This is a genomic window from Paenirhodobacter sp. (assembly GCF_050177655.1).
In the GTDB taxonomy this organism is placed as follows: Bacteria; Pseudomonadota; Alphaproteobacteria; order Rhodobacterales; family Rhodobacteraceae; genus Rhodobacter.
On sequence record NZ_JBFXGV010000028.1, the window covers coordinates 1 to 42482 of the forward strand.

The following is a 42482-nucleotide window of genomic DNA, read 5'->3' on the forward strand; positions in this document are numbered from 1 at the left end:
CACGCCCTCGAGCCAGGGGGTGACGGTGTCGGGGTTGGCGGTGAGCCATGCCTTCGCGGCCGCCATCGGCTCTTCGCCGTCATCGAGGATCTTGCCCATGATCTGGTTTTCCATCGTGAGCGAGAAGGAGAGGTTTTCCAGGAACTTGCCCACATTCGGGCATTCCGCGACATAGCCCTTGCGCACGTCGGTCTGCACCTCGGCGCCGCCGAAGTCGGGGCCGAAGACATCGTCGCCGCCGGTCAGGTAGGTCAGCTTGAAATTGGTGTTCATCGGGTGGGGTTCCCAGCCGAGGAAGACGATCGGCGCGTCCTCCTTCGACAGGCGCGCGACCTGCGCGAGCATGCCCTGTTCCGAGCTTTCGACCAGTTCGAAGCCGGTCAGGTCGAACTGGCCGCCGTCGATCATGTCGAGCACGAGGCGGTTGCCGTCATTGCCCGGCTCGATGCCGTAGATCTTGCCGTCGAGCTCGGCCTTGTGCTTGGCGATGTCGGTGAAATCGTGGATGCCGAGCGCGGCGCCCTTCTCGTTGGTGGCGAGCGTGTATTTCGCGCCGGTGAGGTTGGTGCGCACCGTCTCGACCGTGCCATCCTCGCGGTAGGGGGCGAAATCGGCCTCCATCGAGGGCATCCACTGGCCGAGGAACACGTCGACGTCGCCCGTCGAGAGCGCCGAATAGGTCACCGGCACCGAGAGCACCTTGATGTCGGTCTCGTAGCCGAGCGCCTGCAGCACCGTCGCGGCGGTGGCGGTGGTGGCGGTGATGTCGGTCCAGCCGACATCGGAGAAGATCACCTTGTTGCAGTCCCCCGCCTGCACGGCGGTGGTGGCGAGCAGGGTGCAGGCGGCCCCGGCCAGAATGGTCGAACGAAGGGTCATGAGCGTCTCCCGTTGGTTGCCCAGTTTCGTGATCAGGCTTTTTGTTGATTGACGAGTCAATAAACTTGCCTGTAGCTCCAAAAGGCAAGAACTTTTTGCAGGAAGGGCGCAAAGCCATGCCGAAGCTTGGAGCGGAGCCTATTCGACGGGCGGCCCTCGTGAAAGCCACGATCGAGACGGTGGGGGAGGCCGGCTCGCTCGAAGTGACCGTCGCGCAGATCGCGCGCCGCGCGGGGATGTCCTCGGCGCTGGCGCATCATTACTTCGGCTCGAAGGAGCAGATCTTTCTCGCCGCGATGCGCTCGATCCTTGCGCTTTACGGCGCCGAGGTGCGCGGCGCGCTGGCGACGGCGCATGACCCGGCCTCGCGGCTGCGGGCGATCGTCGCGGGCAACTTCGCCACCGGCAGTTTCCGGCGCGAGGTGATCTCGGCCTGGCTGAATTTCTACGTTCTGGCGCAGACCCAGCCCGAGGCGCGGCGGCTTTTGCGCGTCTATCAGCGGCGGCTGCGCTCGAACCTGCGCCATGAGCTGCGCGCGCTGGTGGGGGCGCGCGCCGAGGTGGTGGCGCGCGGGCTCGGCGCGATGATCGACGGCGTCTATATCCGCGCGGCGCTGGCCGACGGGGCGCCGGACCGGAGCTATGCACTTAAGATCGTTACGGAATATCTGGATCGCGAACTGGAGGTCAGGGCATGATCGCACAACCGAAGGCAAGTCATTTCGTCAATGGCGACTGGCTCGAGGATGAGGCCGGGGCGGCGTTCGAGGTCACCTATCCGGGCACGGGCGAGGTGATCGCGCGGCTCCATGCGGCGACGCCCGCGGTGCTCGAGGCGGCGCTCTCGGGCGCGGTTGCGGCGCAGGCCGACTGGGCGGCGCGCCGCCCGGTGGAGCGCGCGCGGGTGCTGATGAAGGCCGCGGAAATCATCCGCGCGCGGGGCGAGGAACTGGCCCGGCTCGAAACCCTCGACACCGGCAAGCCGATCCAGGAGACGCGGGTCGCCGACTGGCCCTCGGGCGCCGATGCGCTCGAATATTTCGCGGGGCTCGCGCCCACGCTCACCGGCGAGACGATGCCGCTCGGCGGCGATTTCGCCTATACGATCCGCGAGCCGCTGGGGGTTTGCGCGGGGATCGGCGCCTGGAATTACCCGAGCCAGATCGCCTGCTGGAAGGCGGCGCCGGCGCTCTCGACCGGCAATGCGATGGTGTTCAAGCCCTCGGAGATGACGCCGCTTGGGGCGCTGCAACTTGCCGCGATTTTCATCGAGGCGGGGATGCCGGCGGGGATCTTCAACGTGGTGCAGGGCTTTGGCGCGGTGGGCGCGGCGCTGGCGACCGATCCGCGAATCGCCAAGGTCTCGCTTACCGGTTCGGTGCCGACCGGGGCGAAGGTCTATGCGGCGGCCGCGGCGGGGATGAAGCATGTCACGATGGAGCTTGGCGGCAAGTCGCCGCTGATCGTCTTCGACGACGCCGATGTCGAGAGCGCGGTGGGCGCGGCGATGCTCGGCAATTTCTATTCCTCGGGGCAGATCTGCTCGAACGGGACGCGGGTCTTCGTGCAAAAGGGCATCAAGGCGCGGTTCCTCGAGCGGCTGGCGGCGCGCACGGCGAAGATCGTCGCGGGCGATCCGATGGAGGAGGCGACGCAGTTCGGCCCGCTGATCTCGGCCGCGCAGCACGAAAAGGTGCTTGGCTATATCGCGAAGGGCAAGGAAGAGGGCGCGACCCTCGTCTGCGGCGGGTCGGCCGGCAACGAGGGGCCGCTTTTCGTGCAGCCGACGGTTTTCGCCGATGTGACCGACACGATGACCATCGCGCGCGAGGAGATCTTTGGCCCGGTGATGGCGGTGCTCGATTTCGACACCGAGGAAGAGGTGATCGCGCGGGCGAATGGCACGCAGTTCGGCCTTGCGGCGGGGGTGTTCACCGGTGATCTCGCGCGCGGGCACCGGATGGTGGCGCGGCTGCAGGCCGGCACCACCTGGATCAACGCCTATAACCTGACCCCGGTGGAAATGCCCTTCGGTGCGGTGAAGGCCTCGGGCCTCGGGCGCGAGAATTCGAAGGCGGCGGTCGAGCATTATACCCAGGTGAAGGCGGTCTATGTCGGCACCGGTCCGGTCGAGAGCCCCTATTGAGGAGGGGGCGCTGCCCCCGCCCTGACGGGCCCCCCGGAGTATTTGGACCAAGAAGAAGGCCAGCAGGCCAGAGGACGCGGCGATGGAAGCGGATTATGTGATTGTCGGGGCCGGATCGGGCGGCTCGGCGCTGGCCTACCGGCTTGCGGAGGCGGGGCGCAAGGTAATCATTATCGAACATGGCGGCTCGGATGCGGGTCCGTTCATCCAGATGCCCGCGGCGCTCTCCTATCCGATGAACATGGGGCTTTACGACTGGGGTCTGAAGACCGAACCGGAGCCGCATCTGGGCAATCGCGTGCTGGTGACGCCGCGCGGCAAGGTGATCGGTGGCTCGTCGAGCATCAACGGCATGGTCTATGTCCGTGGTCACGCTTGCGATTTCGACCATTGGGCGGAGCAGGGCGCAACGGGTTGGTCCTATGCCGACGTGCTGCCCTATTTCAAGCGGATGGAGAACTGGCACGGCCATGACGATGGCGGCGATCCCGACTGGCGTGGCCATTCCGGGCCTTTGCACATCACCCGTGGGCCGCGCAAAAATGTCCTTTTCGAACATTTCATCGAAGCGGGGGCGGCGGCTGGCTATCCGGTGACGCGCGATTACAACGGGCGCCAGCAGGAGGGCTTCGGCCCGATGGAGGCGACGATCTGGAAGGGGCGGCGCTGGTCGGCGGCGAATGCCTATCTGCGCCCGGCGTTGAAGGGAGGCAACCTCGAAATCATTCGCGGCCTCGCGCGGCGGGTGGTGTTCGAGCAGGGGCGCGCGGTGGGCGTCGAATACGAGCGCGGCGGCAAGGTCGAGGTACTGCGCGCGCGCGCCGAGGTGGTGCTTGCGGCGAGCTCGCTCAACACGCCGAAGCTCCTGATGCTGTCGGGTATCGGCCCCGCCGCGCATCTGCGCGAGATGGGCGTCGAGGTGCTGGCGGACCGGCCCGGGGTGGGCGCGAACCTGCAAGATCACCTCGAAATCTACATGCAGTTCGCCGCGCAAGAGCCTGTCACGCTTTACAAATACTGGAATCTCTGGGGCAAGGCGCTGGTCGGCGCGCAGTGGCTTTTCACGAAGAAGGGGCTTGGCGCCTCGAACCAGTTCGAGGCCTGCGGCTTCATCCGATCGGACAAGGGCGTGCAATACCCGGACATCCAGTATCACTTCCTGCCGATCGCGGTGCGCTACGACGGCAAGGCCGCGGCGGAGGGGCACGGCTTCCAGGTGCATACCGGGCCGATGCGCGCGAAATCGCGCGGTTCGGTTACGCTGCGCTCGCCCGATCCGCGCGCGAACCCGGTGATCCGCTTCAATTACATGAGCCATCCCGACGACTGGAGCGATTTCCGCAAGGTGGTGCGGCTCACGCGCGAGATCTTTGCCCAGGCACCGATCGCGGCCCATGTGAAACACGAGATCCAGCCGGGTGCCGCGGTGCAGTCGGATGCGGAGATCGACGCCTTCATCCGCGACCACGCCGAGAGCGCCTATCACCCCTGCGGCACCGCGCGGATGGGGCGGGCGGACGACCCTATGGCGGTGGTCGACCCCGAGGGGCGGGTGATCGGCGTCGAGGGGCTGCGCGTCGCCGACAGCTCGATCTTCCCGCGGGTGACGAACGGCAACCTCAACGCGCCCTCGATCATGACCGGCGAGAAAATGGCCGATCACATCCTTGGCCGGCGGCTGCCGTCGGAGAATGCGGAGCCCTGGATCAACCCGAACTGGCGCGAGGCGCAGCGTTAAACATCCCCGCCGGATCCGGTTGCGTTCCGCTTCTGTTCCGCTATATCTGGCGCATGGTGAGGTGGATTCTTCTGAGTCTGGTGCTGGCGCTGCCGGCATCGGCGGATGTGGTGCAGGGGCGCGCGCGTGTGGTCGATGGCGATACGCTGGCGATTGCGGGCGCGAAGATACGCCTTTCAGGGATTGATGCGCCGGAGGCGAAGCAGATCTGCGACGATCCGGCCGGCCGCGGCTGGGCCTGTGGCGCGCGCGCGACGGCGGAGCTGAAGGCGCTGATCGGTCGTGCCGAGGTGCGCTGCGAGGGCGATGAGCGCGACCGCTATGGCCGGCTGGTCGCGACCTGCCGGGTCGGGGGCACCGATCTTGGCGCGGAGATGGTCGCGCGCGGCATGGCCTTTGCCTATCGCAAATATTCGCTGGCCTATGTCGGGCCGGAGGCGGCGGCGCAGGCGGCGCGGCGCGGGATCTGGGCGGGGCGCGCCGAGGCCCCGGAAAAGGTGCGCGCGGCGGCGCATGTCGATACGCCTCCCCCTGGCAAGTGCTTGATCAAAGGAAATATTTCGTCGCGCGGGCGGCTTTATCACCTGCCCTCCGGGCGCGGCTATGCGGCGACCCGGATCAACGAGGTGAAGGGCGAGCGCTGGTTCTGCACCGAGGAAGAGGCGCGCGCGGCGGGTTGGCGCAAGGCGGGCGGCTGACGCGCCGTTCCCTCCGCGCCCCGATGGACAAGCGCGCCGCGGCAGCGCAGCATGGGCCGGTCGCCCGAGCGCCTGACGGAGAACCCCATGGAAAACAAGCTGCGCAGCCTGTCGGAACGGCTTTTGCGCAAGAATTTCGACGAATTGAGCGAACGCGACCGCCGCGTGCTCAAGCGCGTCGCAGAAAAGGCGACGATCTCGCGCGATCTGAGCGTCGAGCGGCCCGATCTGGGCGCGCGCGTCGCCGATCGGGTCGCGAGCTTTGGCGGATCCTGGACCTTCATCTTCCTGTTCTTCGGCATCCAGATCTTCTGGGTGGTGCTGAACACGCTGGTGATGACCCGCGCGGTCGATCCCTATCCCTTTGTTTTCCTGAATCTTATTCTCTCGATGGTGGCGGCGGTGCAGGCGCCCGTCATCATGATGAGCCAGAACCGGCAGGCGGAGAAGGACCGTGTCGCCGCGGCGCATGACTATGAGGTGAACCTCAAGGCCGAGCTCGAGATCATGCGGCTGCACGAGAAGATCGACGAGCTGCGGATGGTCGCGATCGAGGGGCGGTTCGGCGCGATGGAGGCGGAACTGGCGAAGATTTCGGCAGCGGTGGGGGCGGCGCCGAAACCTGAGGCGTGATTTGACACGGGTCAAGGTCGGGTGCGGGAAAGCGGGCGTAGGCTTTGAGTCGAGGAACGGAACGAGGAGGCCGGATGTCGAACAACCCGCACACGCTTCAGGAAGATTTCCCGCATGACATCGACCGGATGCATGCACTGAAACTCTCGAACCCGCGTTTCGCCGAACTGATGGAGGAATATGACAGGGTGAACGACCGGGTTCATCTGGCGGAGACCAATGTCGAGCCGATGGAGGAACTGGCCGAGGTCGCGCTGCGCAAGCAGCGCATGGCGATCAAGGACGAGATTGCGCGCCTGATGCACGCCGTCCCGGCTGACTGAGCCACCGCACCTTTGAAGAAGACCTGACAAGCCCCGGATTTTCCGGGGCTTTTCGGTCAGGCGATGTCATAGGGCAGCAGCCCGCGGCGGTTCGGGTCGACGGTGAGGCGGCGCTCGAGCGGCGGCACGGACCGCTGGTGGCACTCCTTGCGCTCGCAGATCCGGCAGGAGATGCCGATCGGCTGATAGGCGCGGGGGTTCGACAGCTCCATGTCGTCGGCATAGACGAGGCCGCGGGCGTGGCTGATCTCGCAGCCGAGGTTGATCGCGTAGCGCCGCACCGGGGCGGTGAAGCTGCCGCCCGATTTCGAGACGTCGCGCGCAATGCAGAGATAGCGCACCCCGTCCGGCGTCTCGGCCAGCTGGCGCAGGAATTTCGTTGGTGTTTCAAAGGCCTGGTGCACGTTCCAGAGCGGGCAGGCGCCGCCGAACCGGGCGAATTGCAGCCGCGTCGCGGAATGGCGCTTGGTGATCGTGCCGGCCTGATCGACGCGCACGAAGAAGAAGGGGATGCCCTTCGCGCCCGGCCGTTGCAGGGTGGACAGCCGGTGCGCGACCTGTTCGATCGAGGCGCCGAAAGCGTCGGCGAGGCGTTCGAGATCGTGGCGCGTCTCCTGCGCGGCCTCGAGAAAGGCGCGATAGGGCAGGAGTGCGGCGCCCGCGAAGTAATTCGCGAGCCCGATCTTCGCGATCGCGCGCGAGGTCTCGGACTGGAAGCGCGCGAGGTCGAGCGTCGCCTCGAGCAGATCGTTCTGGGTCACCAGCGCGACCTGATGCAGGAGCTGGAAGGCCTGCGTCGGGCGTGCCGCATGGGAGGAGATCTCGAGCCGTTCGCCATGACGCTCGCGCAGGCTCGAAATGTTCGAAAACTGCACTTCCACCCCGCGCGCCTGCAGCGCCTCGACAGCCAGGGCGACGGGGTTCAAGCGCTTGCCCTGCGGGCAGGAAAACCGTTCGGCGGCGCGATCGACCGCGTCGATGTAATTGTCGCAATAGTGAAAGAAGTCGCGCACCTCTTCCCAGGGCGAAACCACCGTCTGCGCGCCCTCGCGGCCAAGCGCCTCGTCGAGCGAGGCGAGGCGTTCATGCACCTGGCGATAGGCGCGGTGCAGTTCGAGGAAGGAGCGCGCGAGGGCGGGGGCGTTCGAGGCGGCGAGCCGCAGATCGGCGAGCGGCGGCGCGCCGTCGGCAAAGACCGGATCGGCAAGCGCCTCGCGCATGTCGCTCACCAGCCGCTCGGCATCGCCCGCCGAAAGCTCGGTCACGTCGAGGCCGAATTCGCCCGCGAGCGCCAGCACCACCGCGGCGGAGACCGGGCGGTGGTTGTTCTCCATCTGGTTCAGATAGGGCAGCGAAACGCCGAGCCGATCGGCGAAGGCCTTCTGCGTGAGGCCCAGGCGCGCGCGCGTCTCGCGCAGCTTGACGCCGGCGTAAAGTTTCTGCGTCGCCATCGGACCCTCCCGCTTTGCAAAGCGAGTGATAGCTTTGCAAAGCCCGTCCGTCAAATCCGCTCAGCCGCGGCCGGTGAAGATCAGCGCGACCCCGCCCACGATCAGCGCGAAACCCGCGACGGTGCGCCAGGTGACGGGCTCGCCGAGCCAGAGCGCGTTGAAGATCACGAAGACGGTGAGCGAGATCACCTCCTGGATCGTCTTCAGCTGCGCGGCCGAAAGCGTGCCATAGCCGATCCGGTTCGCCGGCACCTGCAGCAGGTATTCGAAGAAGGCGATGCCCCAGGAGATCAGAATCGCGGCGAGCATCGGCGCGGAGCGGAAGCGCAGATGGCCATACCAGGCGAAGGTCATGAAGACGTTCGAACCGGTGAGCAACAGAATCGTGACGAGCGGTGCGGGCAGGGCGGGCATGGCGTTTCCCCCGGTGTTTGCCCTGCTCTAGCGCGGCGCGGGCGGCCCCGCCAGAGAGGATACGCGCGCGCGGGCGCTCGCGCGGGATTGCTGCGGCGCCGCGCCGAAAATCTGTGAAAAAGCGCGGTTTTCCTTGCGATTCCGTGGTGCTAAGACCTGTGGTCAGGCGGGCGGATCGGAGAGACTCGGCGAGTATTTGCAAATTGCACCTTGGCCCCTGCCAAGTTTTTGCAAATTTACTCGAATCCGCTTTGTAACAATCTTGCGCATGTGTAGGGTGCGCCAAACGTCGGAGGGGACCCCATGAGAGACATTCTGCTCGAGCTTGATGAACGTCGCGCGAACGCGCGTCTGGGCGGTGGCCAGCGCCGGATCGACAGCCAGCACAAGAAGGGCAAGCTGACCGCGCGCGAACGCATCGAACTCCTGCTCGACGAGGGGTCGTTCGAAGAATTCGACATGTTCAAGGCGCACCGCTGCACCGAGTTCGGCATGGAAGCCGAGCATATTCCGGGCGACGGCGTGGTCACCGGCTGGGGCACGGTGAACGGCCGCATGGTCTATGTCTTCTCGCAGGACTTCACCGTCTTCGGCGGTTCGCTCTCCGAGACCCACGCCGAGAAGATCTGCAAGATCATGGACATGGCCGTGCAGAACGGCGCCCCGGTGATCGGCATGAACGACTCGGGCGGCGCGCGCATCCAGGAGGGTGTCGCCTCGCTCGCCGGCTATGCCGACGTGTTCCAGCGCAACATCATGGCCTCGGGCGTGGTGCCGCAGATCTCGCTCATCATGGGCCCCTGCGCCGGCGGCGCGGTTTACTCGCCCGCGATGACCGACTTCATCTTCATGGTGAAGGACACTTCCTACATGTTCGTCACCGGCCCCGACGTGGTGAAGACGGTCACGAACGAGATCGTCACCGCCGAGGAGCTGGGCGGCGCCACCACCCACACCCGCAAGAGCTCGGTCGCCGATCTCGCCTTCGAGAATGACGTCGAGGCGATCTACGAGACCCGCCGGCTGATCGACTATCTGCCGCTGCGCGCGGGTGAGAAACCGCCGGTGCGGCCCTTCTTCGACGACGTGAACCGGATGGAAGAGAGCCTCGACACGCTCATTCCGTCGAACCCGAACCAGCCCTACGACATGAAGGAGCTGATCCTCAAAATCTCCGATGAGGGCAGCTTCTATGAGATCCAGAAGGATTTCGCGGGCAATATCATCATCGGCTTCATCCGCCTCGAGGGGCAGACCGTCGGCGTCGTCGCGAACCAGCCGATGGTTCTGGCCGGCTGCCTCGACATCGACAGCTCGCGCAAGGCGGCGCGTTTCGTGCGCTTCTGCGATGCGTTCGAGATCCCGCTGCTGACGCTGGTCGACGTGCCCGGCTTCCTGCCCGGCACGAGCCAGGAATACGGCGGCGTCATCAAGCATGGCGCGAAGCTCTTGTTCGCCTATGGCGAGGCGACCGTGCCGAAGGTTACGCTGATCACCCGCAAGGCCTATGGCGGCGCCTATGACGTGATGGCCTCGAAGCACCTGCGCGGCGATTTCAACTATGCCTGGCCCACCGCGGAAATCGCGGTGATGGGCGCGAAGGGCGCGGTCGAGATCCTCTATCGCAGCGAGCTGGGCGATGCCGAGAAGATCGCGGCGCGCACGAAGGATTACGAAGATCGCTTCGCCAATCCCTTCGTCGCGGCGGAACGCGGCTTCATCGACGAGGTGATCCAGCCGCATGGCACCCGGCGCCGGATCGCGCGCGCCTTTGCCTCGCTGCGCGGCAAGAAGATGACCAACCCCTACAAGAAACACGACAACATTCCGCTCTGAGGGGCGCGGAATGGGGCGCGGGGCCGGACAGCGGGGAAGGCGCTGGCGTGGCGGCATCGCCGCTGCGCTGGGCGTTCTGTGCCTGGCCCGGCCCGCGCTTGCCCAGGACGGCGGGGGCCCCGCGATCGCGGTGCCCTCGGGACTGGAGGTCCACTGGATCGACACGATCACCGATACGCAGGGGCCGGAGGGGCTGACGCTCCGCTTTCGCTTCCTCGCGCCGGCGATCGGCGGGCGGCAACCGCTCGATCCGGAGATGGCCTCGGTCGACATGGACGCGCTGTGCAACGGCTTCGCGCTGCCGCGGATCTCCAATCTGGGGCCGCAGCCGGCGCAGGTGGTGATCAGCCTCTCCGACCGCGTCGTGCCCTTCGGGGAGACGGACGAGGAGGCGGTGCAATTCTTTCAGGCCTATTCCATCGCGGACGGGGCCTGTGTCTGGGAGATGTTCTGATGGGCCTGCGGGCGCGGATCGGGGGGATGCGGGGGGCGCGCGCTGATGCGGCGGCGCCACAGCGCGGCCTTGCTCTGCGCGCGGCCCTCTCGCGCGGTGCGGGCGGGCGCGATATTGTCACAATTGGCCGGAATCGTCCGGCCCCAGTGATCGAAGGGCCGGGGACTGCGAACAGCTGCCAACCGCCGGTCCGGACAGGAGTATCCCATGTCGAAGAAAGCTCTGCTCGCCGTTGCGCTTCTCGCCTTCGTCGCCGCCTGCGCGCCGAAGACCGAACCGGCGGCGCCCGTCACCACCGAGCCGACCTATACCGGCAAATACAAGTAAGCCTTGACGGCCTGACCGCTCGGGGGCGGGGTCTCGACCCCGTTCCCGCCTGCGTCCGCCGTCATGCGGAGGGCGCAACATGCTGAAACATCGCGGTTTTCCAAGCCGCCTTCCCGGCACCGATTTCCAGTTCACGATCCGTCGCGCGAACAAGCAGGGGCCGACGAAGATCATCCGCCGCGAGCGGTTCAAGGATCGGGCCGCCGCCGACCGGCGCGCCGACGCGGGCTTCATGGCCGCGCTTTGGGCGCAGTTCGGCGAGGAACCTTTCGAGCGCGGCAATCTCGACGCCGGGCGCCTCAGCTGGCTGATCGGGCGCGAGGTGGTCGCCGCCGAGGAACCCTTCGACCCGGCCTCCTACGGCCAGCTTTTGCAGATCGACCTCAAGCGCGCGCAGGCGAGCTTCCCCGAGGTCTTCGCCGATCCCGACGCTTTCGACTGGGACGCGGACGAGGACGACGAGGAGGAGGATTGGGCATGATTTCGCCGGGCCTCTCGCGTCATGGGCGACTTGCCGCCGAGCGTTGCAACCGCGCGCAGATCGGCTTTGCCAAAGCCGCGCGGGGCGCGCAGCATGCGGGGGCGCCACGGCAGGGTGCCTTTCCTGCCGCCGGTGTTCATATCCCTACCCCTAACCTGAACTCGCGGTCCGGTCTTTGCGCCGGGCCGCACCTTTCGCCGCGCGCTGCGGCGTCGCGTCGCGCGCAGGCCGATCGGCGGGGCTTTGCCGATGCCGCCCGGCGTCACGCGATTGCGCTGCGCGAGGGATGGAATTCCGCCGCGGAATGCCTAGACTCGGGGGCAATCATAACCCCCCTTGGAGGCAGTTCCACATGCGCAAGACCCCGATCATCCTCGCTCTTCTCGCCGCTTCGGCCCTGGCCGGCTGCATGGAAACCGACGGCCAGCGCGCCCTCGTCGGTGCTGCGGCCGGTGCCGCGATCGCCGATGCGACCGACAACAACGTCATGGCCGGTGCCGCGATCGGTGCCGCCGGTGGCGCGCTGTGCGACGACGCCGGCGTGTGCCGCTGAGCGCCATGCCCTGAATACCCTGAGCCTGCGCGCCGCGCGGGCGCAGGTGCAAGCTGATGCCGTTCGGGCCCCCGGCCCGGGCGGCATTTTCACATCCGTCATCACTGCAAATCGAAGAGCGGGGCAGGCGTATCGGCTGCGCCCGGAGGGAAGGGTCTGACATGTTCAAGAAAATCCTGATCGCAAACCGTGGCGAGATCGCCTGCCGGGTCATCAAGACGGCTCGCAAGATGGGGATCAAGACGGTGGCCGTCTATTCCGACGCCGACGCGCATGCGCTGCATGTGCGCATGGCCGACGAGAAGGTGCATATCGGCCCGCCGCCGGCGAACCAGTCCTATATCGTGATCGACAAGATCATGGACGCGATCCGTCAGACCGGCGCCGAGGCGGTGCATCCGGGCTATGGCTTCCTTTCCGAGCGGATGGATTTCGCCGCGGCGCTCGAGGCCGAAGGCGTCGTCTTCATCGGGCCCCCGTCGGGTGCGATCGAGGCGATGGGCGACAAGATCACCTCGAAGAAACTGGCGCAGGAAGCGGGCGTGAGCACGGTTCCGGGCTATATGGGGCTGATCGAGGATGCCGACGAAGCGGTGAAAATCTCCGACGAGATCGGTTATCCGGTGATGATCAAGGCCTCCGCCGGCGGCGGCGGCAAGGGCATGCGCATCGCCTGGAACGCGGCCGAGGCGCGCGAGGGGTTCGAAAGCTCGCGCAACGAGGCGAAGAACTCGTTTGGTGACGACCGCATCTTCATCGAGAAATTCGTGACGCAGCCGCGCCACATCGAGATCCAGGTGCTCGCCGACAGCCACGGCAACTGCGTCTACCTGAACGAGCGCGAATGCTCGATCCAGCGCCGCAACCAGAAGGTCATCGAAGAGGCGCCCTCGCCCTTCCTCGACGAGAAGACCCGCAAGGCGATGGGCGAGCAGGCCTGCGCGCTGGCGAAGGCGGTGGGCTATACCTCGGCCGGCACCGTCGAGTTCATCGTCGACGGCAACCGCAACTTCTACTTCCTCGAGATGAACACCCGCCTGCAGGTGGAACATCCGGTCACCGAGCTGATCACCGGCGTCGACCTCGTCGAGCAGATGATCCGCGTCGCGAATGGCGAGAAGCTGCCCTTCGAACAGAAGGACATCAAGATCAACGGCTGGGCGATGGAAAGCCGGCTTTACGCCGAGGATCCCTATCGCAACTTCCTGCCCTCGATCGGTCGTCTGACCCGCTACAACCCGCCGAAAGAGGGCCATTCGGTCCGCGGCGGCATCGTGCGCAACGATACCGGCGTGTTCGAGGGCGGCGAGATCTCGATGTATTACGACCCGATGATCGCCAAGCTCTGCACCTGGGGCATGACCCGCGCCGACGCGATCGAGGAGATGCGGCTCGCGCTCGACACGTTCGAGGTCGAGGGCATCGGTCACAACCTGCCGTTCTGTGCGGCGGTGATGGACCATCCGCGCTTCGTCAAGGGCGACATCACCACCGCCTTCATCGCCGAGGAATATCCCGAGGGCTTCCACGGCGTGACGCTCGACGACGCCACGCTGAAGCGGGTGGCGGCGGCGACGGCGGCGATGAACCGCGTCGTGGAAATCCGCCGCGCGCGGATCTCGGGCCGGCTGGGCAACCATGAGCGCCATGTCGGCGAGCAGTGGGTGGTTTCGGTCGGCGGGCAGGCCTATCCGCTGACGATCCAGGCGGACAAGACCGGCTCGACCGTGAAGTTCGAGGACGGCACGCATCTGCGCGTGGAAAGCGACTGGACCCCGGGCAATTCGCTCGCCCAGCTTCTGATCGAGAGCCAGCCGCTGGTGCTCAAGGTCGACCGCATCCCGATGGGCTTCCGCATCCGCACCCGCGGCGCGGATCTCAAGGTGCATGTGCGCACCCCGCGCGCCCACGAACTCGCGCTGCTCATGCCCGAGAAGCTGCCGCCGGATACCTCGAAATACCTGCTCTGCCCGATGCCCGGCCTGATCGTGAAGATCTCGGTCGTAGAGGGCGACGAGGTGCAGGAAGGTCAGGCGCTGGCGACCGTCGAGGCGATGAAGATGGAGAACATCCTCAAGGCCGAACGCAAGGGCGTGGTGAAGAAGATCAACTGCGCGCCGGGCGCCTCGCTCAAGGTCGACGACATCATCATGGAGTTCGAATGATGTCATCCACGGCATCGCTTCGGCGGGACGGGGGGGCGGCCTGGGCCGCCCTTGCCGCCGCCGTCGCGGTGCTGGTTCTGGCGGGGCTCGAGATCGCCGCTCTGCGTCATGCGGGCGGCGTCTTCGACTATCCGCTGGACGATGTCTACATCCACCTCGCGATGGCCGAGTCCATCCTCGAGGGGGGCTATGGCATCAATCCGGGGGAGCCGGCCTCGGCCGCCTCCTCGATCCTTTATCCGCTGCTGCTCCTGCCGCTCTTCGGGGCGAAGCTGCAATTCTGGATGCCGCTTGTCTGGAATGTCCTCGGCGTCGCCGCCTCGGGTGCGCTCTGGGGCGCGGGGGTGGCGCGGGCGGCGATCGGGCCGGGGGCGACGGCGCTTTTCGCGGTGCTGGGCCCGGTCACGCTGAACCTTGCCGGGATCGGGTTCACCGGGATGGAGAACAGCCTGCACGTCGCGGCGGCGCTGGCCACCACTTTCGGGCTCTGGATCTTCCTGAGCGAGCGGCGGATCGGGGCGCTGCTGCTTCTTGGCACGTTTTTCGCCCCGCTGATCCGGCTCGAGGGGCTGGCGCTTTCGGGCCTTGCCTGCGCGGTGATCGTGCTTCGCGGCCGCCCCGGCGCGGGGATCGCGCTCGGGCTTGCGACGCTCGCGCCGGTGGCGGGGTTCATGGCTTTCCTGCATGGGCTGGGGCTTGCGATGCTGCCCGGCTCGGTTCTGGCCAAGGCCGGGCTGCTCGGCCCGGGGCTGAGCGGGATCGACCAGGTGATCTTTCGCATCGCGATCAATCTGACCGAGCCCGCGGGGATGCTGCTCGCGGCGGCGACGGTGCTCTGCCTCGCGCTGCCGGCCTTCGTGCCGGGGCTGCGCGACCGGCGCGGGGCGCTGCTCGTGGTCGCGGGGCTCGCGGGGCTCGCGCATCTGATCGGCGGGCAGATCGGCTGGATGCACCGTTACGAGATCTACGTTCTCGCGTCGCAGGCGCTTGCGCTGGTGATCGCGCTCGCGGGCACGGGCCCTGGCGCGCGCGCGGCGCTGGTCGCGGCGCTGCTGATCTGCGGCGCCGTCTACTGGCCGAAGATGCTCGTGCATTACCTGTGGAACCCGCGGGCGGTGCATCTGCAGCAGGCGCAGATGGCGCGCTTTGCCAAGGACTACTGGAAGGGGCCGGTGGCGGTGAACGACCTTGGCTGGGTCGCCTGGCAGAACCCGAATTACGTGCTCGATCTTTACGGCCTCGCTTCGCCCGAGGTGCTGGCGCTGCGCGCCGATCCCGCGACGCCCGCGGGCTGGGCCGCTCCGCTTGTCGCGCGCCACGGCATCGGCCTCGCCATGCTTTACGACAAATGGCTGAAATCGGCGGTGGGGCCGGACTGGGTGCTGCTCGGCCAGCTGGTGAACGGGGACGACCGCGCCGCGATCGGCGACGAGGTGGTGAGTTTCTACGCGACCGACCCGGCGCGGGTGGCGCAATTGCGCGCCGAACTTGCGGATTTCGCGCCGACGCTGCCCGCCGGGGTGGTCTGGCAGGCGGCGCCATGAGGCAGGCAGGGCGGTAGCGCCGTTTTTGCTTGCACCGGAGGGGCTTTGGCGGTCCGCTTCGGGAGAGGATACGCCCGGCGGGCCATGCCGCGCCGGGGTGTGACATTGGACGGAAACGACGCGGCGCCTTCGGGGGCCGGCGGCACAGGAAGAAGGAGGGGTCCATGACCACCAAGAAAGAGGACTGGGCCAAGCTTGCCCAGAAGGAGCTGAAGGATCGGCCGCTCGACAGCCTGACCTGGGACACGCTCGAAGGGATCGCGGTGAAACCCCTCTATACCGAGGAGGACACCGCCGAGCTGCCGCATATGGGCACGCTGCCGGGCTTCTCGCCCTTCACCCGCGGCGTGCGCGCCACGATGTATGCCGGCCGTCCCTGGACGATCCGGCAATATGCGGGCTTCTCCACCGCCGAGGCCTCGAACGCCTTTTATCGCAAGGCGCTGGCCGCCGGTCAGCAGGGCGTTTCGGTGGCCTTCGACCTGGCGACCCACCGCGGCTATGACTCGGATCACCCGCGCGTCGTCGGCGACGTCGGCAAGGCGGGCGTCGCGATCGATTCGGTCGAGGACATGAAGATCCTGTTCGACGGCATCCCGCTCGAGAAGGTCTCGGTCTCGATGACGATGAACGGCGCGGTCATTCCGGTGCTCGCGAACTTCATCGTGACGGGCGAGGAGCAGGGCGTCGATCGCAAGCTGCTGTCGGGCACGATCCAGAACGACATCCTCAAGGAGTTCATGGTCCGCAACACCTATATCTATCCGCCCGAACCCTCGATGCGGATCATCGCGGACATCATCGAATACACCTCGAACGAGATGCCGAAGTTCAACTCGATCTCGATCTCGGGCTACCACATGCAGGAAGCCGGCGCGAACCTCGTGCAGGAGCTGGCCTTCACCATCGCCGACGGGCGCGAATATGTCCGCACGGCGCTCGCGCGCGGGATGGATGTCGATGCCTTCGCCGGGCGTCTGTCGTTCTTCTTCGCGATCGGCATGAACTTCTTCATGGAAGTGGCGAAGCTGCGCGCGGCGCGACTGCTCTGGTCGCGCGTGATGGCCGAGTTCAACCCGAAGAAGCCGGGCTCGTCCATGCTGCGCACCCACTGCCAGACCTCGGGCGTGAGCTTGCAGGAGCAGGATCCCTATAACAACGTGGTGCGCACGGCGTACGAGGCGATGGCCGCGGCGCTCGGCGGCACGCAGTCGCTGCACACCAATGCGCTCGACGAGGCGATCGCGCTGCCGACCGAATTCTCGGCCCGCATCGCGCGCAACACCCAGCTGATCCTGCAGGAAGAGACCGGCGTCACCCATGTCGTCGATCCGCTCGCGGGCAGCTATTACGTCGAAAGCCTGACCGCGCAGCTCGTGGACGAGGCCTGGAAGCTGATCGAGGAAGTCGAGGAAATGGGCGGCATGACCAAGGCTGTGGCCTCGGGCATGCCCAAGCTCAAGATCGAGGAATCGGCGGCGAAGCGCCAGGCGATGATCGACCGCGGCGAGGAAGTGATCGTCGGCGTGAACAAGTATCGTCTCGCGAAGGAAGAGCCGATCGACATTCTCGACATCGACAACATGGCGGTGCGCGAGGCGCAGATTGCGCGGCTGGAAAAGATGCGCGCGACCCGCGACGAGGCGAAATGCCAGGCGGCGCTCGCCGAGATCACCCGGCGCGCGAAGGAGGGCGGCAACCTGCTCGAAGCCGCGGTGGATGCGGCGCGGGCGCGTGCCTCGGTCGGGGAGATTTCGATGGCGATGGAAGAGGTGTTCGGCCGTCACCGCGCGGAGGTGAAGACCCTCGCCGGCGTCTATGGCGCGGCCTATGAGGGCGATGCGGGCTTTGCCCAGATCCAGGCGGATGTCGAGAAATTCGCCGAGGAAGAGGGCCGCCGCCCGCGCATGCTGGTGGTGAAGATGGGCCAGGACGGCCATGACCGCGGCGCCAAGGTGATCGCGACGGCCTTCGCCGATATCGGCTTTGACGTCGACGTCGGGCCGCTGTTCCAGACCCCGGAAGAGGCGGCGCAGGACGCGATCGACAACGACGTCCATGTCGTCGGCATCTCGAGCCAGGCGGCGGGCCACAAGACCCTCGCGCCGAAGCTGATCGAGGCGCTGAAGGAGAAGGGCGCCGAGGATATCATCGTGATCTGTGGCGGCGTGATCCCGCAGCAGGATTACGATTTCCTCAAGGCGGCTGGCGTGAAGGCGATCTTCGGGCCCGGCACCAACATTCCGGCCGCGGCGCGCGAGATCCTCGACATCGTGCGCGCGCAGCGCGCCTGAGAACCGGGGAGGGGGGCGCTGCCCCCCGCTTCGCTCCCCCCGGGATATTTGGGCACTTTGGAAACGGCCGATCTTCCAAAGTGCCGAAATATCCCGGGGGGTGAATTTCCGAAGGAAAGAGGGGGGCAGCGCCCCCCTCTTTTTGCTTTGGCTTTTCGCGCCGATCAGGCGGCTTTCGCCGGGGCCTCGTCTTCGGCCTCGGCCTCGGCAGCGCGGGGCGCGAGGCGCAGGATCGCATAGCCGAGCAGCGCCGAGATCAGCGAGCCGACGAGCACGCCGATGCGCACGGCGTTCATCTGTGCGTCGGTCTCGAAGTTCAGCGAGCCGATGAAGAGCGACATGGTGAAGCCGATGCCGGCGAGGCAGGCGATGCCGTAGAGCTGCATCCAGCTCGTCGCCGAGGGCAGCCGGGCGAGGCCCCAGCGCACCAGCGCGAAGGTCATGCCGAAGACGCCGAGCTGCTTGCCGAGCACGAGGCCGAGCGCGATGCCGAGCGGCAGCGGCTGGAAGAGATCGCCGAGCCCCATGCCGCTCAGGTCCACCCCGGCGTTCGCGAAGGCGAAGATCGGCACGATCAGGAACATCACGTAAGGGTGCAGCCCGTGTTCGAGCGCATGGGCGGGCGACTTGCCGTAGCGGTCCTTCAGCGGGATGAAGAAGGCGGTGACGACGCCCGCGAGCGTCGCATGCACGCCCGATTTCAGCACCAGCACCCAGAGCACCGTGCCCAGAAGCAGCGTCGGCGCCAGCCGGTGCGCGCCGGTGAGGTTGCGCACCAGCATCAGCGCGAGCGGGATGAGCGCGAGGCCGAGATAGGTGAGCTTCAGATGGTCGGTGTAGAAGATCGCGATGACGAGGATCGCGCCGAGGTCGTCGAGGATCGCAAGCGTGAGCAGGAAGATCTTCAGCCCCGCCGGCACCCGGTTGCCGAGAAGTGCGACGACGCCCACCGCGAAGGCGATGTCGGTCGCGGTCGGGATCGCCCAGCCGGTGGCATGGGTCGGGTCCGACCAGTTGAAGGCGAGGAAGATCAGCGCGGGCGCGATCATCCCGCCGAGCGCCGCCATCCCGGGCAGCACGACATTGGCGGGTTTCTTCAGCCGGCCCTCGACGATCTCGCGCTTCAGCTCGAGCCCGACGAGCAGGAAGAACACCGCCATCAGCCCGTCGTTGATCCAGAGAATCAGCGGCTTCGACAGCCCTTCCTCGCCGAGCATGATCGAGAATTTCGTGTGCAGGATCTCGGTGTAAAGGCCCGAGAGGCCGGAATTCGCCACGAGGAAGGCGAGTGCAGTGGCGATCATCAAGACGATCCCGCCCGCGGCCTCATGTTCAAAAAGTTTCTCGATCCGGCGCAGCACGGCCCATCATCTCCCTGTTTTTATCATGGCTGCCTTGCAAATTGGGGATGAACCCCCGATTTTCAAGGCAAAATCGGACGGCGGATGCTGCGCTGCAGCTTTTGCCGTTGCGGGAGGGACACAGCCGGAGCAGGCTCCCGGCGAATGGACGTGCCCAACGGAGCCCCAGATGCCGATCCGCCCTGCCACCGCGGCCGATGTGCCCGCGATTCTCGCCTTCTGGAACCCGGTGATCGGGCAGTCGACGATCACCTTCTCGCCCACGCTGCACAGCGCCGAGAGCCTGGCCGCGATGATCGCCGAGCGGCAGGCGGCGGGGCGTGCCTTTCTCGTCGCCGAGGAGGCGGGGGAGGTTCTGGGCTTCGTCACCTATGACCAGTTTCGCAAGGGCGCGGGCTATGCCCATGCGATGGAGCACACGATCATCCTGGCGCCCGAGGCGCGCGGGCGCGGCCTTGGCCGGGCGCTGATCGGCGCGGCGGTGGAACATGCGCGCGCCGCCGGGGCGCATGTGCTCGTCGGCGGGATCTCGGCCGAGAACGCGCCGGCGCTCGCCTTTCACGCCGCGGCGGGCTTTCGCGAGGCCGGGCGCGTCGCCGAGGCCGGGCGCAAATTCGGCCGCTGGATCGACCTTGTGCTGATGCAAAAGCTGCTCTGACCCGCTAGACTGCCGCCATGGACCGACCGCTTTCCCTCTGGGCCCGGATCTCCGAGGCCGTCGCCGCGCTGGCGCGGGGCGAGGGGCTGTCGGCCGTCTTCGACCACCTGCGCGCGCCGCCCGAACGCTCGGTCGCCTTCACCATCGCGGTGATCGCGCTGGGCGCGAAGATGGCGAAGGCGGATGGGCAGGTGACGCGCGACGAGGTCGCGGCTTTCCGGCGCATCTTCCAGATCCCGCCGGGGGAGGAGGCGAATGCCGCGCGCGTCTTCGACATGGCGCGCACCGATGTCGCGGGCTTCGACGCCTATGCGCGCAAGATCGCGGCGATGTTCGGCCCGGGCAACCCGGTGCTGAAAGACCTGCTCGAAGGGCTTTTCGCGATCGCGCTCGCCGATGGCGATTACCACGAGAACGAGGATGCCTTCCTGCAGGAGGTGGCGCGGATCTTCGGCCTCGACGCCTGCTGTTTTCGCGCGATCCGGGCGGCTTTCGTGCCCGATGCGGAGCCCGATCCCTGGACCGTGCTCGAGCTCGATCCGGGCACCGATCTGGCCGCGGTGAAGGCGCGCTGGCGCAACCTCGTGCGCGAGGCGCATCCCGACCGCGCGATCGCGCGCGGTCTGCCGGAGGAGGCGGTGCGGCTCGCCGAGGCGCGGGTCGTCGCGCTCAACCGCGCCTGGGCGGAGATTTCTGCGGCGTCGGAGGGGGCGCATGCGGATCGCCACCTATAACGTCGAGTGGTTCACCTCGCTTTTCGACCGGCGCGGGCGGATCCTCGAGGATGCGGAATGGTCGGCGCGTTTCCAGGTGACGCGGGCCGAGCAGTTGGGCGCGCTGGGCATCGTCTTCACCGCGGTCGATGCCGATGTCTTCCTGATCGTCGAGGCGCCCGACGAGAACCGCCATCGCCACACGGTGCCGATGCTCGAAAGCTTCGCCGAGAAATTCGGGCTGCGCCAGCGCCGCGCGCTGATCGGCTTTGCCAATGACACGCAGCAGGAGATCGCGCTGCTCTACGACCCCGACAAGGTCAGCGCGGTTTTCGACCCGCAGGAGGGGACGGAGACGGCGCCGCGCTTCGACCAGAGCCTGAAGATCGACCTCGACATCGACGCGACCCTCGACACGGTGGTGTTTTCGAAGCCGCCGCTCGAGGTGGCGCTGAGCCTGCCCGACGGGCGCAAGCTGCGGCTGATCGGGGTGCATATCAAGTCGAAGGCGCCGCATGGCGAGTTCGATCCGGCCGCCGAGGTGCGGATCGCGATCGAGAACCGGCGCAAGCAGCTCGCGCAGTGTATCTGGCTCCGGCGGCGGATCGAGGGGCATCTCGACGCCGGCGACAGCCTGATCGTGCTGGGCGATTTCAACGACGGGCCGGGGCTCGACGAATACGAGGCGCTCTTCGGGCGCTCGGGGCTCGAGATCGTGCTGGGTGAGGGGCAGCCGCCGGCGCGGCGGATGCGCGATCCGCACAGCCGGCTGCATCACCGCCCGACCGCGGCGCAGCCGGCTTCGGCGCGGTTCTACCTGCCCGATGCCGGGGGCGGGGGGCATTTCTTCTCGGCGATGCTCGATTATGTGATGCTTTCGCCCGATCTTTGCGCCGATGCCCCCGCCTGGCGGATCTGGCATCCGTTCGACGATCCGGTCTGCTACAAGACGCCCGAGCTGCGCGAGGCGCTGTTGCAGGCCTCGGATCATTTCCCGGTCAGCGTGGATATTTCGCTCTGACGCCCCTATATTGGCGCCATGAGCAAGATGTCCCTTTTCCTTCTTCCGGCCCTTGTCGCGCTTGGTCTTGCGGGCTGGGTGGCCTTGGCCCCGGCGCAGCAGGCGCCCGAGCGGCTGCAACCGCCCGGGACGGAGGCGCCCGAAGTGCCCGAACCCGGCTCGCGCGACGATATGGCGGCGGGGCGCTCGCTCGTCGAGCGGGGGGCGGAGCTGTTCCTGCGTGGGCTGATGAAAGAGGTCGGTCCGCAGCTCGACGAGATGCAGGAGGGGCTGAATTCGGCGGCGAAGGAGCTGGGCCCGAAGCTTGGCCAGATCTTCGACCTGATCGATGACGTGAAGAATTATCAGGCGCCCGAGCGGCTGCCGAATGGCGACATCCTGATCCGGCGCCAGCCCGGGGCGCCGAAGCCGCCGCCGCTGCCCGCCCCCGACGAGCGCGCGAAACCCGCGCCGGGCGAGGCCGCGCCCGAGGGATCGGCGATCGACCTTTGAGGCGGCTCAGAGCGGCAGGATGATCTCGGGCCGGGCCTTCATCGAGGCGGCGAGCGAGCCGAGGCGCGCCTCCGCCACCTCGCCGAAAAGCCCCGCGCCGCGTTTCGTCAGCCGCAGTTCGAGCACGCCTTTCTTGGCGTCATAGGCGAGCTGGCCGGTGTCCTGCGGATCGTGGATCGAGAACATCGCGCCGAAGCGCATCGCCTTGCCGAGGATCTCGGCCTCCTGGATCTCCGCCTCGGTGAGCAGCGAGAAGAGCGGTTCGAACCGCGAGCCGGCGCGCGAATTCTTGTAGCGGTGCAGCAGCGCGAGGCCGACGAAGACGCGCTCCTCATGGCCGAGCGCGGCCATGTTCGCGCGGGTGACATTGTCGAAACAGGCCTCGGCGCGGTAGTCGGGATGGGTGCGCCAGGTGGTGTCGTGAAGCAGGCAGGCCGCGCGGTGCAGCCGGTAGCGCGCCGGGGGCACCTCGCCGAAGAGCGGGGCGATGAAACTGTGCAGCTTCTTGCCGAAACCCGGCATCCGCGCCATCACCTTTTCCGAGAAGCGGCAGGCCTCGACCAGCGGGTCGCGCTTGCGCAGCCGCTCGGGCATTTGCTCGTAAAGCAGCCCCTCGCGGATGCCATAGGAGGAGGTGTCGATCTCGCGCGGGCGGAAGGTTTCGACCAGCTCGCGCAGCACGAGCGCGGCGAGCGGCACGAGATCCATCCGCGCGGCGGAGGTGCCGGTCTTCGCGCGCAGCGCGGAAAGGTCGGCCTTTTCGATCCAGTCGAGGGTTTTCAGCAGCCCCTCGGGCTCCATCCGGTATTCGTGCAGCACGAGGAGCGGGTAGTTGCGGCGCTCCATGTCGAGCCGGGCGATTGCGCGCCACGAGCCGCCGACGAGGTAGAGCCGCTCGTGCCCGAGGCCGACGACCTCGGCGAGCTTGGCGATCTCGTTGCGGATATGGGCCATCAGCTCCTTGCGCCCGCCCTTCACCTGCTGCAACCGGAAGGGGCCGAGGGCGGAGGTCTCGCGCGGGCCGACCACGCCCTTGCCGATCACCGCAAGCTCCATCGAGTTGCCGCCGATGTCGCAGATCAGCCCGGAGGCTTCGGGCCAGCCGAGAAGCACGCCCTGCGCCGAAAGCCGCGCCTCCTCGCGCCCGTCGATGACATGCAGATGCAGCCCGGTCTCGCTTTCGACGAGGTGCTGGAATTCGGGCCCGTCCTCGGCATCGCGCACCGCGGCGGTGGCGACGCAGGTCAGCGGGCCGATGTCCATCCCCTTGGCGAGCGCGGAAAAGCGGCGCAGCGCGGCGAAGGCGCGTTCGCGCCCGCGCGGATTGAGCCGGCCGGTCTCGGCGAGGCCCTGGCCGAGGCCGGCCATCACCTTTTCATTGTAGAAATAGGCCGGCGAGCGGGCGGCGCCGTCGAAGACCACCATCCGCACCGAGTTCGAGCCGACATCGACCACACCGACGCGGCTCAGCGCGCGGGCGGAAGGGTCGTCGAACAGGGGTTTGCCGAAAGCGTCCCAATCCTCGGCGGGCTGTGCCTGTCGGGGGGCATCGGTCTTTGCAATCATTCTGTCGTCCTGCGCGGTCGCGGGGAGGGGAGGCCGGGATTCGCATCCCGCCGCCCCGCCCAAGCTATCCCCTAGTCCATGCTGTGCGCAAGTTTCGGCACGTCCTTTGCCCCCGCGGAACCGCGGCCCGAAAGCGAGGGGTTCTCCATGAAGAAGCGGTGGCAGGAGAACAGGTCGGACCGGTCATCGGGCAGGATGCGGATGAAGCGCCCATCGGGTTGCAGCACCCAGCTTTGCGCCTCGTCGGCCATGTTCGCGGCCATGATCTGGCTGACGATCTGCGCCTTCACCGTGTCGTTCTTCGCCTCGACCAGCGTTTCCACGCGGCGGTTGAGGTTGCGGCCCATCCAGTCGGCGGAGCTGAGGAACACCCGCGCCTTCTTCGAGGGCAGGCCGTGGCCATTGCCGAAGCAGACGATGCGGCTGTGTTCGAGGAAGCGCCCGACGATGGATTTGACGCGGATGTTCTCCGACAGGCCCCGGATGCCCGGGCGCACGCCGCAGATGCCGCGCACGACAAGCGAGATCTTCACCCCGGCGTTCGAGGCGGCATAGAGCGCGTCGATCACCTCGGGGTCGATCAGCGAGTTCATCTTCGCCCAGATCTCGGCCGGGCGGCCGGCCTTGGCATGCTCGGCCTCGGCCGCGATCAGCTCGAGCAGTCGCGGCTTGAGCGAAATGGGCGAGATCGCGAGGTTTTCCAGCCCCTCGGGCTGGACGTAGCCGGAGAGGTAGTTGAACACTTTCGTCGCGTCGCGCCCAAGCGCCGCATCGCAGGTGAAAAGGCTGAGGTCGGTGTAGATCTTCGCGGTGATCGGGTGGTAGTTGCCGGTCCCGAAATGGGTGTAGGTGACCAGACGGTCGCCCTCGCGGCGCACCACCGTCGAGATTTTCGCATGCGTTTTCAGGTGCATGAAGCCGTAGACGACATGCGCGCCCGAGCGTTCGAGCCGCCGCGACTGGCGGATGTTCGCGGCCTCGTCGAAACGCGCCTTGAGCTCGACGAGCGCGGTGACCGATTTGCCGTTCTCCGCCGCCTCGCAAAGCGCGTCGACGATCGGGCTGTCCTTCGAGGTGCGGTAGAGCGTCTGCTTGATCGCGAGCACGTTCGGGTCCGCCGCCGCCTGATTGAGGAAGCGGATCACCATGTCGAAGGTCTCGTAGGGGTGATGCAGCAGCATGTCCTTCTGCCGGATCGCGGCGAACATGTCGCCGTCGTGATCCTGCACGCGCTCGGGCACGCGGGGGACGAAGGTCGGCCAGAGCAGGTCGGGCCGGGAGGAAAGCACCAGCTCCTTGAGGTCGGCGACGCCGAGGAGCCCCTTCACCTCGACCATCTCGTCGGGGTTCACGCCGAGCTCGTCCATGATCAGCGAGCGCAGCGTCTCGGGCGCGCCCGCGGTGATCTTGAGCCGGATCACCTGACCGCGGCGGCGGCGTTTCAGCGCGGTCTCGAACTCGCGCACGAGGTCTTCGGCCTCGTCCTCGACCTCGAGATCGCTGTCGCGCAGCACGCGGAAGGCACAATGGCCGGTGTCGGCATAGCCCGGGAAGAGCGAGCCGAGGTGCAACAGCAGCAGTTCCTCGAGCGGCAGGAAGCGGCTTTCGCCCGGCAGCCGCACGAAGCGGTCGATCTGCTGCGGGATCGGCAAAAGCGCCTGCAGACGGCGCTTGTCCCCCTCGCGTTCCAGTTCCAGCGCGAGGCAGAAGCCGGTGTTCGGGATGAAGGGGAAGGGGTGCGCCGGGTCGATCGCGAGCGGCGAGAGCACCGGGAAGACATTGGCGATGAAGTGCTGCGCGAGGAAGGTCTCGTCCTCGGGCGTCAGCTTCGCGCGGGAGACGAGCTGGATCCCCGCCGCCTCGATCTCGCGGCGCAGCTTGTTCCAGGTCGACTGCTGCGTCTCCATCAGGCGGCGCGCGTCGGCGTTGATCAGCACCAGCTGCTCGGCCGGGGAAAGCCCGTCGTCGGAGGGGTTGGTATTGCCCTCGCGCACGAGCTCCATCAGCCCGGCGACGCGCACGGTGTAGAATTCGTCGAGATTGGTGGCCGAGATCGACAGGAAGCGCACCCGCTCGAGCAGCGGCACGCGGGGGTTGTCCGCCTCCTCCAGCACGCGCCAGTTGAAGGCGAGCCAGCTCAGTTCGCGGTTGAAGACACGGCGCGGGCCGTTGATCTCCTCGGGGGGGAGTTCGACGGGGGCGGGGAACGGGGTTTTGAGAAAGTCGGCCTGGGTCATGGAAGCGCTTATGGATCGGATTTGTAATGGCGCTGTGACAGTTTGCGCGCCTCAGGCGCGACTGTCCAGCACCTCGGCCAGAACTTCGGCGGCCATCGTGCGGCTGACCGGGCGGCGCTCGGCAAGGGCGCGGGCGTCGAGCGCGGCGACGAGGCGGCGGGCGAAGGCGAAGGAGCGGTCGATCCGCGGCACGAGCCAGCCGATCAGCGCCGGGGGCACCTGGATCTGGCGGTCGGCAAAGAGCTTGACCAGCACCGCGGAAAGGAGCGCGTCGTCGGGCGGCGCGATGCGCGCGGTGGCGAGCGCGCTCATCCGGCTGAGCAGGTCGGGCAGGGTGAGGCCCCAGTCGCGCGCGGGCCGGTCGGCGGTGATCAGCAGAAGGCCCCCTTCGGCCCCCATCAGGTTGTGCAGATGGAAGAGTGCGGCCTGCGCCTCGGGTCTTTGGCCGAGTGCCTGGGCATCCTCGATCACCGCGGCGCCGGAGCGCACCAGCGTGGGGGCGAGATCGGCGCTCAGCGCGGCGGCGGGCACGATCGGGGCGGCATGGGCCTCCGACCAGATCGCGGCGAGATGGCTTTTGCCGGCGCCCTCGGGCCCGATTAGCAGCATCCGCCCCTGCGGCCAGCTTTCGGGCGCGTCGAGCGTCGCGAGCGCGAGCGCATTCGGCGGGGCGACGAAGAAATCGTCGCGCCCCCGGGCCTGGCGCACGGGCAGATCGAAAATCAGCTGACGGATCATCTCAGGCGCTTTCTTCGGGCGTCTCGGGCGGCGGCGCGGCCTCGGCGGGGGCGGCATCGGCCTCCAGCCCGCGATAGAGCCGGCCCTGCATGTAATGCTCGAGCGCGAAACGGGTGAGCACGCCGATGATCGCGGCGACCGGCACGGCGACCAGCATGCCGACGAAGCCGAAGAGCGTGCCGAAGGCGGAGAGCGCGAAGATCAGCCAGAGCGGATGCAGCCCGACGGAGGAGCCGACGAGACGGGGCGTGATGATATTGCCCTCGAGAAACTGGCCCGCGGCGAAGATCGCGGCGACGAGTCCGATCGAAAACCAGTCGCCCCAGAACTGGAAGAGCGCAAGCCCGATCGCCAGCGTGCCGCCGATCAGCGCGCCGACATAGGGGATGAAGGTGAGCCCCCCCGCGATCGCCCCGGCGAGCAGGCCGAAATTCAGCCCCGCCGCCATCAGCGCGACGGCGTAGAAGGCGCCGAGAATCAGGCAGACCGAGATCTGCCCGCGCACGAAACCCGAGAGCACCTTGTCGATCGCGCGGGCGATCTCGCGGATGCTGTCGACATGGTCGCGCGGCAGCCAGTCGTCGACGCGGGCGATCATCCGGTCCCAGTCGAGCAGCATGTAGAAGGCGACGACCGGCACCACGACGATGAAGACGACGAAATTCACGACGCCCATCGCCGAGGAAAGCAGCGTCGTGGCCAGCTCGCCGCCGCGCGCCTTCACCGCGTTGCCGAGGCTCGCGAGGGTCTCGTTGATGACGGAGCCGGGCTCCATCAGCGAGGGGAACTGATGGGTGAGGAAGCTTTGCAGCCGCGCCGCGATATCGGGGGCGGTGGCGACGAGCTGGCTCAGCTGGCGGATCAGCATCGGGATCACCGCGAGGCCGATCACCACGAAGGCAAGCGTGGCGACGGCGGCGATCGTCGCGGTGGCGGCGGCGCGGCTGAGCCCGAGCCGTTCGAGCCGGTCGGCGAGCGGATCGAGGAAATAGGCGATCGCGCCGCCCACGATGAAGGGCAGGATCACATCGCCGAGTTTCCACAATGTCAGCGAAAGCACCGCCGCGGCGATGCTCCAGTAGATCAACTGTTGCCGCACCGGCAGCGCCATGGTCACTCCTGCGTCATTCCCGACAAGATCGCGGTTCCGGCGCGGTTTTTCAAGATCCGGCGGGCCGCGGGGCGCTGCGATGCGGCAAAAATCGGTCAGTAGACGTCGGGGGCGAGGGTGATCTCGGCGATCGTGCCGCGGTAGCGGAAGACGATGCGGCGCGAGGGCGGTGGCGTCATCCGTTCGAGCAGCCGGAAGGAGGTGGCGAGGCCCTGCGCCTCGAGCCAGATCAGCACCTCGGCGGCGGTGGCCTGGGTGCCGCCGATCTGGCGCAGCTCGACCGCGGTGACGCCGCGCAGCTGGTGGCGCATCTGCGCGTAATCCTCGGGGGTGAGGAAGCCGATGGGCGGGGGCGTTTCGTCGGTCTGGGGCATGGCGCGCGGTTCGTTTTGCATGGCCGCAGCATGGGGCGTGCGGCGGCCGGCGCCAAGGGGGCGGATACGATGCGGCGCGGTTTCGGCGGTGCGCCGCCAAAATCGCGCCTGCGCATCGGCGGTGCGCCGCTCACGCCAGGGTTGCGCGCCGGCCGGGGCACCGGGGGGCGCGGCGGATCAGCCGAGCAGATCTTCGACGAACCAGGCGGCGAATTGCGCGCGCCCCGAGACCCCGGCCTTGGCGTAGATCCGGGTGAGCTGGGCGCGCACCGTGCCCTGTGCCGCGCCGCGGATCTCGGCGATCTCGGCGATGTCGAGCCCCTTGAGCGCGAAAAGCGCGACGTCTCGTTCGGCGGGCGTCAGGCCCCAGGCGGTGAATTGCGTGTCGATCACTGAGCCGAGCGCGCCCTGCGCCGCGGCGAGTGCGCGGTCGGTGGCGCGCATCCGTTCGAGCACGCGGCGCAGCCGCCAGGCGCCGAAGCCGAGGCCAAGCAGCAGCGCGAGCGCCACCACCGCCTCGAACGGGGTGTCGGGGGCGCCCGGGTCGTTGACGATATCGGAAAGCGCATCGCCGACGAAGAACACCGCCGCGATCACCTGGACGAGCAGAAAGCCCGCAAGGGCGACGGCTTCGCGCCGCCCCGCGGGGGAGCTTGGAGGCGTCATGATCCGCGGCGCGTCCGGTCACCGGTGAGCATCGGACGCACGAGGTTGCGCCCGAGCGCGCGGCTTTCCAGCACCACGCCGCCGACATGGACGAGCGCGAGGATCAGGATCAGATTCGCCGCCACGTCATGCACCTCCTGCACGATATTGCCGTCGCCTTCGGCCTCGGCGCCATCATCGCCCGCATCGCTTTGCGCCGCAAGCGTCGACCAGTCGCCCGAGGCGACCGCGGCCTTTTCCGCGGCGACCTGCATCGGCGTCGCGCCCTTGGTCATGATCAGCCCGGTGGCGCAGGTGATCGCGATGAGCGCCCAGAGCGCATAGACCATCATCGCGCCGGCGGGGTTGTGCGAGCGGTGCTCGGGCACGGAGCCGCGGCCGGTGAGCGCGCGGCCAAGGTGGCCCATGTGGCGGATCGCGCCGACCGGATCGGGGCGGAAGGCGGAAAACCGCGCCTCGGCGGGGCCAATGAGACCCCAGAGCAGCCGGGTGAGCAAAAGCGCCATCAGCACCCAGCCGACCCAGACATGGGTGACGCTGCCGGGCCGGTCGATCAGCCCGTTCGCGATCACCGCGATGGCGACGCCCCAATGGGTGAGGCGCACGAGCGGATCCCAGAGCGCGGGGGAGGCGGGGGTGGGGGGCATCACGCCCCCCTCGGTCTCGAGTGTCACCGGGATCAGTCCTTGTCGGAGACCTTGGTCACCGCGCCGGTCTTCGGGTCGATGTAGACCTCGAAATACTTGCCGGCCTCATCGGTGCCCTTCGCTTCGATCTTGCCGCCTTCGGCTTCGAATTCCTTGACGGTGAAGCCCTTCGCGGCGAGCGCGGCGGTGGCGTCCTTCGGGTTGGTGCCGACGACGTCGCCGACCATCGGCATGGCGGAGGCGGCGATCGGGGCGAGGGTGAGGGCGAGCACCGCGAGAAGCGAGGTTTTCATGAAGAAGTCCTATCGGTTGGTTTCGATGCGTCGGCGCCGTGAGTGGCGGTTCGACGAGGGCCGATGTGCCGCGGTGCAGCGCCGCCGTCGATTGCAGCGGCGCTGACATGCGGGCGCGTAAGCAGCTGCTTACGGGGATTTTAGGGGGGCTCGGGGCGCCTGGTCGAGCGCGAGCCAGAGGCGCCCGTCGCGATACCCGCCCCGGATCAGCCGCCCGGGCTCGGCCACTTCCGGATGCGCCGCGGCCCAGTCGCGATAGCGGTCGTTCGTCACGATCCGGGCGCCGTTTTCCTTTGCGACGGCAAGGATCACCGGATCCGCAGGCTGTCCCTTCGGCACCACGAGCACCCTCTCGGCGGGCAGGCCGAGGCGGCGCGCCAGATCGGCGTCGTCGCGATAGCGCCCCTCGAGCCGGTAGCCGACATTCGCATCGAAGACGACGCCGGGGGAAAACCCCTCCTGCCGCAACCGGGCGACGAGCTCCTGCAGTGGCACGAGGCTCGGCGCGTTGTCGCGCCAGTAGAGGACGTTCGAGCCGTCGATCAGGATTACGGGCGCCTTGCCGCGGCGCCGGCGGCGCAGCAGCAGGGCCAGGATCAGGGCGGCGGGCAAAAGGAGAAGGAGGGAAAAACCGGGAGACATGCGAAAACCAATCGGGGCGATGCGGCGAGGATGCCAAAGACGGGGGCAGCGGGGAAGGGGGGGCTCCCCGCACCACAGCGCCCGCCCACTTGCCGCGCAGCCCCTTTTCCTCTAGGCCAAGGCGAACGAAAAACCCCATCCGCAGGTCCGTCATGCGCCTTTCCCGCTACTTCCTTCCCGTCCTGAAAGAGAACCCCGCCGAGGCGCAGATCGTCTCGCACCGCTACATGCTGCGCGCCGGCATGATCAAGCAGCAGGCCGCGGGGATCTATTCCTGGCTGCCGATGGGCTTCAAGGTGCTGCGCCGTCTCGAGCAGATCGTGCACGAGGAGCAGATCCGCGCCGGGCATATCCCGCTGCTCATGCCGACGCTGCAATCGGCGGATCTGTGGCGCGAGTCGGGGCGCTACGACGCCTATGGCCCGGAGATGCTGCGCTTCAAGGACCGCCACGAGCGCGAGATGCTCTACGGGCCGACGAACGAGGAGATGATCACCGACATCTTCCGCGCCCATGTGGAAAGCTACAAGTCGCTGCCGCTGACGCTCTACCACATCCAGTGGAAGTTCCGCGACGAGGTCCGCCCGCGCTTTGGCGTGATGCGCGGCCGCGAATTCCTGATGAAGGACGGCTATTCCTTCGATCTGACGAAGGAAGACGCGCTGCACGCCTACAACCGCCATATGGTGAGCTACCTGCGCACCTATGAGCGCATGGGCCTCACCGCGATCCCGATGCGCGCCGATTCCGGCCCGATCGGCGGCGACAACACGCATGAATTCCTCGTCCTCGCCAAGACCGGCGAGAGCGAAGTGTTCTACGACGCCAAGGTGCCCGAGCTGAAACTCGGTGATCGCGCGGTCGATTTCGACAACCGCGAGGAGGTCGCCGCGATCTGCAAGGAGTTCACCACGCTCTACGCGCGCACCGACGAAACCCATGACGAGAAGCTCTTCAACGAGATCCCGGAGGAGCGCCGCTGCGTCGGCCGCGGCATCGAGGTCGGGCAGATCTTCTACTTCGGCACCAAATATTCGGAGCCGATGGGCGCGATGGTCACCACCCCCGACGGCAACCGCGTGCCGGTCGAGATGGGCTCGCACGGGATCGGCGTGAGCCGCCTGATCGGCGCGCTGATCGAGGCGAACCACGACGAGAAGGGCATCATCTGGCCGGAGGGCGTGACCCCCTTCCATTGCGGCATCGTCAACCTGAAACAGGGCGACAGCGCCACCGACGCCGCCTGCGAAAGCCTTTACGCCGCGCTGCAGGCGAAGGGGCTCGACCCGCTCTATGACGACCGCGACGAACGCGCGGGCGCCAAATTCGCGACGATGGACCTGATCGGCCTTCCCTGGCGGATCACGGTCGGGCCGCGCGGCCTTGCGAATGGCATGGTCGAGCTCACCTCGCGCCGCACGGGCGAGAGCGAGGAGATGTCGCCCGAGGCGGCGGTCGATCGCATCGCGACGATCTACGCGGGCCTCTGATGCGCCGCGCGCTCGCGCTGATCGCGGGGCTTGCGGGGGCGGGAACGCTCTCGCAATTCCCGGAATTCTCGCAGCAATATCTGCAGCGGCTCGGCGGTCAGGCCACAGCGCTGCAGAAGGTGGTGGCGGAATTCGACGCCTCCGCCGCGCAGGCGGGGATCACGCGCGAGGCGGCGCTGGCCGAGCTCGACGGCTCGGCCTTCCTGTCGGCGCATCAGGGCGACATGCGCGCGCTGATCGCGCGGGCCGAGCATGCGCAGGCGGATTACACGCTGCTTGGCGCGGCCACGCCGCTCGAACGGCTGACCCTGCCGCAGCGCTTCCGGGACCGCGAAACGCTCGAGGCGACCTGGGCCGATTTCCGCCCCGCGGTGCCGGTGACGCCCGACGGGTTCATCGCCGCGGGGATCGGCTTCGGGCTGGGCTGGTCGGTGATGGCGGTGCTGCTCGGCCTTTTCCTGCGCCCGTTCCGGCGCCGCGCCACACTTTGAACGGGGAGGGGGCGCTGCCCCCGCTGCTGCGCAGCCCCCCGGGATATTTGCGCTCTGTAGAATGCGGCTTCTATAGAGCGGAAATATCCCGGGGTGAGCCCCGGAGGGGCGAGGGGCGGCGCCCCTGACCCCCTCACCGCCGCTTGATCCCGCCGCACTTGACCTCGGGCGCACAAAAGGCGAGCGTGCGCCGACTTTCAGGAGCCCCCCATGGCCACAAGCACCGCGCCGTTTTCCCGGTTCGAATTCATGATCGCCTGGCGTTACCTGCGCGCGCGGCGCGCCGAGGGCGGGGTCAGCGTGATGACCTGGATCTCGCTGATCGGGATCACGCTCGGCGTCGCCGCGCTGATCATCACGCTGGCCGTGCGCGCGGGGTTCCGCGCCGAATTCGTCGACACGATCCTGGGTTCGAACGCCCATGTCACCGTCTATTCCGCGCCGATGGAAGTGGTTCCGGGCTCGGGCGTCTTCTCCTCGCTGATGCGCGACTATGACGCGCGGGCCGAGCGGATCCGCGCGATTCCGGGCGTCACCCGCGCCGCGCCGCTGATCCGCGGGCAGGTGATGGCGACGCTTGGCGATCGCTCGAATGTCGCGGAAGTCTATGGCATCACGCGCGAAAATCTCGAGACGATCCCGCGCGTCGCCAATCCGAAGACCTCGCGCGGGGATCTCGCACGCTTCGGCGAGGGGATCGCGATGGGATCGGAGCTTGCGCGCGAGCTCGGCGTCGATCTGGGCGACCGGGTCAAGCTGATCTCCCCCAATGGCGCGAAGACCCCCTTCGGCACCAGCCCGCGGGTGAATGCCTATGAGGTGACCTATATCTTCACCGCCGGGCGCTGGGACATCGACAAGACCCGGATCTACATGCCCTTCGCCGAGGCGCAGAGCTTCTTCAACCGCGAGGGCGGGGCGGATGAGATCGAGGTCGACGTGACCGACCCCGAGCATGTCGACGACTGGGACGAACAGCTGCAGGTGGCGGGCGGTTCGGGCACCATGCTCTGGAGCTGGCGCGACGCTTCGGGCAGTTTCCTGCGCGCGCTCGACATCGAGGACAACGTGATGTTCGTGATCCTCGCGGTGCTCGTGCTGATCGCGACGATGAACATCACCTCGGGCCTGATCATGCTGGTGAAGAACAAGGGGCGCGACATCGGCATCCTGCGCACGATGGGCCTGACCGAGGGTTCGGTGATGCGGGTCTTCTTCCTGTGCGGCGCCTTCACGGGGGTGATCGGTACTGCGGCGGGGGTGGCGGTGGGCGTCATCTTCGCGCTTTACATCGACCAGGTGATGAGCTTCGTGAACTGGCTCAACGGCGGGGGGGCCTGGGATCCCTCGATCCGCGGGATCTATGCGCTGCCGGCGAAGCTGATGCCCTGGGACGTGGCAAAGGCGGTGGCGCTTGCGCTGGGCCTCAGCTTCGTCGTGACGATCTTCCCGGCGCGGCGGGCGGCGCGTCTCAACCCGGTGGAGGCCCTGCGCTATGAGTGAGGCATTGAGCGACGTGCTGACGCTGCGGATGTTGGAAAAGTGCTACAACCGCGGCACGCCGGGGGAGATCGCGGTGCTGCGCGGCGTGAATCTTGCTATTCCGGCGGGGCAGGTCGTGGCCCTTGTCGCGCCTTCGGGGGCGGGGAAATCGACGCTTTTGCATATTGCCGGGCTGCTCGATACGCCCGACAGCGGGGCGGTGCTGATCAACGGGCAGGATCTGAGCGGGGCCTCCGACCGGCGCCGGACCGAGGCGCGGCGGCGCGAGCTGGGCTTCGTCTACCAGTTCCACCATCTGCTGCCGGAATTCACCGCGCTCGAGAACATCGTGCTGCCGCAGCTCGCCAATGCCACCCCGCGCAAGGCGGCGGAGGCGCGGGCGCGCGAGCTGCTGGCGCGGGTCGGCCTTGCCGCGCGGGAGGATCACCGACCCTCGGCGCTGTCGGGGGGCGAGCAGCAGCGCGTCGCCTTCTGCCGCGCGCTTGCGAACGGGCCGAGCCTGCTGCTTGCCGACGAACCGACCGGCAACCTCGATCCGGAGACCTCGGAAACCGTGTTCTCGGTGCTGATGGAACTGGTGCGCGACACCGGCCTCTCGGCGCTGATCGCGACGCATAACCTCGCGCTGGCCGAGCGGATGGACCGCGTCCTGCGGCTCGACAACGGGCAATTGGTGGAGGGGAAATGATCGTCTACGGCATCAAGAGCTGCGACACGGTGAAGAAGGCGATGAAGGCGCTCGAAGCGGCGGGCCATGCGCCGGTCTTGCGCGACGTGCGCGCCGCGCCGCTGAGCCCCGAGGAGATCGCCGAGTTCGAGGCGGCCTTCGGCGCGAAGCTGATCAACCGCGCCTCGACCACCTGGCGGGGGCTCGACGAGGCAGAGCGCGCGCAGCCCGCGGCGGAGCTGCTGGCGGCGCATCCGACGCTGATGAAGCGGCCGGTGATCCGCGGCCGCTCCCTGACGATCGGCTGGGACAAGGCCGCGCAGGAGGCGCAGCTCTGATCGGGGCGAATTTGTCTCTAAACCTTCCTAATTGCAGAGGGGTTTAACCCTTCGGCTTAGTGAAATCCTGTGAATTTGGGCTCATATTCCGTCGATGGGATGCGAGCTGAACGAGCAGGACGCGATGAGTGTGATAACGCCGCCGTCGCCGGTTCCTTCGCGTGCTTTGGCGCGCGAAGCGGCGATGGACGAAAAACCCGATTACTGGACGCAACTGGCCTGGATCACGGCCGGGGCCTCGCCGCTGATGGCCTGGCGCCGCGCCGCTGGGCTGAGCGTCGCCGAGCTGGCACGGCTGTCCGGCATTGGTGCCGAGGTCATCGTCGCGATCGAGGCGCGCGGTCATCTGCCAAGCTATGAGGAGCGCTGCCAGCTTTCGGCGGCGCTGGGCCTCGGGCCGGGCGATCTCGAGGATTGAGCGCGGACCCGCAGGGCGGGATGCGACGCTGTCGGACCGGAAGGGAAGGGTGATTCCCGCGCGGTGCCACGGATGCCGCGGGCACTGGCGCTCGGGCGGGGTGGCTGACGGGCGCGGCTTGCCTGCGGAGCGCGGGCAATGGGAAGGCCCGCGCGCGGGCCCTCCGCTGACGTCCTGATCGGATCAGAGCAGCTTGAGGTCGCCCGCGGAGGAGCGCCCGTCGCGGCCCGAGATCATTTCGAAGCTGACTTTCTGATTGTCGGCGAGCGACTTGAGCCCGGCGCGTTCCACGGCCGAGATATGGACGAAGACGTCCTTGCCGCCGCCATCGGGGGCGATGAAGCCATACCCTTTGGTGGTGTTGAACCATTTCACGGTGCCAGTGGCCATACCGTTTCTCCTATCAGTGATCCCGGTGCGACATTGCGCCGGGCCGTGCAGCCAGGTCTTTCGAGTCTTCCGGCTGCCCCGAAAAGGGAGCGGTAGGAAAGTCTGCGGTCACGCGAAAGCAGGGTGCCACAGGCAATGCAAAAATCAACGAAAAAAGGAGGGGCGGCCGCTGCCGCCCCTTTGCGATGCCGGAAATTTGCGCGCCTGCTTGCGCTATCAGCGCAGGTCGGGCGGCAGTGCCTCCGAGGCGAGCGCGGCGACGATCGCGTCGAGCGTCACCGTCTCGGTGCGGGTCTCGCCGAGGCGGCGGACGGAGACGGTACGCTCCTCCACTTCCTTCATGCCGATGGCGAAAATATAGGGCACCTTGCCGAGGCTGTGCTCGCGGACCTTGTAGTTGATCTTCTCGTTGCGGGTGTCGCATTCGGCGCGGATGCCCGCTTCGATCAGCTTGGCCGCGACCTCTTCGACGTAATCGTCGGCGTCCGAGACGATCGAGGCGACGACGACCTGCCGCGGCGCGAGCCAGAGCGGCATCTTGCCGGCGAAGTTCTCGATCAGCATGCCGATGAAGCGCTCGAACGAACCCAGGCAGGCGCGGTGCAGCATGATCGGGCGGTGGCGTTCGCCATCCTGGCCGATGTAGCTCGCGTCGAGCCGTTCGGGCAGGTTCGGGTCGACCTGCAGCGTGCCGCATTGCCAGTCGCGCCCGATCGCGTCGGTCAGCACGAATTCGAGCTTCGGCCCGTAGAAGGCGCCTTCGCCCTCCTGGATCTCGAAATCATAGCCCGCGGCCTTGCAGGCATTGCCGAGCGAGGCCTCGGCGTGATCCCAGCTTTCCTCGGTGCCGATGCGCTTTTCGGGCCGGGTGGAGAGCTTGATGCGCCATTTGTCGAAGCCGAGATCGGCATAGACCGCGGCGAGGAAGTCGATGAACTTCTTCGTTTCCGGCTCGATCTGCGCCTCGGTGCAGAAGATATGCGCGTCGTCCTGGGTGAAGCCGCGCACGCGCATGATGCCGTGCAGCGCGCCCGAGGGTTCGTAGCGCGCGCACGATCCGAATTCGGCCATGCGCAGCGGCAGGTCGCGGTAGGACTTGATGCCGTGGTTGAAGATCTGCACGTGGCAGGGGCAGTTCATCGGCTTGAGCGCGTTGACGACCTTTTCGCGCGCGCCGTCCTCGTCCACCTCGACGATGAACATGTTCTCGCGGTAGTTCTCCCAGTGGCCCGAGGCCTCCCAGAGCTTGCGGTTGACGACCTGCGGCGTGTTCACCTCGACATAGCCGTCGGCGCGCTGGCGGCGGCGCATGTAGTCCTGCAGCTGGGTGTAGATCGTCCAGCCGTTCGGGTGCCAGAACACCTGACCGGGCGCCTCTTCCTGCATGTGGAAGAGGTCCATTTCCTTGCCGAGCTTGCGGTGGTCGCGTTTCGCGGCCTCCTCGAGCATGGTCATGTGCGCCTTCAGATCCTCGCGCGAGCGGAAGGCGATGCCGTAGATGCGCTGCAGCATCGGGCGCGTGCTGTCGCCAAGCCAATAGGCGCCGGCGACATGGGTGAGTTTGAAGGCGTCGGCGGGCACCTGGCCGGTGTGCTGCAGATGCGGGCCGCGGCAGAGATCCTGCCAGTTCCCGTGCCAGTACATCCGGATGTTTTCCCCCTCGGGGATCCGGTTCACGAGCTCGACCTTGTAGGGCTCGCCGCTCTCGACATAATGCTGGATCGCGCGGGCGCGGTCCCAGAGCTCGGTTTTCACCGGCTCGCGGGCGTTGATGATCTGCTTCATCCGCGCCTCGATCTGGCCGAGGTCTTCGGGGGTGAACGCCTCGGCGCGGTCGAAGTCGTAGAACCAGCCGTAATCGCGCACCGGGCCGATCGTGACCTTCACGTCGGGCCAGATTTCCTGCACGGCGCGGGCCATGATATGGGCGAGGTCGTGGCGGATCAGTTCGAGCGCGGGAACCTGATCCTTCATCGTGTTGATCGAGATCTTGGCGTCTTCCTCGATCGGCCATTGCAGATCCCAGTGATGGCCGTTGACCTGCGCCGAGATCGCCGCCTTGGCGAGCGAATTGGAGATCGCGGCGGCGATTTCCGCGGGCGTCACGCCCTTGGGAAACTCGCGCTTGTTGCCATCGGGAAAGGAGAGGGTGATCTGGGACATCGGTGTCCTCCTCGTCGTTTTGGCGCCCACGGAACGCCCGGTTGCGGGTTATGGTCGGGCCGATATGCGCCCGGGCGCGACGGCTGTCAACATCTCTGCGCTGCGGCAAGATGGCGGCGGGGGGAGGGGGCGCTGCCCCCGCTCCTGCGGAGCCCCCCGAGGTATTTCGGGCAAGATGAAAGCCGCAAGATCCCTTTCATCTTGCGAAAAATACCTCGGGGGGAGGGCGAAGCCCGGGGGCAGCGCCCCCCTCCGCCGCTTGAGCCCGGGCGCCGCGCCGGTTACGAAGGGGGCAAAGGAGTGTCCGATGACCGAGTATCTCACCACGCCCGAGGGGCGCCGCATCGCCTATACCCGCACCGGCGGCTCCGGGCCCGGGGTGGTCTTCGTGCATGGGTTGAACTCCGACATGGAGGGGACGAAGGCGCTCGCGCTCGAGGCCTGGGCGCGTGCCGAGGGGCGCGCCTTCCTGCGGTTCGACTGCTCGGGCCACGGGCTTTCTTCGGGCAGCTTCGCGGAGGGCTGCATCGGGGAGTGGTTCGAGGATGCGCGCGCCGCGATCCTTGCCCTGACCGAGGGGAAGCAGGTGATCGTCGGCTCCTCGATGGGTGGCTGGCTCGCGCTGCTGCTCGCGCGCGAGATCCCCGAGAAGGTCGCGGGCCTCGTCACCATCGCCGCCGCGCCCGATTTCACCGAGGACGGCTATTGGGCGGGCTTCGACGCCGATCAGCGCAAGGCCCTGGAAACGCAGGGCTTCGTCGACGTGCCCTCGGACTATGGCGCACCCTACCGGATCACCCGCCGGCTGATCGAGGAGGGGCGCGCGCGCCTCGTGCTGCGATCGCCGCTCGCGCTGCCCTTCCCCGCGCGCTTCCTGCAGGGCTCGGCCGATACCGCGGTGCCGCCCGACTGGGCGGTGCGGCTCTTCCACCATGCCGAGGGCGCGGACATCCGCCTCACGCTGGTGAAGGGCACCGATCACCGCTTTTCCGAACCCGATGACCTGCGCCTGATCGAGGCCACTGTCGCCGATGTGATCGCGCGGCTCGGCTGATCGACGCCTGTCATGGGGCGCGGGGGGTTCCCCCCGCTGCGATCCTGCGTCAGACTGGCGCCAAGAGCGCATCAGCGCCGCCGAGGAGGAAGAGCATGCCCACCGATCCGCTGGTTTTTCTGCCGGGCTTCATGTGCGATGCGCGGCTCTTCTGGCATCAGATCATCGCCTTTTCCGCCGAGCGCCCGGTGCTGGTGATGCCGCTTTCGGGCGCCACGGTCGAGGAAATGGCCGAGGCGGTGCTTGCCGCCGCGCCGCCGCGCTTTGCCGTCGTCGGGCATTGGCTGGGCGGCATCGTCGCGATGGAGATGCTGCGCCGCGCGCCCGAGCGGGTCGCCGCGATCGCGCTGATCGACGTCTCTCCGCTGCCGGAAACCCCGCAGGTGGCCGCGCAGCGCGAGCCGCGGATCATCCGCGCCCGCACCGGGCGGCTCGACGAGGCGATGCTCGAGGAAATCCCCGAGACCGCGCTCGCCCCCGGGCCGCACCGGCCCGAGATCCAGGCGATGCTGCTCGACATGGCGGATGTCTTCGGGGCGGAGGGGTTCACGGTGCAAAGCCGCGCGCTGATGCGCCGCCCCGATCAGCAGCGCGCGCTGCGCAACACGCGGGTGCGCGCGATGCTGATCTGCGGCGAATACGACACGATCTGTCCGCCGCGGCGGCACGAGTTCCTGGCGGAGCTGATGCCGCATGCGGAGTTCCGGCTGATCCTGAGCGCGGGGCATCTCGCGCCGCTCGAACAGCCGGAAAAGGTGACGCAGGCGCTGCGCGACTGGCTCGCAGCGCCGCTTCTGTTGCGCTAGCTCAGAGCCCGCGCGGCAGCGCCGCGACGCCGGTGCGCGCGACGTCGGTCAGGCCGAGCGGACGCATCAGCTCGGCGAAGGCGTCGATCTTCTCGGGCGCGCCGGTGACCTCGAAGACGAAGCTCTCGAGCGTGCTGTCGACCACGTTCGCGCGGAAGATATCGGCCAGACGCAGCGCCTCGACGCGCTTGTCGCCGGTGCCGGTGACCTTGAAAAGCGCGAGCTCGCGCTCGACCGCGGGGCCTTCGACGGTGAGGTCGTGGACCTCGTGCACCGGTACGATACGGCCGAGCTGCGCCTTGATCTGGTCGATCACCGCCTCGGTGCCGGTGGTCACGATGGTGATGCGGCTCCGGTGCCCCTTGTGGTCGATCTCGGCCACGGTGAGGCTGTCGATGTTGTAACCGCGGCCCGAGAAGAGCCCGATCACGCGCGCGAGCACGCCGGCCTCGTTGTCCACGATCACCGCAAGCGTGTGGCTGCGTTCCACATCCGAGTGGGTGTCCCGCAGGTCATAGGCGGAATGCGAGGTCGCGCCTTTCTTGATGTTCAGAGCGGCCATTGCCCTCTCCTTTTTCTGCTCTTCTTCAGAGCGTAAATATCCTGGGGGTCCGGGGGCAAGGCCCCCGGCCGCTCTCACACCAGCGCCGCGCCGCCCGCGAAGGCCGCCGCATCCGCCGAGAGAAGCATCTCGTTATGCGGCTTTCCGCTCGGGATCATCGGGAAGCAGTTCTCATGCTTCTCCACGAGGCAATCGAAGAGCACCGGCCCGTCGTAGTCGAGCATCTCCATGATCGCGTCGTCGAGATCCTTCGGATCGGAGCAGACGATGCCCTTCCAGCCGAAGGCCTCGGCGAGTTTGGCGAAATCGGGCAGGCTTTCCGACCAGCTCTGCGAGTAGCGCCCGCCGTGCAAGAGATCCTGCCATTGCCGCACCATGCCGAGGCGCTCGTTGTTCAGGATGAACTGCTTCACCGGGGCGCGGAACTGGGTGGCGGTGCCCATTTCCTGCATGTTCATCAGCCAGGACGCCTCGCCCGCGACGTTGATCACGAGCGCGTCGGGATGCGCGATCTGCACCCCGATCGAGGCCGGGAAGCCATAGCCCATGGTGCCGAGGCCACCGGAGGTCATCCAGCGGTTCGGCGCCTCGAAGCCGAGATATTGCGCCGCCCACATCTGGTGCTGGCCCACCTCGGTGGTGATGTAGCGGTCGCGCCCCTTGGTCAGCGCCTCGAGCCGTTCGAGCGCGTATTGCGGTTTGATGATCTTGTCCGAGCCGGTGTAGGCGAGGCAGCGGACCTTCTTCCACTCCGCGATCTGCCCCCACCATTGCGCCAGCGGTTCCTTGTTCACCTTGCGCCCGCGCGCCTTCCAGACCTTGAGCATGTCTTCGAGCACATGGCCCACGTCGCCCACGATCGGCAGGTCGACATGCACGATCTTGTTGATCGAGGAGGCGTCGATGTCGATCTGCGCCTTGGTCGAGCCGGGCGAGAAATCCGACACGCGGCCGGTGATGCGGTCGTCGAAGCGCGCGCCCACCGCGATCATCAGATCGCAGCCGTGCATCGCGAGGTTCGCCTCGTAAAGCCCGTGCATCCCCAGCATCCCCAGCCAGTTCTTGCCCGAGGCGGGATAGGCGCCAAGCCCCATCAGCGTCGAGGTGATCGGGAAGCCGGTCGCGTCCACCAGCTCGCGCAGAAGCTGGCTCGCCCCGGTGCCCGAGTTGATCACGCCGCCGCCGGTGTAGAAGATCGGGCGCTCGGCGGTCTCCATCAGCTCGACGAGCTTGGTGATCGCGTCGATGTCGCCCTTGAGCTGCGGCTTGTAGTGATCCACCCGCGCGGTCTTCGGCCCGGTATAGGTGCCGGTCGCGAATTGCACATCCTTCGGCAGGTCGATCAGCACCGGGCCGGGGCGGCCGGAGGTGGCGACGTGGAAGGCCTGGTGGATGGTTTCGGCGAGCTTGTCGGTGTCCTTCACCAGCCAGTTGTGCTTGGTGCAGGGGCGGGTGATGCCCACGGTGTCGGCCTCCTGGAAGCCGTCGGTGCCGATCATGAAGGTCGGCACCTGGCCCGAGAAGACGACAAGCGGAATGCTGTCCATCAGCGCATCGGTGAGGCCGGTCACGGCGTTCGTGGCGCCCGGGCCCGAGGTGACGAGCGCGCAGCCCGGCTTGCCGGTCGAGCGGGCATAGCCCTCCGCCATGTGGATCGCGGCCTGTTCGTGGCGCACGAGGATGTGGCGGATGTCGTTTTGCTGGAAGATCGCGTCATAGATCGGCAGCACCGCGCCGCCCGGGTAGCCGAAGATGACCTCGACCCCCTGATCCTTCAGCGCCTGCACCACCATTTCCGCGCCGGTCATCTGCCGTGACATAGTTCTCTCCATTCACCGGGGCGCGCAGCCCCCAACCCGTTTCGCAACAAAAAGCCCTCGCGTTTTGGCGAGGGCGCATGGGAACCATCATGGTCAAACCGTCACCGGCCCATGCGCGTGTCTCCTACGACGATAAGAAGCGAGAGCATCGCTGATCCTTTCCGTTGCGTTGGGGCGGACATTAGGGGGCGGCTTCGGGGGCGTCAACGGCAAATCCGTGAAGAAAGTGTCGCAGGGGTGCGGAAAACGTTGCAAAAATTGCGTGTTCTGAGGGTGAGGGGGCAATAATGCGATAATTTCGGGGCCGGTGGCGGGGGCAGGCGCC

42 protein-coding genes are annotated in these 42482 nt (G+C 67.4%); 25 read left to right on the forward strand and 17 right to left on the reverse strand.

Features of this window, described 5'->3' with window-relative positions; genetic code table 11:
• On the reverse strand, positions 1–879 hold an 879-nt coding region (choX, locus tag AB7U46_RS10960; protein ID WP_428337010.1), incomplete at its 3' end, for a choline ABC transporter substrate-binding protein.
• Between the two features lie 116 nt (positions 880–995).
• On the opposite strand from choX, the gene betI reads away from it, so the two are divergent.
• The 6 genes from betI (at position 996) to AB7U46_RS10990 (ending at position 6417) form a co-directional block, all read left to right on the forward strand.
• Positions 996–1577 (forward strand): choline-binding transcriptional repressor BetI, encoded by a 582-nt coding sequence (gene betI, locus AB7U46_RS10965; protein WP_428337011.1) that lies wholly within the window; start codon positions 996–998, stop codon positions 1575–1577.
• On the forward strand, positions 1574–3025 hold the full coding sequence (gene betB, locus AB7U46_RS10970; RefSeq protein ID WP_428337012.1) for a betaine-aldehyde dehydrogenase: 1452 nt from the start codon (positions 1574–1576) through the stop codon (positions 3023–3025). The genes betI and betB overlap by 4 nt, the downstream gene beginning before the upstream one ends.
• 82 nt (positions 3026–3107) lie before the next feature.
• The gene (gene betA / locus AB7U46_RS10975; RefSeq protein ID WP_428337013.1) at positions 3108–4763 is read left to right on the forward strand and encodes a choline dehydrogenase; all 1656 of its coding nucleotides are present in this window, start codon (positions 3108–3110) and stop codon (positions 4761–4763) included.
• A gap of 53 nt (positions 4764–4816) precedes the next feature.
• A complete protein-coding gene (locus AB7U46_RS10980; RefSeq protein ID WP_428337014.1) occupies positions 4817–5461 on the forward strand; it encodes a thermonuclease family protein in 645 nt (214 codons plus the stop codon).
• A gap of 87 nt (positions 5462–5548) precedes the next feature.
• Positions 5549–6094: a DUF1003 domain-containing protein gene (locus tag AB7U46_RS10985; RefSeq protein ID WP_428337015.1), complete on the forward strand. Its 546-nt coding sequence runs from the start codon at positions 5549–5551 to the stop codon at positions 6092–6094.
• 74 nt (positions 6095–6168) lie between these two features.
• Positions 6169–6417, forward strand: a complete 249-nt coding sequence (locus AB7U46_RS10990; protein ID WP_428337016.1) for a YdcH family protein — start codon at positions 6169–6171, stop codon at positions 6415–6417.
• Between the two features lie 56 nt (positions 6418–6473).
• Here AB7U46_RS10990 and AB7U46_RS10995 read toward each other — a convergent pair whose 3' ends face one another.
• Both AB7U46_RS10995 and AB7U46_RS11000 read right to left on the reverse strand, forming a co-directional pair.
• Positions 6474–7868, reverse strand: coding sequence for a helix-turn-helix domain-containing protein (locus AB7U46_RS10995; RefSeq protein ID WP_428337017.1), 1395 nt, complete (start codon positions 7866–7868; stop codon positions 6474–6476).
• Positions 7869–7928: 60 nt separating this feature from the next.
• Positions 7929–8282, reverse strand: a complete 354-nt coding sequence (locus AB7U46_RS11000; RefSeq protein WP_428337018.1) for a DMT family protein — start codon at positions 8280–8282, stop codon at positions 7929–7931.
• A gap of 303 nt (positions 8283–8585) precedes the next feature.
• Between AB7U46_RS11000 and AB7U46_RS11005 the strand changes: the two genes are divergently transcribed.
• From AB7U46_RS11005 to scpA, 7 genes are all read left to right on the forward strand, one after another.
• Positions 8586–10118 carry an acyl-CoA carboxylase subunit beta gene (locus AB7U46_RS11005; protein ID WP_428337019.1) on the forward strand — a complete coding sequence of 511 codons (1533 nt, stop codon included), beginning with the start codon at positions 8586–8588 and terminating at the stop codon, positions 10116–10118.
• A 10-nt stretch (positions 10119–10128) separates the two neighbouring features.
• On the forward strand, positions 10129–10572 hold the full coding sequence (locus AB7U46_RS11010; RefSeq protein WP_428337020.1) for a DUF6497 family protein: 444 nt from the start codon (positions 10129–10131) through the stop codon (positions 10570–10572).
• 406 nt (positions 10573–10978) lie between these two features.
• Complete coding sequence (locus AB7U46_RS11015; RefSeq protein ID WP_428337021.1) at positions 10979–11380, forward strand: hypothetical protein; 402 nt, start codon at positions 10979–10981, stop codon at positions 11378–11380.
• Positions 11381–11732: 352 nt separating this feature from the next.
• A complete protein-coding gene (locus AB7U46_RS11020; protein WP_428337022.1) occupies positions 11733–11933 on the forward strand; it encodes a hypothetical protein in 201 nt (66 codons plus the stop codon).
• Between the two features lie 161 nt (positions 11934–12094).
• Complete coding sequence (locus AB7U46_RS11025; RefSeq protein ID WP_428337023.1) at positions 12095–14098, forward strand: acetyl-CoA carboxylase biotin carboxylase subunit; 2004 nt, start codon at positions 12095–12097, stop codon at positions 14096–14098.
• Positions 14098–15642 carry a hypothetical protein gene (locus tag AB7U46_RS11030; protein ID WP_428337024.1) on the forward strand — a complete coding sequence of 515 codons (1545 nt, stop codon included), beginning with the start codon at positions 14098–14100 and terminating at the stop codon, positions 15640–15642. The genes AB7U46_RS11025 and AB7U46_RS11030 overlap by 1 nt, the downstream gene beginning before the upstream one ends.
• A gap of 164 nt (positions 15643–15806) precedes the next feature.
• Positions 15807–17936: a methylmalonyl-CoA mutase gene (scpA, locus tag AB7U46_RS11035; protein ID WP_428337025.1), complete on the forward strand. Its 2130-nt coding sequence runs from the start codon at positions 15807–15809 to the stop codon at positions 17934–17936.
• 164 nt (positions 17937–18100) lie between these two features.
• Here scpA and nhaA read toward each other — a convergent pair whose 3' ends face one another.
• A complete protein-coding gene (nhaA, locus tag AB7U46_RS11040) occupies positions 18101–19297 on the reverse strand; it encodes a Na+/H+ antiporter NhaA (RefSeq protein WP_428337026.1) in 1197 nt (398 codons plus the stop codon).
• A gap of 169 nt (positions 19298–19466) precedes the next feature.
• On the opposite strand from nhaA, the gene AB7U46_RS11045 reads away from it, so the two are divergent.
• The 4 genes from AB7U46_RS11045 to AB7U46_RS11060 are packed head-to-tail and all read left to right on the forward strand — an operon-like array spanning position 19467 to position 22181.
• Entirely contained in the window at positions 19467–19955 is a 489-nt protein-coding gene (locus tag AB7U46_RS11045) for an N-acetyltransferase family protein (RefSeq protein ID WP_428337027.1), read from the forward strand.
• Positions 19956–19972: 17 nt separating this feature from the next.
• A complete protein-coding gene (locus tag AB7U46_RS11050) occupies positions 19973–20689 on the forward strand; it encodes a TerB family tellurite resistance protein (protein ID WP_428337028.1) in 717 nt (238 codons plus the stop codon).
• The gene (locus AB7U46_RS11055) at positions 20670–21689 is read left to right on the forward strand and encodes an endonuclease/exonuclease/phosphatase family protein (RefSeq protein WP_428337029.1); all 1020 of its coding nucleotides are present in this window, start codon (positions 20670–20672) and stop codon (positions 21687–21689) included. The genes AB7U46_RS11050 and AB7U46_RS11055 overlap by 20 nt, the downstream gene beginning before the upstream one ends.
• 18 nt (positions 21690–21707) lie before the next feature.
• Positions 21708–22181, forward strand: coding sequence for a hypothetical protein (locus AB7U46_RS11060; RefSeq protein ID WP_428337030.1), 474 nt, complete (start codon positions 21708–21710; stop codon positions 22179–22181).
• Positions 22182–22187: 6 nt separating this feature from the next.
• Here the strand turns inward: AB7U46_RS11060 and AB7U46_RS11065 are convergent, their stop codons facing one another.
• From AB7U46_RS11065 to AB7U46_RS11105, 9 genes are all read right to left on the reverse strand, one after another.
• Positions 22188–23747, reverse strand: a complete 1560-nt coding sequence (locus AB7U46_RS11065; protein ID WP_428337031.1) for a Ppx/GppA family phosphatase — start codon at positions 23745–23747, stop codon at positions 22188–22190.
• 71 nt (positions 23748–23818) lie between these two features.
• Positions 23819–25984, reverse strand: coding sequence for an RNA degradosome polyphosphate kinase (locus tag AB7U46_RS11070; protein ID WP_428337032.1), 2166 nt, complete (start codon positions 25982–25984; stop codon positions 23819–23821).
• Between the two features lie 51 nt (positions 25985–26035).
• On the reverse strand, positions 26036–26722 hold the full coding sequence (locus tag AB7U46_RS11075; RefSeq protein WP_428337033.1) for a chromosomal replication initiator DnaA: 687 nt from the start codon (positions 26720–26722) through the stop codon (positions 26036–26038).
• Position 26723: 1 nt separating this feature from the next.
• Positions 26724–27833, reverse strand: coding sequence for an AI-2E family transporter (locus AB7U46_RS11080; protein ID WP_428337034.1), 1110 nt, complete (start codon positions 27831–27833; stop codon positions 26724–26726).
• 95 nt (positions 27834–27928) lie between these two features.
• Positions 27929–28207: a hypothetical protein gene (locus tag AB7U46_RS11085; RefSeq protein WP_428337035.1), complete on the reverse strand. Its 279-nt coding sequence runs from the start codon at positions 28205–28207 to the stop codon at positions 27929–27931.
• Between the two features lie 177 nt (positions 28208–28384).
• Positions 28385–28873, reverse strand: coding sequence for a helix-turn-helix transcriptional regulator (locus AB7U46_RS11090; RefSeq protein WP_428337036.1), 489 nt, complete (start codon positions 28871–28873; stop codon positions 28385–28387).
• Complete coding sequence (locus AB7U46_RS11095) at positions 28870–29547, reverse strand: cytochrome b/b6 domain-containing protein (protein ID WP_428337037.1); 678 nt, start codon at positions 29545–29547, stop codon at positions 28870–28872. Before AB7U46_RS11095 ends, AB7U46_RS11090 begins: the two co-directional genes overlap by 4 nt.
• Before the next feature lie 5 nt (positions 29548–29552).
• Positions 29553–29813, reverse strand: coding sequence for a PepSY domain-containing protein (locus AB7U46_RS11100; RefSeq protein ID WP_428337038.1), 261 nt, complete (start codon positions 29811–29813; stop codon positions 29553–29555).
• Between the two features lie 129 nt (positions 29814–29942).
• On the reverse strand, positions 29943–30455 hold the full coding sequence (locus AB7U46_RS11105) for an NYN domain-containing protein (protein WP_428337039.1): 513 nt from the start codon (positions 30453–30455) through the stop codon (positions 29943–29945).
• Positions 30456–30607: 152 nt separating this feature from the next.
• On the opposite strand from AB7U46_RS11105, the gene proS reads away from it, so the two are divergent.
• From proS to AB7U46_RS11135, 6 genes are all read left to right on the forward strand, one after another.
• Positions 30608–31945: a proline--tRNA ligase gene (proS, locus tag AB7U46_RS11110; protein ID WP_428337040.1), complete on the forward strand. Its 1338-nt coding sequence runs from the start codon at positions 30608–30610 to the stop codon at positions 31943–31945.
• Positions 31945–32436 (forward strand): DUF2937 family protein, encoded by a 492-nt coding sequence (locus AB7U46_RS11115; protein WP_428337041.1) that lies wholly within the window; start codon positions 31945–31947, stop codon positions 32434–32436. The genes proS and AB7U46_RS11115 overlap by 1 nt, the downstream gene beginning before the upstream one ends.
• Before the next feature lie 210 nt (positions 32437–32646).
• Complete coding sequence (locus AB7U46_RS11120; RefSeq protein ID WP_428337042.1) at positions 32647–33939, forward strand: lipoprotein-releasing ABC transporter permease subunit; 1293 nt, start codon at positions 32647–32649, stop codon at positions 33937–33939.
• Between the two features lie 4 nt (positions 33940–33943).
• The gene (locus AB7U46_RS11125; protein ID WP_428337050.1) at positions 33944–34627 is read left to right on the forward strand and encodes an ABC transporter ATP-binding protein; all 684 of its coding nucleotides are present in this window, start codon (positions 33944–33946) and stop codon (positions 34625–34627) included.
• Positions 34624–34944, forward strand: a complete 321-nt coding sequence (locus tag AB7U46_RS11130; protein ID WP_428337043.1) for an ArsC/Spx/MgsR family protein — start codon at positions 34624–34626, stop codon at positions 34942–34944. The genes AB7U46_RS11125 and AB7U46_RS11130 overlap by 4 nt, the downstream gene beginning before the upstream one ends.
• Before the next feature lie 184 nt (positions 34945–35128).
• The gene (locus AB7U46_RS11135; protein WP_428337044.1) at positions 35129–35362 is read left to right on the forward strand and encodes a helix-turn-helix domain-containing protein; all 234 of its coding nucleotides are present in this window, start codon (positions 35129–35131) and stop codon (positions 35360–35362) included.
• Positions 35363–35545: 183 nt separating this feature from the next.
• On the opposite strand, the gene AB7U46_RS11140 is transcribed toward AB7U46_RS11135, so the two are convergent.
• Positions 35546–35752, reverse strand: a complete 207-nt coding sequence (locus AB7U46_RS11140; protein WP_113900742.1) for a cold-shock protein — start codon at positions 35750–35752, stop codon at positions 35546–35548.
• 216 nt (positions 35753–35968) lie between these two features.
• Positions 35969–37915: a threonine--tRNA ligase gene (gene thrS, locus AB7U46_RS11145; RefSeq protein WP_428337045.1), complete on the reverse strand. Its 1947-nt coding sequence runs from the start codon at positions 37913–37915 to the stop codon at positions 35969–35971.
• A 307-nt stretch (positions 37916–38222) separates the two neighbouring features.
• Between thrS and AB7U46_RS11150 the strand changes: the two genes are divergently transcribed.
• Together AB7U46_RS11150 and AB7U46_RS11155 are read left to right on the forward strand one after the other, a co-directional pair.
• Entirely contained in the window at positions 38223–38969 is a 747-nt protein-coding gene (locus AB7U46_RS11150) for an alpha/beta hydrolase (protein ID WP_428337046.1), read from the forward strand.
• Between the two features lie 95 nt (positions 38970–39064).
• Entirely contained in the window at positions 39065–39775 is a 711-nt protein-coding gene (locus tag AB7U46_RS11155; RefSeq protein WP_428337047.1) for an alpha/beta fold hydrolase, read from the forward strand.
• Between the two features lies 1 nt (position 39776).
• On the opposite strand, the gene ilvN is transcribed toward AB7U46_RS11155, so the two are convergent.
• Both ilvN and AB7U46_RS11165 read right to left on the reverse strand, forming a co-directional pair.
• Complete coding sequence (gene ilvN, locus AB7U46_RS11160; protein WP_428337048.1) at positions 39777–40337, reverse strand: acetolactate synthase small subunit; 561 nt, start codon at positions 40335–40337, stop codon at positions 39777–39779.
• A gap of 74 nt (positions 40338–40411) precedes the next feature.
• A complete protein-coding gene (locus AB7U46_RS11165; RefSeq protein WP_428337049.1) occupies positions 40412–42157 on the reverse strand; it encodes an acetolactate synthase 3 large subunit in 1746 nt (581 codons plus the stop codon).
• Positions 42158–42482 lie beyond the last annotated feature (325 nt).

What these genes read in the sequence shown, in the direction of transcription:
- betA (WP_428337013.1), top strand. Translation starts at nt 3,108, where the DNA reads ATGGAAGCGGATTATGTGATTGTCGGGGCCGGATCGGGCGGCTCGGCG.
- AB7U46_RS11075 (WP_428337033.1), bottom strand. Translation starts at nt 26,722, where the DNA reads ATGATCCGTCAGCTGATTTTCGATCTGCCCGTGCGCCAGGCCCGGGGG.
- AB7U46_RS11105 (WP_428337039.1), bottom strand. Translation starts at nt 30,455, where the DNA reads ATGTCTCCCGGTTTTTCCCTCCTTCTCCTTTTGCCCGCCGCCCTGATC.
- AB7U46_RS11115 (WP_428337041.1), top strand. Translation starts at nt 31,945, where the DNA reads ATGCGCCGCGCGCTCGCGCTGATCGCGGGGCTTGCGGGGGCGGGAACG.
- AB7U46_RS11130 (WP_428337043.1), top strand. Translation starts at nt 34,624, where the DNA reads ATGATCGTCTACGGCATCAAGAGCTGCGACACGGTGAAGAAGGCGATG.
- AB7U46_RS11070 (WP_428337032.1), bottom strand. Translation starts at nt 25,984, where the DNA reads ATGACCCAGGCCGACTTTCTCAAAACCCCGTTCCCCGCCCCCGTCGAA.
- AB7U46_RS11050 (WP_428337028.1), top strand. Translation starts at nt 19,973, where the DNA reads ATGGACCGACCGCTTTCCCTCTGGGCCCGGATCTCCGAGGCCGTCGCC.
- AB7U46_RS11085 (WP_428337035.1), bottom strand. Translation starts at nt 28,207, where the DNA reads ATGCCCCAGACCGACGAAACGCCCCCGCCCATCGGCTTCCTCACCCCC.
- AB7U46_RS11080 (WP_428337034.1), bottom strand. Translation starts at nt 27,833, where the DNA reads ATGGCGCTGCCGGTGCGGCAACAGTTGATCTACTGGAGCATCGCCGCG.
- AB7U46_RS11000 (WP_428337018.1), bottom strand. Translation starts at nt 8,282, where the DNA reads ATGCCCGCCCTGCCCGCACCGCTCGTCACGATTCTGTTGCTCACCGGT.
- AB7U46_RS11120 (WP_428337042.1), top strand. Translation starts at nt 32,647, where the DNA reads ATGGCCACAAGCACCGCGCCGTTTTCCCGGTTCGAATTCATGATCGCC.
- betI (WP_428337011.1), top strand. Translation starts at nt 996, where the DNA reads ATGCCGAAGCTTGGAGCGGAGCCTATTCGACGGGCGGCCCTCGTGAAA.
- AB7U46_RS11055 (WP_428337029.1), top strand. Translation starts at nt 20,670, where the DNA reads ATGCGGATCGCCACCTATAACGTCGAGTGGTTCACCTCGCTTTTCGAC.
- AB7U46_RS11010 (WP_428337020.1), top strand. Translation starts at nt 10,129, where the DNA reads ATGGGGCGCGGGGCCGGACAGCGGGGAAGGCGCTGGCGTGGCGGCATC.
- AB7U46_RS11100 (WP_428337038.1), bottom strand. Translation starts at nt 29,813, where the DNA reads ATGAAAACCTCGCTTCTCGCGGTGCTCGCCCTCACCCTCGCCCCGATC.
- AB7U46_RS10980 (WP_428337014.1), top strand. Translation starts at nt 4,817, where the DNA reads ATGGTGAGGTGGATTCTTCTGAGTCTGGTGCTGGCGCTGCCGGCATCG.
- proS (WP_428337040.1), top strand. Translation starts at nt 30,608, where the DNA reads ATGCGCCTTTCCCGCTACTTCCTTCCCGTCCTGAAAGAGAACCCCGCC.
- AB7U46_RS11060 (WP_428337030.1), top strand. Translation starts at nt 21,708, where the DNA reads ATGAGCAAGATGTCCCTTTTCCTTCTTCCGGCCCTTGTCGCGCTTGGT.
- thrS (WP_428337045.1), bottom strand. Translation starts at nt 37,915, where the DNA reads ATGTCCCAGATCACCCTCTCCTTTCCCGATGGCAACAAGCGCGAGTTT.
- AB7U46_RS11140 (WP_113900742.1), bottom strand. Translation starts at nt 35,752, where the DNA reads ATGGCCACTGGCACCGTGAAATGGTTCAACACCACCAAAGGGTATGGC.
- scpA (WP_428337025.1), top strand. Translation starts at nt 15,807, where the DNA reads ATGACCACCAAGAAAGAGGACTGGGCCAAGCTTGCCCAGAAGGAGCTG.
- AB7U46_RS10990 (WP_428337016.1), top strand. Translation starts at nt 6,169, where the DNA reads ATGTCGAACAACCCGCACACGCTTCAGGAAGATTTCCCGCATGACATC.
- AB7U46_RS11015 (WP_428337021.1), top strand. Translation starts at nt 10,979, where the DNA reads ATGCTGAAACATCGCGGTTTTCCAAGCCGCCTTCCCGGCACCGATTTC.
- betB (WP_428337012.1), top strand. Translation starts at nt 1,574, where the DNA reads ATGATCGCACAACCGAAGGCAAGTCATTTCGTCAATGGCGACTGGCTC.
- AB7U46_RS11135 (WP_428337044.1), top strand. Translation starts at nt 35,129, where the DNA reads ATGGACGAAAAACCCGATTACTGGACGCAACTGGCCTGGATCACGGCC.
- AB7U46_RS11090 (WP_428337036.1), bottom strand. Translation starts at nt 28,873, where the DNA reads ATGACGCCTCCAAGCTCCCCCGCGGGGCGGCGCGAAGCCGTCGCCCTT.
- AB7U46_RS11065 (WP_428337031.1), bottom strand. Translation starts at nt 23,747, where the DNA reads ATGATTGCAAAGACCGATGCCCCCCGACAGGCACAGCCCGCCGAGGAT.
- ilvN (WP_428337048.1), bottom strand. Translation starts at nt 40,337, where the DNA reads ATGGCCGCTCTGAACATCAAGAAAGGCGCGACCTCGCATTCCGCCTAT.
- AB7U46_RS11005 (WP_428337019.1), top strand. Translation starts at nt 8,586, where the DNA reads ATGAGAGACATTCTGCTCGAGCTTGATGAACGTCGCGCGAACGCGCGT.
- AB7U46_RS11020 (WP_428337022.1), top strand. Translation starts at nt 11,733, where the DNA reads ATGCGCAAGACCCCGATCATCCTCGCTCTTCTCGCCGCTTCGGCCCTG.
- AB7U46_RS10985 (WP_428337015.1), top strand. Translation starts at nt 5,549, where the DNA reads ATGGAAAACAAGCTGCGCAGCCTGTCGGAACGGCTTTTGCGCAAGAAT.
- AB7U46_RS11155 (WP_428337047.1), top strand. Translation starts at nt 39,065, where the DNA reads ATGCCCACCGATCCGCTGGTTTTTCTGCCGGGCTTCATGTGCGATGCG.
- AB7U46_RS11045 (WP_428337027.1), top strand. Translation starts at nt 19,467, where the DNA reads ATGCCGATCCGCCCTGCCACCGCGGCCGATGTGCCCGCGATTCTCGCC.
- AB7U46_RS11030 (WP_428337024.1), top strand. Translation starts at nt 14,098, where the DNA reads ATGTCATCCACGGCATCGCTTCGGCGGGACGGGGGGGCGGCCTGGGCC.
- AB7U46_RS11165 (WP_428337049.1), bottom strand. Translation starts at nt 42,157, where the DNA reads ATGTCACGGCAGATGACCGGCGCGGAAATGGTGGTGCAGGCGCTGAAG.
- AB7U46_RS11150 (WP_428337046.1), top strand. Translation starts at nt 38,223, where the DNA reads ATGACCGAGTATCTCACCACGCCCGAGGGGCGCCGCATCGCCTATACC.
- AB7U46_RS10995 (WP_428337017.1), bottom strand. Translation starts at nt 7,868, where the DNA reads ATGGCGACGCAGAAACTTTACGCCGGCGTCAAGCTGCGCGAGACGCGC.
- AB7U46_RS11025 (WP_428337023.1), top strand. Translation starts at nt 12,095, where the DNA reads ATGTTCAAGAAAATCCTGATCGCAAACCGTGGCGAGATCGCCTGCCGG.